General features: G+C 71.5%; 51 protein-coding genes and 3 pseudogenes (1 of these 54 cut by a window edge). 31 read left to right on the top strand and 23 right to left on the bottom strand.

The window, feature by feature from the left end; all coding sequences use genetic code 11:
• The 5 genes in view from Pen02_RS31330 to Pen02_RS31310 are tightly spaced (each overlapping or abutting the next) and all read left to right on the top strand, a layout consistent with a single transcriptional unit that may run on beyond the window.
• Positions 1–1,241: the 3' portion of an O-antigen ligase family protein gene (locus Pen02_RS31330; RefSeq protein WP_203869760.1), read on the top strand. It extends 484 nt beyond the left edge of the window; only the last 1,241 of its 1,725 coding nucleotides appear in the window; the start codon falls outside the window, past its left edge; the stop codon is at positions 1,239–1,241.
• The gene (locus Pen02_RS31325) at positions 1,195–2,361 is read left to right on the top strand and encodes a glycosyltransferase (RefSeq protein WP_203869759.1); all 1,167 of its coding nucleotides are present in this window, start codon (positions 1,195–1,197) and stop codon (positions 2,359–2,361) included. The genes Pen02_RS31330 and Pen02_RS31325 overlap by 47 nt, the downstream gene beginning before the upstream one ends.
• Positions 2,358–3,551, top strand: a complete 1,194-nt coding sequence (locus tag Pen02_RS31320) for a glycosyltransferase family 4 protein (RefSeq protein WP_203869758.1) — start codon at positions 2,358–2,360, stop codon at positions 3,549–3,551. The genes Pen02_RS31325 and Pen02_RS31320 overlap by 4 nt, the downstream gene beginning before the upstream one ends.
• Positions 3,548–5,107, top strand: coding sequence for a lipid II flippase MurJ (locus Pen02_RS31315; RefSeq protein ID WP_203869757.1), 1,560 nt, complete (start codon positions 3,548–3,550; stop codon positions 5,105–5,107). The genes Pen02_RS31320 and Pen02_RS31315 overlap by 4 nt, the downstream gene beginning before the upstream one ends.
• A complete protein-coding gene (locus Pen02_RS31310; RefSeq protein ID WP_203869756.1) occupies positions 5,104–6,336 on the top strand; it encodes a glycosyltransferase in 1,233 nt (410 codons plus the stop codon). The genes Pen02_RS31315 and Pen02_RS31310 overlap by 4 nt, the downstream gene beginning before the upstream one ends.
• Here the strand turns inward: Pen02_RS31310 and Pen02_RS31305 are convergent.
• From Pen02_RS31305 to Pen02_RS31295, 3 genes are all read right to left on the bottom strand, one after another.
• The gene (locus Pen02_RS31305) at positions 6,333–7,892 is read right to left on the bottom strand and encodes a ribosomal eL19 family protein (protein WP_203869755.1); all 1,560 of its coding nucleotides are present in this window, start codon (positions 7,890–7,892) and stop codon (positions 6,333–6,335) included. The two genes, Pen02_RS31310 and Pen02_RS31305, sit on opposite strands and share 4 nt — an antisense overlap.
• Before the next feature lie 158 nt (positions 7,893–8,050).
• Positions 8,051–8,632 carry an RBBP9/YdeN family alpha/beta hydrolase gene (locus Pen02_RS31300; protein ID WP_203869754.1) on the bottom strand — a complete coding sequence of 194 codons (582 nt, stop codon included), beginning with the start codon at positions 8,630–8,632 and terminating at the stop codon, positions 8,051–8,053.
• A gap of 80 nt (positions 8,633–8,712) precedes the next feature.
• Positions 8,713–9,123, bottom strand: a complete 411-nt coding sequence (locus Pen02_RS31295; protein ID WP_203869753.1) for a four-helix bundle copper-binding protein — start codon at positions 9,121–9,123, stop codon at positions 8,713–8,715.
• A gap of 402 nt (positions 9,124–9,525) precedes the next feature.
• Here Pen02_RS31295 and Pen02_RS31290 point away from each other — a divergent pair, with 402 nt between their 5' ends.
• The 6 genes from Pen02_RS31290 to mmsB all read left to right on the top strand — a co-directional run bounded on the left by Pen02_RS31290 (position 9,526) and on the right by mmsB (position 17,205).
• Entirely contained in the window at positions 9,526–10,068 is a 543-nt protein-coding gene (locus Pen02_RS31290; protein ID WP_203869752.1) for a 2-thiouracil desulfurase family protein, read from the top strand.
• A gap of 231 nt (positions 10,069–10,299) precedes the next feature.
• On the top strand, positions 10,300–11,175 hold the full coding sequence (locus Pen02_RS31285) for an alpha/beta fold hydrolase (protein WP_203869751.1): 876 nt from the start codon (positions 10,300–10,302) through the stop codon (positions 11,173–11,175).
• Positions 11,176–11,393: 218 nt separating this feature from the next.
• Positions 11,394–12,935: an L-arabinose isomerase gene (gene araA / locus Pen02_RS31280; RefSeq protein ID WP_239141599.1), complete on the top strand. Its 1,542-nt coding sequence runs from the start codon at positions 11,394–11,396 to the stop codon at positions 12,933–12,935.
• Between the two features lie 143 nt (positions 12,936–13,078).
• Positions 13,079–14,206, top strand: coding sequence for a multiple monosaccharide ABC transporter substrate-binding protein (gene chvE / locus Pen02_RS31275; protein ID WP_203869750.1), 1,128 nt, complete (start codon positions 13,079–13,081; stop codon positions 14,204–14,206).
• Positions 14,207–14,316: 110 nt separating this feature from the next.
• Complete coding sequence (gene mmsA / locus Pen02_RS31270; RefSeq protein ID WP_203869749.1) at positions 14,317–15,936, top strand: multiple monosaccharide ABC transporter ATP-binding protein; 1,620 nt, start codon at positions 14,317–14,319, stop codon at positions 15,934–15,936.
• Between the two features lie 6 nt (positions 15,937–15,942).
• The gene (mmsB, locus tag Pen02_RS31265) at positions 15,943–17,205 is read left to right on the top strand and encodes a multiple monosaccharide ABC transporter permease (RefSeq protein ID WP_203869748.1); all 1,263 of its coding nucleotides are present in this window, start codon (positions 15,943–15,945) and stop codon (positions 17,203–17,205) included.
• A gap of 629 nt (positions 17,206–17,834) precedes the next feature.
• Here mmsB and Pen02_RS31260 read toward each other — a convergent pair.
• The 4 genes and pseudogenes from Pen02_RS31260 to Pen02_RS31245 form a co-directional block, all read right to left on the bottom strand.
• Positions 17,835–18,023 carry a DUF397 domain-containing protein gene (locus tag Pen02_RS31260; protein WP_203869747.1) on the bottom strand — a complete coding sequence of 63 codons (189 nt, stop codon included), beginning with the start codon at positions 18,021–18,023 and terminating at the stop codon, positions 17,835–17,837.
• Positions 18,020–18,175 carry a Scr1 family TA system antitoxin-like transcriptional regulator gene (locus Pen02_RS31255; protein ID WP_203869746.1) on the bottom strand — a complete coding sequence of 52 codons (156 nt, stop codon included), beginning with the start codon at positions 18,173–18,175 and terminating at the stop codon, positions 18,020–18,022. Before Pen02_RS31255 ends, Pen02_RS31260 begins: the two co-directional genes overlap by 4 nt.
• 133 nt (positions 18,176–18,308) lie before the next feature.
• Positions 18,309–18,535, bottom strand: a pseudogene (locus Pen02_RS31250) (transposase family protein); the annotation flags it as partial.
• A gap of 14 nt (positions 18,536–18,549) precedes the next feature.
• A complete protein-coding gene (locus Pen02_RS31245; RefSeq protein WP_203869745.1) occupies positions 18,550–19,068 on the bottom strand; it encodes a monooxygenase family protein in 519 nt (172 codons plus the stop codon).
• Positions 19,069–19,275: 207 nt separating this feature from the next.
• Here Pen02_RS31245 and Pen02_RS31240 point away from each other — a divergent pair.
• From Pen02_RS31240 to Pen02_RS31230, 3 genes and pseudogenes are all read left to right on the top strand, one after another.
• Positions 19,276–19,906 (top strand): annotated as a pseudogene (locus tag Pen02_RS31240) (transposase family protein).
• Positions 19,907–20,184: 278 nt separating this feature from the next.
• On the top strand, positions 20,185–20,661 hold the full coding sequence (locus Pen02_RS31235; protein WP_203869744.1) for a hypothetical protein: 477 nt from the start codon (positions 20,185–20,187) through the stop codon (positions 20,659–20,661).
• Between the two features lie 58 nt (positions 20,662–20,719).
• Positions 20,720–22,600 (top strand): glycoside hydrolase family 15 protein, encoded by a 1,881-nt coding sequence (locus tag Pen02_RS31230; RefSeq protein WP_203869743.1) that lies wholly within the window; start codon positions 20,720–20,722, stop codon positions 22,598–22,600.
• Positions 22,601–22,640: 40 nt separating this feature from the next.
• Here Pen02_RS31230 and Pen02_RS31225 read toward each other — a convergent pair whose 3' ends face one another.
• The 5 genes and pseudogenes from Pen02_RS31225 to Pen02_RS31205 all read right to left on the bottom strand — a co-directional run bounded on the left by Pen02_RS31225 (position 22,641) and on the right by Pen02_RS31205 (position 27,118).
• Complete coding sequence (locus Pen02_RS31225) at positions 22,641–23,444, bottom strand: aminoglycoside adenylyltransferase domain-containing protein (protein ID WP_203869742.1); 804 nt, start codon at positions 23,442–23,444, stop codon at positions 22,641–22,643.
• Positions 23,441–23,620, bottom strand: a pseudogene (locus Pen02_RS31220) (methyltransferase domain-containing protein); the annotation flags it as partial. The gene Pen02_RS31225 and the pseudogene Pen02_RS31220, both read right to left, overlap by 4 nt.
• 34 nt (positions 23,621–23,654) lie before the next feature.
• Positions 23,655–24,290, bottom strand: a complete 636-nt coding sequence (locus Pen02_RS31215) for a class I SAM-dependent DNA methyltransferase (RefSeq protein ID WP_203869741.1) — start codon at positions 24,288–24,290, stop codon at positions 23,655–23,657.
• Between the two features lie 137 nt (positions 24,291–24,427).
• Complete coding sequence (locus Pen02_RS31210) at positions 24,428–25,882, bottom strand: FAD-binding protein (RefSeq protein WP_203869740.1); 1,455 nt, start codon at positions 25,880–25,882, stop codon at positions 24,428–24,430.
• Positions 25,883–26,350: 468 nt separating this feature from the next.
• The gene (locus Pen02_RS31205; protein ID WP_203869739.1) at positions 26,351–27,118 is read right to left on the bottom strand and encodes an alpha/beta fold hydrolase; all 768 of its coding nucleotides are present in this window, start codon (positions 27,116–27,118) and stop codon (positions 26,351–26,353) included.
• A 288-nt stretch (positions 27,119–27,406) separates the two neighbouring features.
• Here Pen02_RS31205 and Pen02_RS31200 point away from each other — a divergent pair, with 288 nt between their 5' ends.
• Complete coding sequence (locus tag Pen02_RS31200) at positions 27,407–28,258, top strand: alpha/beta fold hydrolase (protein ID WP_203869738.1); 852 nt, start codon at positions 27,407–27,409, stop codon at positions 28,256–28,258.
• A gap of 96 nt (positions 28,259–28,354) precedes the next feature.
• Here the strand turns inward: Pen02_RS31200 and Pen02_RS31195 are convergent, their stop codons facing one another.
• From Pen02_RS31195 to Pen02_RS31180, 4 genes are all read right to left on the bottom strand, one after another.
• A complete protein-coding gene (locus tag Pen02_RS31195) occupies positions 28,355–28,582 on the bottom strand; it encodes a ferredoxin (protein WP_203869737.1) in 228 nt (75 codons plus the stop codon).
• Positions 28,579–29,784, bottom strand: coding sequence for a cytochrome P450 (locus tag Pen02_RS31190; protein WP_203869736.1), 1,206 nt, complete (start codon positions 29,782–29,784; stop codon positions 28,579–28,581). The genes Pen02_RS31195 and Pen02_RS31190 overlap by 4 nt, the downstream gene beginning before the upstream one ends.
• Before the next feature lie 203 nt (positions 29,785–29,987).
• Complete coding sequence (locus Pen02_RS31185) at positions 29,988–30,632, bottom strand: LuxR C-terminal-related transcriptional regulator (protein WP_203869735.1); 645 nt, start codon at positions 30,630–30,632, stop codon at positions 29,988–29,990.
• The gene (locus Pen02_RS31180) at positions 30,584–31,885 is read right to left on the bottom strand and encodes a sensor histidine kinase (protein WP_203869734.1); all 1,302 of its coding nucleotides are present in this window, start codon (positions 31,883–31,885) and stop codon (positions 30,584–30,586) included. The genes Pen02_RS31185 and Pen02_RS31180 overlap by 49 nt, the downstream gene beginning before the upstream one ends.
• Before the next feature lie 245 nt (positions 31,886–32,130).
• Between Pen02_RS31180 and Pen02_RS31175 the strand changes: the two genes are divergently transcribed.
• Positions 32,131–34,248, top strand: coding sequence for an MMPL family transporter (locus Pen02_RS31175; RefSeq protein ID WP_203869733.1), 2,118 nt, complete (start codon positions 32,131–32,133; stop codon positions 34,246–34,248).
• A gap of 128 nt (positions 34,249–34,376) precedes the next feature.
• On the opposite strand, the gene Pen02_RS31170 is transcribed toward Pen02_RS31175, so the two are convergent.
• The 5 genes from Pen02_RS31170 to Pen02_RS31150 form a co-directional block, all read right to left on the bottom strand.
• Positions 34,377–35,237: an RNA methyltransferase gene (locus tag Pen02_RS31170; protein ID WP_203869788.1), complete on the bottom strand. Its 861-nt coding sequence runs from the start codon at positions 35,235–35,237 to the stop codon at positions 34,377–34,379.
• Between the two features lie 194 nt (positions 35,238–35,431).
• Positions 35,432–37,426: an arabinofuranosyltransferase gene (locus tag Pen02_RS31165; RefSeq protein ID WP_203869732.1), complete on the bottom strand. Its 1,995-nt coding sequence runs from the start codon at positions 37,424–37,426 to the stop codon at positions 35,432–35,434.
• A 146-nt stretch (positions 37,427–37,572) separates the two neighbouring features.
• Complete coding sequence (locus Pen02_RS31160; RefSeq protein WP_203869731.1) at positions 37,573–38,403, bottom strand: carbohydrate ABC transporter permease; 831 nt, start codon at positions 38,401–38,403, stop codon at positions 37,573–37,575.
• Positions 38,400–39,272 carry a carbohydrate ABC transporter permease gene (locus tag Pen02_RS31155; protein WP_239141596.1) on the bottom strand — a complete coding sequence of 291 codons (873 nt, stop codon included), beginning with the start codon at positions 39,270–39,272 and terminating at the stop codon, positions 38,400–38,402. The genes Pen02_RS31160 and Pen02_RS31155 overlap by 4 nt, the downstream gene beginning before the upstream one ends.
• 156 nt (positions 39,273–39,428) lie before the next feature.
• The gene (locus Pen02_RS31150; protein WP_203869729.1) at positions 39,429–40,715 is read right to left on the bottom strand and encodes an ABC transporter substrate-binding protein; all 1,287 of its coding nucleotides are present in this window, start codon (positions 40,713–40,715) and stop codon (positions 39,429–39,431) included.
• Positions 40,716–41,383: 668 nt separating this feature from the next.
• On the opposite strand from Pen02_RS31150, the gene Pen02_RS31145 reads away from it, so the two are divergent.
• Entirely contained in the window at positions 41,384–42,574 is a 1,191-nt protein-coding gene (locus Pen02_RS31145; protein WP_239141595.1) for a metallophosphoesterase, read from the top strand.
• Between the two features lie 21 nt (positions 42,575–42,595).
• On the opposite strand, the gene Pen02_RS31140 is transcribed toward Pen02_RS31145, so the two are convergent.
• The gene (locus Pen02_RS31140) at positions 42,596–43,312 is read right to left on the bottom strand and encodes a DUF6766 family protein (RefSeq protein WP_239141593.1); all 717 of its coding nucleotides are present in this window, start codon (positions 43,310–43,312) and stop codon (positions 42,596–42,598) included.
• Positions 43,313–43,553: 241 nt separating this feature from the next.
• Between Pen02_RS31140 and Pen02_RS31135 the strand changes: the two genes are divergently transcribed.
• Positions 43,554–44,750, top strand: coding sequence for a hypothetical protein (locus Pen02_RS31135; RefSeq protein WP_203869728.1), 1,197 nt, complete (start codon positions 43,554–43,556; stop codon positions 44,748–44,750).
• A 28-nt stretch (positions 44,751–44,778) separates the two neighbouring features.
• Here the strand turns inward: Pen02_RS31135 and Pen02_RS31130 are convergent, their stop codons facing one another.
• Entirely contained in the window at positions 44,779–45,486 is a 708-nt protein-coding gene (locus Pen02_RS31130; protein WP_203869727.1) for a GntR family transcriptional regulator, read from the bottom strand.
• 148 nt (positions 45,487–45,634) lie between these two features.
• Here Pen02_RS31130 and Pen02_RS31125 point away from each other — a divergent pair, with 148 nt between their 5' ends.
• The 13 genes from Pen02_RS31125 to iolC all read left to right on the top strand — a co-directional run bounded on the left by Pen02_RS31125 (position 45,635) and on the right by iolC (position 57,344).
• Positions 45,635–46,396 (top strand): LamB/YcsF family protein, encoded by a 762-nt coding sequence (locus tag Pen02_RS31125; protein ID WP_203869726.1) that lies wholly within the window; start codon positions 45,635–45,637, stop codon positions 46,394–46,396.
• 204 nt (positions 46,397–46,600) lie between these two features.
• A complete protein-coding gene (locus Pen02_RS31120) occupies positions 46,601–47,959 on the top strand; it encodes a pyroglutamyl-peptidase I (RefSeq protein WP_203869725.1) in 1,359 nt (452 codons plus the stop codon).
• A gap of 267 nt (positions 47,960–48,226) precedes the next feature.
• On the top strand, positions 48,227–49,492 hold the full coding sequence (locus tag Pen02_RS31115; protein WP_203869724.1) for an ABC transporter substrate-binding protein: 1,266 nt from the start codon (positions 48,227–48,229) through the stop codon (positions 49,490–49,492).
• A 37-nt stretch (positions 49,493–49,529) separates the two neighbouring features.
• Entirely contained in the window at positions 49,530–50,390 is an 861-nt protein-coding gene (locus tag Pen02_RS31110) for a branched-chain amino acid ABC transporter permease (RefSeq protein WP_203869723.1), read from the top strand.
• 22 nt (positions 50,391–50,412) lie between these two features.
• Positions 50,413–51,498 carry a branched-chain amino acid ABC transporter permease gene (locus Pen02_RS31105; RefSeq protein ID WP_203869722.1) on the top strand — a complete coding sequence of 362 codons (1,086 nt, stop codon included), beginning with the start codon at positions 50,413–50,415 and terminating at the stop codon, positions 51,496–51,498.
• 67 nt (positions 51,499–51,565) lie between these two features.
• Positions 51,566–52,288 (top strand): ABC transporter ATP-binding protein, encoded by a 723-nt coding sequence (locus tag Pen02_RS31100; RefSeq protein WP_203869721.1) that lies wholly within the window; start codon positions 51,566–51,568, stop codon positions 52,286–52,288.
• Positions 52,289–52,990 (top strand): ABC transporter ATP-binding protein, encoded by a 702-nt coding sequence (locus Pen02_RS31095; protein ID WP_203869720.1) that lies wholly within the window; start codon positions 52,289–52,291, stop codon positions 52,988–52,990.
• A gap of 46 nt (positions 52,991–53,036) precedes the next feature.
• Positions 53,037–53,786, top strand: a complete 750-nt coding sequence (pxpB, locus tag Pen02_RS31090) for a 5-oxoprolinase subunit PxpB (protein WP_203869719.1) — start codon at positions 53,037–53,039, stop codon at positions 53,784–53,786.
• The gene (locus Pen02_RS31085) at positions 53,783–54,688 is read left to right on the top strand and encodes a 5-oxoprolinase subunit C family protein (RefSeq protein WP_203869718.1); all 906 of its coding nucleotides are present in this window, start codon (positions 53,783–53,785) and stop codon (positions 54,686–54,688) included. Before pxpB ends, Pen02_RS31085 begins: the two co-directional genes overlap by 4 nt.
• A gap of 90 nt (positions 54,689–54,778) precedes the next feature.
• A complete protein-coding gene (locus Pen02_RS31080) occupies positions 54,779–55,210 on the top strand; it encodes a VOC family protein (RefSeq protein WP_239141592.1) in 432 nt (143 codons plus the stop codon).
• Positions 55,207–55,329: a hypothetical protein gene (locus Pen02_RS42665; RefSeq protein ID WP_275413626.1), complete on the top strand. Its 123-nt coding sequence runs from the start codon at positions 55,207–55,209 to the stop codon at positions 55,327–55,329. The genes Pen02_RS31080 and Pen02_RS42665 overlap by 4 nt, the downstream gene beginning before the upstream one ends.
• A gap of 170 nt (positions 55,330–55,499) precedes the next feature.
• Positions 55,500–56,246: an SAM-dependent methyltransferase gene (locus tag Pen02_RS31075; RefSeq protein WP_203869717.1), complete on the top strand. Its 747-nt coding sequence runs from the start codon at positions 55,500–55,502 to the stop codon at positions 56,244–56,246.
• Between the two features lie 135 nt (positions 56,247–56,381).
• A complete protein-coding gene (iolC, locus tag Pen02_RS31070; protein ID WP_239141590.1) occupies positions 56,382–57,344 on the top strand; it encodes a 5-dehydro-2-deoxygluconokinase in 963 nt (320 codons plus the stop codon).
• The last annotated feature ends 122 nt before the right edge of the window (positions 57,345–57,466 follow it).

Below are 57,466 nucleotides of genomic sequence, written 5' to 3'. Positions count from 1 at the left end.
ACGCGTACCTGCACTCGATCGGCGGCTACTTCGCCGGCCATAACACCGTCGCGGCACTCTACGGCGACAACCCGAACAACGTGCTGGACCCGGCGAAGGCCGGCGGCTTCTTCATCAACGCGAACGTCGCGGCGATGTTCCTCGGGGTCAACGGCCTCGCCGCGTTCGCCCTGGCGGCCGTCACCGGTGTCCGCCGGGTCCGGCTGGTCGGGGTGGCGGCACTGGTCGCGGTGCTGTTCACCGGCTCGAAGTCGGCCACCGTGCTGGTGGTCGTACTGCCCGCCGCCGCGTACGCCTTCCACCGGCTGCGCCGGTACGCCACCCCGGCGGTCCGGCGGTACCTGCTGATCGGCACCGTGCCGCTGGCCGCAGCCGTGGCGCTGCTGCTCGCCGTCAACCGGAGCTTCCTCGACGCCCTGCTGGAGGCGTTCGTCGGGCGGGCCGCGATCTGGCAGTTCGGCGCGGAGGCGTTCCGGGACAGTCCACTGCTCGGCCTGGGCTACGGCGGCTGGAACATCGGCTTCGCGGCGTACGCCGACGAGCACGAGATCTGGCGGGTCTTCCCGCCGCACAACATCCTGCTCGGCGCCTGGGCGGTGACCGGGATCGCCGGGCTGGTGCTCACCGTCGCGTTCTTCGTCGCCGCGTTCCGACTGGTCGCCCGGCGCTTCCAGACCGCCGGGCCGACCGGGCAGGTGTACGCGGTCTGCGTCGGTACGGCGATCGCCTGGATCATGATCCAGGGGTTGGGCGAGAACACCGACATCTTCGGCGACATCCACCTGATCCCGATCGTCGCACTGCTGCTCGCCTACCTCGTCCGCCCCGTCGCCGAGGACCGCCCGGGCGCCGAACCTCGGTCCGTCGCCGAGGACCGCCCCGTTGCCGAGGCTCGTCCCGTTGCCGAAGAACGCCCCGGCGCCGAGGAAGCAGCCGAGGAAGCAACGGTCGAGGAGAAGGTGCTGGTCGGAGAGAAGGCGCTGGTCGAGGAGGAGGCGCCCGCCGTCCGGGAGGGATCCGGCGGCGCGGAGGCGCCGGTCGGTCAGCAGGCATCCGCCGCCGAGGAGTCCGAGGAGTCCGAGGACAATGTCAGTTCCCCCGACCGTGGGCGTCGTCCGGCACCAGCAGTTCCGGCCGTCGGAGACGTTCATCACGAGCCAGGCACTGGCGATGCGGAACTTCCGGCCACTGTTCGTGGCGAGGGATCCGGTCCCGAGCCTGCCGCGCACCGACGCGGCTGACGGTGCACCGGGCGCCGCCCCGACTGGCGCCGCGCCACCGGCCGACCCGACCGGCGTTCCGGCAGCCTCCGACCCGGCCGGCGTTGGGGCATCCGACCCGGCCGGCGTTCCGGCCTTCTCCGGCCGGGCCCGGTCGGCGCCCGACTCGGTCAGCGTCGCCGACTTCGGCCGGGCGGCGGTGCTGAGGTACACGCTGACCCGGCGGTCGGACCGGCTGCGCCGGCTGCTGGCGGAGCGGGGCACCGCACTGCTGCACGCGCACTTCGGGGTGGAGGGCGTCTACGCCGCACCGGTGGCCAGAGCCCTCGGCGTCCCGCTGGTCACCACCCTGCACGGGTTCGACGTGACCGTCACCAAGTCCCGGCTGCTGGCCTCCCGCAAACCGTCCTGGGTGAACTACGTCGCCTGGCGCGGCGAACTCTTCGACACGGGGGCCAGCTTCGTCTGCGTCTCCGAACACATCCGGCGCAAGGCGCTGGACTGGGGCTATCCGGCCGACCGGCTGGTCGTCCTCCCCACCGGAGTCGACGTGGACCTGATTCCGCCCGCCGATCCCGTCGAGACACCCCGGATCCTGCACATCGCCCGGCTGGTGGAGAAGAAGGGCACCGCCGACCTGCTGCGGGCGTTCGCGGTGGTACGCCGGGCGGTACCCGGGGCCGAGCTGGTGATCGTCGGCGACGGACCGCTGCGGGAGCCGCTCGACGGACTCGCCCGGGAACTCGACGTGTCGGCGGCGGTCCGGTTCCTGGGTGCCCGGACGCACACCGAGACGCTCGACTGGCTGCGCCGGTCCCGGCTGCTGTGCCAGCCGAGCGTCACCGCGGCCTCCGGCGACCAGGAAGGACTGCCGACGGTACTGCTGGAGGCGGCGGCGACCGGGCGGCCGGTGGTCGGGACCACGCACGGCGGGATAGCGGAGGCGGTGACCGACGGCGAGAACGGCTTCCTGGTGGCCGAACGGGACGTCGCCGCGCTGGCCGACCGGCTGACCGTGCTGCTCCGCGATCCGCAGCTCTGCCAACGGTTCGGCGAGGCGGGCCGGCAGACGGTCGTCGAGCGGTACAACCTGCGTCGGCAGACCGAGAAGCTGGAGTCGCTGTACCGGAGCCTGCGATGACCGGGTCGGTACTCGTCTTCTCCCGGGCCACCCCGCACCACCACATCGGCGGGATGGAGATCCTCTCCTGGAGCCTCGCCACCGAACTTGCCCGGCACGTCCCACAGGTCCGGGTCGTCACCACCGCCGTTCCGGGCCGCGACGGGCCGTTCACGGCCGACGGCGTCGAGGTGGTGCCGTTGGCCGGTACCCGACCCGGTCGTTACTCGACCGCCTGGTGGCGCGGGTCCCGGGACTACTGGGCCACGCTGGCGGAGCCGCCCGGGGTGGTGCTGTCGGTCAGTGCCGGGGCGTACGCGGTGGCCCGGGAGCGGAAGCGGCACCCGGGTACGCCGTTCGTGCTCCAGGCGCACGGCACCTCGACGATGGAGATCGCCTCGAAACTGCGGTCCGGTCGCCCCCGGCTGCTGGCCACCGCGCCGAAGAACGCGGGCTGGCTGCTCCGGGACCTGGCCCGGTACCGGGACTTCGACCGGATCGTCGCGGTCGGCGGCCGGGTGGTCACCTCGCTGGGCGCATGGCCGCAGTGCTGGTCCGTGCCGGCGGACCGGGTCCGGCACATTCCCAACGGGGTACGTCCGGCGGACCAGGCCGCCGACCGCGAGGCGCGGCGGGAACTCCGGGCGGCCTGGGGCGTCGACGAGCGGACGACGGTGGTCGGCTGCGTCGGCCGGCTGCACGCGCAGAAGCGACTGGACCGGGTGCTGCGGGCGGCGGCGGTGCTGCGGGACCGGGGGCACGGCGACCGGTTCCGGTTCCTGCTGGTCGGCGGCGGGCCCGACGAGGGCCGGCTGCGTCACCTGGTACGCGACCTCCGGCTGGCCGACCTGGTCACGTTCGTCGGTCAGGTCCGGCCGGACGAGGTCGGGCGGTACTACGCGGGCGCCGACGCCGCACTGCTCACCACGGCACACCTAGAAGTCGGGCTGCCGCTGGCGATCCTGGAGGCACTGGCCAGCGGGCTGCCCTGCGTCGTGTCCCGCGGCATCGCCGGGCCGGCAGGGCTCGACGCCGCGCTGCGCCCGGTCGACACCGACGATCCCGACGCGGTCGCCGACGCCCTCCAGCACGTCACGCCGACAGCCGGAACGCGGTCGAGCCTGCTGCCCGACGAACTGACCCTGGCACACTGTGCCCGGAGCTACCTCGCGCTCTTCGACGACCTCCGAGGCCGGTACGGAACGCCGTGACCAGGATCTTCTTCCGGCTGGTCCTCGGCGGGGTGACCGGCAAGGTGCTCGGGCTGCTCCGCGAGGTCCTGCTCGCGGCGCTCTTCGGTGCCGGTCGGGCGGTGGCGGCCAACCGGGTCGCGCTGACCGGCACACTGATCCCGGTCAACTTCTTCACCGCCGACGCGCTGTCGGCCGGCTTCCTGCCGCTGTACGTGCGGTACCGCGCCGAGCAGCCGGGCATGGCCCTGGTGCTCTACCGGGCCGTACGGTCACTGCTCGCCGCCTTCTCGCTGCTGCTCACCGTGGCGCTGCTGGTCGGCCGGACGGCCTGGGTCGACCTGCTGGCGCCGGGACTGGACCCGGAGACCGCCGAACTCGCCTCGACGATGCTCGGGATCGCCGCACTGTCGGTGCCGTGCTACGTCCAGTACGGCCTCTACACGCTGGTCGGGCTGGCACACGACGACGTACGCCTGATCAACATCCGGCCCTCGGTGCAGAGCCTCGGCCTGATCGGCGCGACGGTACTGGCCTACCTGACCGGCAACGTCGAGATCCTGGCCTGGGGCTTCACGGTGCCGTACGTGCTGCTCTGGGTCTTCGCGGTCTACTGGATCCGGCGTCGGGGCTACCTCGGCCCGGTGGACGATCCGGGACCGTCGCTGCCGGACGGCGCGGCCCGCCGGCTGGCCCTGGGGATGTTCTGGCGCCGGCTGCGGCCGTTGCTGCTGATCCCGGTTCTCCTACAGGGCTCGATCGGGGTCGAACGCGCGGTCGGCTCGCTGCTCGGCGTCGAGGTGGTCGCGGCGACCGAGTACGCGCGGTTCGTCGTCGACTCCTGCATGGCCCTGCTCGCCGCCCCGCTGGGGCTGGCCGGGCTGGCGTCGTTCGCCAGGATGGATCCGGCGGAGGTGGCCGGCGGCCTACGGCGGCTGCTGCCCCCGGTGCTGTTCGTGACGGTGCCGCTCTCGCTGATCCTCTGCCTCAACAGCACCGGCATCGTCACCGTGCTGTACGCCCGGGGCGAGTTCGACGACCAGGCGGTCCGGATCTCCGCCACCCTGCTGCTGGGTTTCGCTCTCGGCATCTGGGCCCAGGTGGTCGGCTACACCCTGGTGAAGGTACTCAACGCGCAGGGCCGGAACTTCCACGTAGCGATCGTGATGGCGGTCTCGTACGCCGTCGCCGCCGGGCTGAACCTGCTGCTGTACCGGCACTGGGGAGCGTTCACCCTCGGTGCGGCGGCCTCGGTGGGCGGGCTGTTGATGTTCCTCGTCTCGGCCCGCCTGCTCGGGGTGCTCGGCTACAGCCTGAGGTTGCTCGGCGCGCTGCTGCCCGGAACGGTCGCGGCCGGTGCGCTCGGCTACCTGCTTGCCGGCCCGGGGCTGCCGAGGCTGGTCGGCTCCTGCGTCGGCATCCTGCTGGTCTGGGTCGGCTACGCCGCGCTGGTGCCCGCGCTGCGCCGGACGTTCCTGGCGAGCATCTGGGCGCGGGCGCGAGCACTGACCGCGCGGGACAGCACCGGACCGGGCCGTGACGGTGACCGGACCCCCTCGGATGGAGCATCAGCATGAGAGCCGAAGAGCTTCGGAACCAGGAGTCGGGATCCGTCCCGCCGGACGCCTCCCTCGCCTCCGTCGACCGGCCGGCGCAGCTCGACCATCCCGCCGACCGGCCGGCGTCGCTGGACCGTTCCGCCGATCGGCCAGCCTCGCTGGACCATCTCGCCGAGCGGTCGGTGGCGGTGGTACACGAGTGGTTCGGCGCGACCGGCGGGTCGGAGAACGTGTTCCGGCGGATCGCGGCGGAACTGCCGCACGCCGAACGGTTCGTGCTGTGGAAGGACGCGGGGGTCCCGGATCCGGACCTTCGGGAGTCGTGGCTGGCCAGGACGCCGCTGCGGCGTACCAAGGCGGTGGCGTTGCCGGTGATGCCGCTGGTCTGGCGTACGCTGAGCCGGCAGCGGTTCGACGTCGTCGTCTCCTCCAGCCACGCCTTCGCACACACCGTACGGCTGGGCGCGCCGGACCGGACCAGGTATCTCAGCTACGTCCACTCCCCGGCCCGGTACCTCTGGAGCCCGTCCTTCGACGGCCGGGGCGCCAACCCCTTGCTGGCACCGCCGAGGCGGCTGCTGCAAGCCGTCGACCTGCGGCTGAGTCGGCACGTACACAGCTATGCGGCGAACTCCCGGGAGGTGCGGGACCGGATCCGCCGGTACTGGCGGCGGGACGCGGTGGTGGTCAACCCGCCCGTGGACACCGACTTCTTCTCCGCCGCGCCGGAGCCGGAGCGCCAGCAGTCCCGGGACTACCTGCTCGGCGTCGGGCGGTGGATTCCGTACAAGAACTTCGACCTGATCATCGCGATCGCCGAGGCGGCCCGGTTTCCGCTGGTGGTCGCCGGGTCGGGGCCCGAGGAGGCGAACCTCCGGCGCGCCGCCGCCCGGGCGGGAGTATCGGTACGCTTCGAGATCCAGCCCGACCGGGAGCGGCTGCGCCAGCTCTACTGGGGGGCGAAGGCGCTGCTCTTCCCGGTACACGAGGACTTCGGCATCATCCCGGTGGAGGCGCAGGCCTGCGGCACGCCGGTGCTGGGGCTGCGCCGGGGCGGGCTGCGGGAGACCGTCGTGGACGGCGAGACCGGCCTGCTCGTCGACTCGCTGACCGCCGCCGACTACCTGCCGCTGGTCCGGCGCCTCGACGAGCTGGACCGGAGCCGGCTGCCGACGCACGCGGCCGGCTTCTCCCACCACGCGTTCTCGACCCGGGTACGTCGCTGGATCGCCGAGCAGACCGCCTAGAAGATCAGCGTCTCGCGCAGGTAGGTCGCCACCCGGCGCAGCTCCTGTGCACCGTCGACCGGGGCGGTCATCCGGAGCACCAACTGGCGGTCGACGGTGGCCTCGCCGGTCCCGCTCTGGAAGTACGCGACCACGACCAGTCCGTGCCGCGCCTCGCCGTTCTCCTGGAGGGTGTTCGTCTCCAGGAACGCGGAGTTCTGGCCACTGCGGATCCACCGCTTGCCCCAGGCCTCCTCGGCCTGCCGCATCGCGACCTGCTGCGCCTCGTCGCAGGGCTGCGCGCAGTCCCGCACGACCAGCTCCCCGCCGAACTCCGGCTTGTCGCTGCCCGGCGGCACACCGCAGTTGTACTTGGTGAAGCCCTGCGCCCGGCCGGAGAGTACGCACTGCCAGCTCGCCGGGACCTTGACGGTGAACGTCAGCCCCTCCAGCCCCGGCAGGGTACGCACCTTGTCCCGCTCGGTGAACGTCGGCCACTTGGTCGGCCAGGCGCCCGGGGTGGGCGGCTCCAGACCCGGTTGCAGCGGCGGGTTGGTCTGCGGCGGCGGTGGCAGGCTGCTCGCGGTCGGCTTGGTCTCGGCCGGCGGGTCCTCTCCGCCGCCGCCTTCACCGGAGAGGCTCACGGCGAGCACGGTCCCGCCACCGCCGAGGACCAGTACGACGACCACGGCGACGAGGATCCAGACCCAGTTGCGCCGTGGCTCCGGTTCCGAGGGCACGATGTGCCGCACCGGCGAGTAGAGCGGGTCGTACGAGGAGCTCTCCGTCGACGGCTCGGCCGAGTACGGCCGGGGCATCTCCGGCAGTGGCTGCGGCGGCCCCGAGATCGAGTCCGGCGGCCCGGAGATCTGGTACGGCGGAGCCGAGTTCTGGTAGGGCGGAGCCGAACCCTGGTCCGGCGGCACGGAGACCTGGTAGGGCGGGCCGGAACTCTGGTGCGGCGGCACCGAGACCTGGTGCGGCGGCGCCGAGGTCTGGTGCGGCGGCGCCGACGTTTGGTGCGGTGGCGCCGAGGTCTGGTGGGGTGGCGCCGAGGTCGGGCCGGGGATGACCGGTGGTGTCGACTGTGGGGGACCGGCCTGCCACGGGTTGGGCGGCGGCACGCTCGGAGTCAGTCGCGTCGTGGGACTGGCCAGCTCCTCGTCGTCCGGCACCGGAGAGCCGTTCGCCGTCGCCGCAGCGGTGGTCGGCGCGCTGACCGTGGTCTTCATGGTCGGCGAGTCGTCGTCACCAAGCTGCTCCTGGGCGGGCCGGCACTCCATACCCAACGCGGTGAAGAGCCGTTCGCCGCCGTCGGTCTCGCTGGCGGCGTAGGCGACCCAGGGAGCGGGGGCGGCGAACTCGGCGTGCACGTACCGGGGGCCGGCCGCACCGGGCTGGGCCAGCGCGTGCGCGGTGCCGACGAACGCCTCCCGCCAGCGCTGGTCACCCGCGACGGCGGCGTCGAGCACGGCCACCGTGTACGAGTTGCCCTGCCCGTCGATGGCGGACCAGACACTGCCGACCTGGCACAGGCTGACCGCCTCGATGAACTGGTACGGACCCACTGGCTGCATCCCAACCCACTTCCGCTTCGCTCTGTGCGGATCCTAGCGAGGCGAAACCAATGCACCCGAAGCCCCTCCAGAGGCCCGGTGGTCGTGGTGTGCCCGCCGCAGTCGTCCGGTGATAGTACCTGAGTACTGACACAGGGTGTCGGGACGACGAAGTGGGCTCAGTGGACAGTGTCCGGGCTGCCGGTCGGCCGGTCCGGTTCCGCCAACAGCCGGCTGAGCAGCCGTTCCCCGGCTGGCCACGGCCCGTGTCCGCTCGCGGTCTCGACGTGTCCGGCATCGCCCGCGTCGAACAGCTCCGCGCCCCAGTCCTCGGCGTACCCCTCGAACTGTGCGAACGTCGTGTAAGGATCGGTACGGCTGGCCACCATGATCGACCGAAACGGTAGCCGGCCCGACGGCACCGGGCCGTAGACGTTGTCGTCCGGCGGACGATCCGGGTCGGGCGCCCGGTTCGGGTCCAGGTACGGCGGCGTGACGAGCAGGGCCGCCCGGACCGGGCCGGTGTGCCGGGCCGCCCAGGCCGCGACGGTGAGGCAGCCGGCGCTGTGCGCCACGAGTACCGCTGGTTCCGGCGCGTCGGTTACGGCCTCGTGCAGCGCGGCGACCCGCTCGGGCAGCGTGAAGGGTGGACCGGGCGGATAGGGCGCCCACCGGTACTCGGGGTGCGCGTCGGCCCAGCGCCGCATCCAGTGCTCCGGCTTCGGCTGACCGCGTCCCGGTACGAGCAGGATCCGTGTCACCGCCCCAGACTAGGCCGCCGCGTCGATGTCGGGGCGCCGGGGCGTCGGGCGGTACCGGTCGGGCCGGTGCGGGAGCGGGGTCAGCGGCCGATCGCCGACAGCAGTTCCCGGGACGCCCGTTCGGCGACCCGACACGCCTCCGCGCAGATCCGGCAGTGCTCGTGCATCCGGGCGTGCCGCTCGCACTCGTCGGCGCAGGAGCGGCAGGCGGTGGCGCACGCCTCCAGCAGGCTGCGGGTGAGATTGGCGTCGTACCCGGTGTGCCGGGAGAGCACCCGGGCGGTGGTGGAGCAGACGTCGGCGCAGTCCAGGTCGGTCCGGATGCACTTGACGAGTTGGGCGACGTCCGCCTCGCTCAGGCAGGCGTCCGCGCAGGAGGTGCAGGCCTGGGCGCAGGCGAGCAGCGCGTCGATCGATCTGGCCAGCAGGTCCCGGTCGATGTTGATTTCTCCGGGGTACGTGGCCAGCATGGGCCGGGTGGCGGCGGTCATCTCCGCGTCTCCTCGCGTCGGTTGTCGGCTGCGCGTACGGCGGTTCGTCGCGCCGGGCGGTCGTGCTGCCTGGCGGCTCTCCATCTCGCGATACCCGGCGCCGCCCCGGTCAATCGGGCTCGCGGCGTCCGGCCGGACTCTCCCGGCCGTACCTGTTGACGCGGCTGCCCGCCGCTCCGCCCGTGGACCGACCGACCGCTCGACGCAACCGCCCCCGGGAGTACACGCGGACGGCGGCACCCTGGAGTTCGAGCCGCCCCGTTTGTGCGCCCGTCGACCCGCTGTCCACTCCGGGTCGGTGTCCGACCGAGGTGGGCGGTTGGACACGGTTCGGCGCCTACACTGGCTCGGGGATCGCGATGTCCGTACAGCGCTGGTCGAGCCGACCACGGAGGATCGGATATGGACACCGGAACGGGCGACGACGCAGACACCCTGGCCACCTCCGGCCCGGGGGACGCACCACTGTTCCTGATGAGCGCCTGCCTCGCCGGCACCCGCTGCGCGTACGACGGTGGCGCGGCGAAGGAGGAGGTCGCGCCCGGCGCCGACGCCCGGGTCCGGCTGGTCTGTCCGGAGGTGATGGGTGGGCTCGGCACGCCGCGCGACCGCGCCGAGATCGTCGGTGGGGACGGCTTCGACGTCCTGGACGGCCGTGCCCGGGTGCTGACCTACCGGGGCGAGGACGTGACCGAGGCGTACCTGGCCGGTGCTCGGCGGACCCTGCGGATCGCCCGCGACAGCGGGGCGGCCGGAGCGGTGCTCCAAGACTACAGCCCGTCCTGCGGCTGCCGGCAGATCAGCGACGGGACGTTCCGGCGCAACCGGGTCGGCGGTCAGGGCGTGACGGCGGCGCTGCTGCTCCGCAACGGTTTCCAGGTCGTGGCCCACCACGAGTACGACCCCTCGGCGCCCTTCCCGTCCACCCCGGCACCCCCGGACTGACCACCCCGGCACCCCCGGACTGACCACCCCTGGGCGTGCCCCCGGGCTGACCACCCCGGGCGTGTCCAGACCGACCACCCCGAGGCGTCGGGCGCCAGCAGCGCGGGCGCCCCTCGGAGAGTGCTCGGGTTCCAACCGGGGCGCAGCGGGAATGCCGGCCGTGGTCGTCGGCGACCGCAGCGGGCGGCCGTCGCTGCACTGGCCCCGCGCGGCCTGCGGAGGTGTGCTGGCGTGTTCGACGGGTTCGAGGAGTTCGACGTCCCGACGTCCGGTACCCGGATCCACGGGGTTCGCGGTGGCAGCGGGCCGCCGGTGCTGCTTCTGCACGGCATCCCGGAGACGCACCTGATGTGGCATCGGGTGGCGCCCGGGCTCGCCGAGCACTACACCGTGGTCGCCACCGACCTGCGCGGGTACGGCGACAGCGGCAAGCCGCCCAGCACACCCGACCACGAGCCGTACAGCATGCGGGCCACGGCCCGGGACCAGGTCGAGGTGATGCGGAGCCTGGGGTACGACCGGTTCCGGCTGGTCGGGCACGACCGGGGCGCGCGGTGTGCGTACCGGTTGGCGCTGGACGCGCCGGAGGCGGTGCAGCGGCTCGCGGTGCTGGACGTGGTGCCGACCGGCGACGCGTACCGGATGGCGGAGATGAAGTTCAGCCTGTCGTACTGGGTCTGGTCCTTCCTGGCCGCCCCGGAACCGGTGCCCGAACGGTTCGTCGGCGCGGCACCGGAGGTCCTGGTCGACTTCATGCTCGACACCTGGCCGGAGGTGAAGGACGCCATCCCCGACCAGGTACGCGCGGAGTACGTCAGGAAGTTCCGCGACCCCGGCACCGTGCACGCGATCTGTGAGGAGTACCGGGCGGCGGCGACGCTGGACTACGAGCGGGACGAGGCGGATCGCGGTAACCGGCGGATCGAATGTCCCACCCTGGTCCTCTGGAGCCTGCGCGGATCGGTCGCCGCGCTCTACGACGACCCGCTCGCCATCTGGCAGGAGTGGTGCCACGACGTCCGGGGTGAACCGGTGCCGGTGGGGCACTTCATCGCCGAGGAGGCTCCCGAGGAGACCCTCCGCCAACTCCTGGACTTCCTGGCGTAGTCGACACCGGCCCGATCGACCGGCCCGGCTCGTCGACCGGCCCGGGCGACCGCTCGACGTTCTGGATCGACCGCTCGACGCCCCGGCGCGGACCTGCGGATTCCTGCCTCTCCCGTTACTGAAGCGTTACGGTGTACGGTTTGACTGCTCCAATGTTAGCGGTAACACTCGGCTCGCGACGTGATCGCGACCGCACTCATTCGGGGCTGGCAGGAGCCATGCCCCCAGTAGGAGAGGTGGACATGCCGCCGGCCACGCATCCGCAGATCTGGTTCCTCACCGGCAGCCAGCACCTGTACGGTCCGGAGACCCTCGACCAGGTCGCCTCCCAGTCGCAGCAGATCCTGCGTACCCTCACCGACTCCGGTCAGATCGTCGCGGACATCGTCTGGAAGCCCGTACTCACCGAGGCGTCGGCGATCCGGGCGATCCTGCTGGAGGCGAACGCCGACCCCGGCTGCCTCGGTGTGATCGCCTGGATGCACACCTTCTCGCCGGCCAAGATGTGGATCAGTGGCCTGGACGCGCTGCGCAAGCCACTGCTGCACCTGCACACCCAGCTCAACGAGGCGCTGCCCTGGGAGTCCATCGACATGGACTTCATGAACCTCAACCAGGCCGCGCACGGCGACCGGGAGTTCGGCTTCATCCAGACCCGGCTCGGGCTGGCCCGCAAGACCGTCGCCGGACACGCCTCCGACCCGACCGTGGTGGCCCGGATCGACGAGTGGGCCCGCGCCGCGCTCGGGTACGCGCACCTGCGCACCCTCCGGCTGGCCCGGTTCGGCGACAACATGCGCGACGTCGCCGTCACCGAGGGCGACAAGGTCGAGGCGGAGCTGCGGTTCGGCGTATCGGTGAACACCTACGGGGTCAACGACCTGGTCGAGGTGGTGGACCGGGTCGCCGACCAGGAGATCGACCGCCTGGTCGGCGAGTACGCCGACACGTACCGGCTCGCGCCGGAACTCGGCAAGGACGGCGACCGGCACGACTCGCTGCGGTACGCGGCCCGGATCGAGGCCGGCCTGCGACAGTTCCTCACCGAGGGCGGGTTCGGGGCGTTCACCACCAACTTCCAGGATCTCGGCGGGCTGCGCCAGCTTCCCGGGCTGGCGGTGCAGCGGCTGATGGCCGACGGCTACGGCTTCGGCGGCGAGGGGGACTGGAAGACGTCGACGCTGCTCGCCGCCGTCAAGGCGATGGGCGCCGGGCTGCCCCGGGGCACCTCGTTCATGGAGGACTACACCTACCACTTCGGGCCGGGCGAGCCGAAGATCCTCGGTGCACACATGCTGGAGGTCTGCCCGAGCATCGCGGGCGGGCGCCCGTCCTGCGAGATCCACCCGCTCGGCATCGGCGACCGGGAGGATCCGGTCCGGCTGGTCTTCGACGCCACCTCCGGGCCGGCCGTGGTGATCGGCCTGGCCGACCTCGGCGACCGGTTCCGGCTGGTGGCCAACGAGATCGAGGTGGTACCGCCGGACGAGCCGATGCCGAGGCTGCCGGTGGCCCGCGCGGTGTGGAAGCCGGCGCCGTCGCTGAGCACCTCCGCCGAGTCGTGGCTCACCGCCGGAGGGCCGCACCACACTGTGCTCACCCAGGCGGTAGGGTCGGCGACCCTGCGTGACTTCGCCGACATGCTGCACACCGAACTCGTGCTGATCGACGAGCGGACCACCACCGTCGACTTCCGGGACCGACTGCGCTGGAACCAGGCATACCACCGACTCGCCCAGGGTCTGCCCGGCCGGGGCTGACCCGTACCGGCGGGGCCCGGACCGGGGCGGTCAGCCCGGCCGGATCCGCCGTCGCCACCTCGCCGGCCCGCCGGCCGGACCCGTCGACCCGGGCCGGCGGCGGACCGGAGACCCGGACGCCGTACCAGGAATTGGAGGACCACATGAAGTTCGCCCGGCTCTCGGTGGTGGCCAGTGCGGCCACCCTTGCCGTCGCGCTCACCGCGTGCGGATCGAGCACCAAGACAGTGGACCAGGAGGGCGGCTCCGGCGACAACGCCGGGGCGCTCGTCGGGGTCACCATGCCGACGAAGTCTTCCGAGCGGTGGATCCACGACGGCAACAACGTCAAGGCGGGCCTGGAGAAGCTCGGCTACGCCGTCGACCTCCAGTACGCCGAGAACGACATCCCGGCACAGGTGAACCAGATCGAGAACCAGATCACCAAGGGCGCCAAGGTGCTGATCATCGCCTCGATCGACGGCACCGCCATCACCACCCAGTTGCAGAACGCCGCGGACAACAAGATCCCGGTGATCGCGTACGACCGGCTCATCCGGAACAGCCCGAACGTCGACTACTACGCCACCTTCGACAACTTCAAGGTCGGTGTGCAGCAGGCGACCTCGCTGCTGGTCGGGTTGAAACTGAAGAACGAGGACGGTTCGGACGGCACCGCCAAGGGCCCGTTCAACGTCGAGCTCTTCGCCGGCTCGCCAGACGACAACAACGCCACGTTCTTCTTCAACGGCGCGATGTCGGTGCTCCAGCCGTACATCGACAAGGGCACCCTGGTGGTGAAGAGCGGGCAGAAGGACTTCAGGACCGTCGCCATCCTGCGCTGGGACGCCGGCACCGCGCAGCGTCGGATGGAGGACCTGCTGACCAAGACGTACAGCAGCGGGGTGAAGGTCGACGGCGTGCTGTCGCCGTACGACGGGCTCTCGATCGGCATCCTGTCGGCGCTGAAGAGCAACGGCTACGGCACCACCGGCCAGCCGTACCCGATCGTGACGGGGCAGGACGCCGAGGTCGCCTCGGTGAAGTCCATCATCGCGGGTGAGCAGTACTCGACCATCTACAAGGACACCCGGCAGCTCGCCGAGGTGGCGATCAAGATGGCCGACGCGGTGCTGAAGGGCAGCAAGCCCGAGGTCAACAACGAGAAGGACTACGAGAACGGCAACAAGGTCGTGCCGTCCTTCCTGCTCGACCCGGTGATCGTCAACAAGGCCAACTACAAGGCGCAGCTCATCGACACGGGATACTACAAGCCGGAGCAGATCCAGTAGTCGTACCGTCGCGGCGGTCGCCCGGGTCGATCCCGACGCGACCGCCGCGCCGCGCCGGCCCGGCCGGCGGCGTCCGGCCCACCCACCAACGCTGGAGGCGATCCGTTGGTATGACCGACGACATTCTGCGGATGCGGGACATCACCAAGACCTTTCCCGGGGTACGCGCGCTTCAGGAGGTCAGCCTCTCGGTGCGCCGGGGTGAGATCCACGCGATCTGCGGCGAGAACGGCGCCGGAAAGTCGACCCTGATGAAGGTGCTGTCCGGGGTCTACCCGCACGGCTCCTACTCCGGGGAGATCTCCTTCGACGGCGAGACCTGCGAGTTCTCCGACATCCGGGACAGTGAGCGGCGCGGGATCGTCATCATCCACCAGGAGTTGGCGCTCTGCCCGCAGCTCTCCATCGCCGAGAACATCTTCCTCGGCAACGAGCGGGCCGGCCGTGGGCGACTGATCGACTGGAACCGGACCAACCACGAGGCCGGCGAACTGCTCGCCCGGGTCGGGCTGCACGAGAACCCAGTGACCCAGGTCAGCGACATCGGCGTCGGCAAGCAGCAGCTCGTCGAGATCGCCAAGGCGCTGTCGAAGCGGGTCCGGCTGCTGATCCTCGACGAGCCCACCGCCGCGCTCAACGACCGGGACTCGGCACACCTGCTCGACCTGCTGCGCGGGTTGCGCGACGAGGGCATCACCTGCGTGATCATCTCGCACAAGCTGAACGAGATCGCCTCGATCGCCGACCGGATCACCATCCTGCGGGACGGCCGGACCATCGAGACGCTGGACCTCGGCACCGACGAGGTGACCGAGGACCGGATCATCTCCGGGATGGTCGGCCGGGACCTCGACCACCGGTTCCCGCCGCGCGAGCCGAAGATCGGTTCGGAGGTGCTGCGGATCGAGGACTGGACGGTGCACAGCCCCACCCAGCACGGCCGGGTGGTGGTGTCGAACGCCAACCTCACGCTGCGGCGCGGCGAGATCGTCGGGCTGGCCGGGCTGATGGGCGCCGGCCGTACCGAGCTGGCGATGAGCGTCTTCGGGCGCTCGTACGGGACGAACATCTCCGGGCGGCTGGTCAAGGACGGCCAGGAGATCACCGTACGGTCGGTGCGGGACGCGATCCGGCACGGCATCGCGTACGCGACCGAGGACCGCAAGCGGTACGGCCTGAACCTGATCGAGGACATCAAGCGGAACATCTCGGCCGCCGGTCTGACCCGGCTGGCCCGGCGCGGCTGGGTCGACGACCACCGGGAGTACCAGGTCGCCGACGAATACCGGGCCAGCATGAACATCAAGGCGCCGAGCGTGTTGAGCGTGACCGGCAAGCTCAGCGGCGGCAACCAGCAGAAGGTCGTGCTGTCGAAGTGGATCTTCACCAATCCCGAGGTGCTGATCCTGGACGAGCCGACCCGGGGCATCGACGTCGGCGCCAAGTACGAGATCTACTCGATCATCAACCGGCTCGCCGACGAGGGTAAGGCCGTCCTGGTCATCTCCTCGGAACTGCCGGAACTGCTCGGCCTCTGCGACCGCATCTACACCCTCTCCGCCGGGCGGGTCACCGCCGAGGTGCCCCGGGCCGAGGCGACCCAGGAACACCTGATGCGGTTCATGACCAAGGGCCAGACCGACCACGGTGACGCCCGGACCGGCACGGACGACCCGGGCGTCGCGGACGTACCCGGCCGACCGGGCGACCAGACGAATGGACAGGAGTAGACCTCGATGAGCGCCACCGCACCCACCAACGCCGACGTGGCGGTGAGCGGACCCGGTCTCGGTGAACCGCCCACCCCGGCCGGCGGCTCCGGCCGACGGTTGTCGGTGAACCTGCGGCAGAGCGGCATCTACGTCGCCTTCGCGCTGATCGTGCTGCTCTTCTCGGTGCTGACCGAGGGGGCGCTGCTCCAGCCGCAGAACATCTCCAACATCGTCGTGCAGAACTCGTACGTGCTGATCCTGGCGATCGGGATGATCCTGATCATCATCGCCGGGCACATCGACCTCTCCGCCGGCTCGGTGGTGGCGGTGACCGGCGCGATCGCCGCCGTGCTGATGGTCGAGCACGACGTACCCTGGCCACTCGCCCTGCTGATCACGCTCGTCGTCGGCGGGCTGATCGGGGCCTGGCAGGGCTTCTGGATCGCCTACTTCGGCATCCCGGCGTTCATCGTGACGCTGGCCGGCATGCTGCTGTTCCGGGCGCTCACCCTGACCGTCCTCGGCAACCAGGGCATCGGCCCGTTCCCGGACCCGGTGCGTACCCTCGCCACCGGCTTCACCGAGGGCTACCTGGGCAACATCGGGCTCGGCCCGCTGGGCGGGGCCGACCTGTTCAGTCTGCTGGTCGGGATCGCCGCCGTGGCCGGCATCGTACTCGTCCAGTGGCGCGGCCGGGCGGCCCGGCTCGGCTACCAGCAGAGCGTCGAACCGCTGCCGCTGTTCGTGCTCAAGCTCGCCCTGGCCGGCGTCGTGGTGATGACGGTGATCGTGCAGTTGGCCCGGTTCAAGAACCTGCCCTGGGTGCTGATCCTGCTCGCCGGGCTGATCCTGGCGTACTCGCTGCTGACCAACCGGGCCGTCTTCGGCCGGCAGATCTACGCGGTCGGCGGCAACCTCCAGGCCGCGACGCTGAGCGGCGTCAAGGTCAAGTCGGTGATCTTCTGGATCTTCGTCAACATGGGCGTGCTCTCCGCGCTCGCCGGGATCATCTTCGCCGGCCGGCTCAACCAGGCCGGACCGACCGCCGGCAACGCCTTCGAACTCGACGCCATCGCGGCGGCGTTCATCGGCGGGGCGGCCGTGCAGGGCGGTGTCGGCAAGGTGGTCGGGGCGATCACCGGCGGCCTGATCATGGGCGTGATCAACAACGGCATGTCGCTGATGGGCGCGCCGAGCGAGCGGGTGATGCTGGTCAAGGGCGCCGTGCTGCTCGCGGCGGTCGCCTTCGACGTCTGGACCAAGCGGCGCGCGGGCGCCTCCCGGTAGTACCGTCGCCGGCCCGGTCTCGGCCATCTCGTCACCGCACTGGGGCGACCGGATGGATTCGGGGCCGGGCCGGCTGCGTCCCACCTGCCCGGCGGTGGCTCCGGCACTGTCGCGCCGGACTGGCAACTGGAACGGCGCCGGCAGTGTCGCGGTCATTCTGAAGATGCCCGCCGCCCGGGTGACCGTTACCGGCGCTGTGCCGGTGGGCCACCGGCACCTTTGAGCGGACGGCCCGCCTGACCGGGATGAGCGGCCCCGACGGCCGCCCTCGACCGCGACATCCGGTGGCTGCCCCTTGGCGGCTGCCCCTCGGCGGCTGCCCCGGACGGCCGCCCTGGGCAGTAGTAGTCCGGTGCGCGGGCTGTCGAGCTGGGTGCACAGACGGGGCACGGAGGGCTGGGACGGCGCACGGTGCTCCATGCGGCTCGGGTCTGCCGCCGGCGGCGCTGGTCGGGGCCCGGACGGCCCGGGACCGTGGGCGCACAAGCGGGGCAGGTCGACAGTCCCCCAGGCGGTTACCCCGCCCCGACACCACCTCGCGCCCGGTCCGTTGTCAGGAGGTCGGCAACCCCCGGTGGTGACCGAGACCAACGGTTTACCCGGCCAACCTTCGACCACGGGGCACGAGGTCAGCGTGTGACGGCATCGCGGACGAAGTTCCGCCACGCTGCGGGTGCGAAGGTCAGGACCGGTCCCGGGCGGTCCTTGCTGTCCCTGACGAGTACCCGGTCGGGTAGGTTGTCGGCGACCTCGACGCAGTTGCCGCCGGACTGGTTGCTGCGGCGCGACGTGCGCCAGCGGGCGCTGTCGGTCGTCACAGGTCCTTCACCATCCTCAGAATCAGGTCTCGCGACTGGTCGCGCGGCAACGCTACCGCGTTGACGGCGTGCCAGATCCGGTCCAGCGCGGTCACTCGGCCGGGTTCGGTGTGCACCCGTCCCTCGAAGAAGTCCTCCAGATAGCCGACCATGCGGACCCTGCGCCTCAGTCCAGGTGGGAATGCCGAGGATTTCGTTATGATCGCGGCATGATCTTCTGATGCCGAACGAACAATGTCAGAAAAGGACGGCGAAGATCCACGGGAATGCAACAGTGAGCGGTTTTCATCTTGCGTAGCGGTTGGCTTCAACGTGGTGCAGAACGAGGATGGCCTGCACGATCGTGGTTGCCCGGCGTGGGCAGCAGCGCAGCTGGGCCAGGATTTCCAGGTCTTGAGAATGGCGATCGCGCGTTCGCCGCGGTCGCGGATCTTCGCGTGGGCGCGGTTGACGGCCTTCTGCCGGCGTGACAGGTTCGACCGGAACCGGCGCCGTTTGAAGGGGGCCTTGATCTAAGAGACGGAACCTAGTGCCCGGTCCCGGGGGTGTAGAGGTCGTCCTCGGTGACGACCGGGGCGATGTCGTCCTCCGGGCGGCCGAGCCGCGCGGCCGAGCCGAACATCGCGCCACGGGCCGGGTGGACCGGGGCGAAGGATGCGAAGCCGCGGCGCTGCGGGATGTCGTCGTAGACCGCCTCCATGCCGCCGCGCAGCAGGTAGGTCTCGTGCCAGAAGCCGGTGCCGCCGCTGTCGCGCAGGAAGTCGCGCCACCACAGGCGGTGCGGCTCGGAGCGGGCCCAGGCCAGTAGCGTGGGTAGGTCCCGCCAGTACTGGCGGATGCCGAGGTGCATGGGGAACAACGACCAGAGGAGCGGCTCGTGCGCGAGCAGCCCCTCCGGCCTGTCGTCCGACCGGCCGATCCGCGGGCCGCGGGCCATCAGGGTGCGCAGGCCGTAGAGCCGGTTGACGCGCATACCCAGATAGACCACCACCAGGTCGGGATAGGACGACAGGTCGACGGTCTCTCGATTGACGCGGCTCGGCATCGCTGGATCTCCTTCAGGTCAGGGATCCTCCGATGGTAAGGGCGCGCACCGACCATCTACTTGATGCGCACGGCCTTCTCGATCAGTGAGCCATCTTTAACCCGATAATGCAGGTCAGCAGCGTCGGGGAGGCCGGGAGCCCGGTGGGGTGAGGCTCCCGGTAAGACAAGCAATCGACCCAAAAAGATGCCCCTACCGGGAGCCTCGTTGCTGTCTTACCCCGCCACGATCCCGCTGTCCACCCGATCGCTGAACCACCTCGCCGATCTGATTCGGACCCATCGCCACCAGCGACGATCCCGCCGGCGGCGCCTCGACCCCGGCCGGTAAGCACTGCTCGCCCTGGCCCACTTGCGCAACGGCGACACCCTCACCCGCCTAGCCGATCGACCGCGTCGCCGACCAGAAGCCGTACTGCTCCGGCAAACACCGCTGGCACGGCATGAACGTCCAGGTCATCGCAGACCCGGCCGGCCGCCTCGTGTGGGCGTCGCAGGCTCTGCCCGGCTCGGCGCACGACCTGACCGCCGCCCGAACCCACGACATCATCGACGCGCTGACCAGCGCGAACGTGATGACCTTCGCCGACAAGGCGTACCAGGGCGCCGGCGGCACCATCCGCACCCCGTTCAAACGACACCGCTACCGGCCCAAGCTGTCACGCCGACAGGAGGCCGTGAACAGGTCCCACGCCCGTGTCCGCGCTCGCGGTGAACGCGCGGTCGCCATCCTCAAGACCTGGACGATCCTGGTCAAGTTGCGCTGTAGTCCTTGCCGGACGACCTCGATGGTGAAGGCCATCCTGGTTCTGCATCACATCGAGAACCCGGTCTACTGAGGATGGAAAAGGCTCAGTGATGTGGCGTCTCCGAGGACATCGGCTCGGCGAGCCGCCCGTTTTCCGACTACTGCGGCGTATACGGTATATCCGTACGAACGTCGGCGCGGCGGCGGCCGGCGCGGCGGCGATCAGGGTGGAACTCGCGCCGAGCCGCAGGACGCCCCGGCACGCCGTGACGCTGCGGAAGCCAGGAGGTAGGCCGATGGTCGATCCGGTAAACGTCCTGGCGAGCGGGCCGGGCCGACAGGTCCTCGCGCTCGGCCACCCCGGGTGAGATGGACTGGGCGGGATGGGCGCTGTTCGGTGTGGTGGCGACCGCCGCGCTCACGGCGGCGATGATCACCGCGCAGCTCGTCGGGCTCACCCGGGTCGACCTGCCGCTGATCCTCGGCACCCTGGTCACCGAGGACCCGGACCGGGCCCGGGTGGTCGGGTTCGTCATCCACCTGCTCGCCGGTCAGGGCTTCGCGCTCGGCTACGCCGCCGTGTTCGCCCTGCTGGACCGCGCGACCTGGTGGATCGGCGCACTGCTCGGCGTGGTGCACGTCGGTATCGCGCTGACGGTGCTGCTGCCGCTGCTGCCGGGCGTACATCCCCGGATGGCGTCGGCGCGGGCCGGGCCGGCCAGCACGGCCGTACTGGAGCCGCCGGGCCTGCTGGCCCTCAACTACGGCGTGCAGACTCCAGTGGTCACCGCCGCCATACACGTCCTCTACGGGGCCGTCCTCGGACTGCTCCTGCAGGCCCGGTGAGCCGGTCCGCCGCCGGTCGGGCCGACGGACAACCGGCCGGCTGGCGCGGGGAGCCGCGATGACCGACGTACCGGCCGACGGTCCCGGTGCGACGGCCGGTTCGGGGTCAGGCGGTTCCGGGGCGACGGCCGGTGGGCAGCCGGGCGGGTCCGGGGCCAGCCTGCCGCCGATCGCGGACTACGGGCTGCTCGGCGACACCCGTACCGCCGCCCTGGTCTCCAGTGCCGGCGCGATCGACTGGATGTGCGTACCCCGGTTCGACGGTGAGCCCCTGTTCGGCCGGCTCGTCGGCGGGCCGGAGGCGGGCACGTACCGGATCGGTCCGGCTCGACCGGCCCCGCTGGTCGAACGGCGGTACCGGCGGCACACCGCCACCCTGCGGACGACCTGGGCGATCGGCGGCCAACGGCTCACCCTCACCGAGGGAATGGTCGCCGAGGTCGCCGGCCGGCTGCTGCCGGCGACCCTGCTCGTCCGGCGCCTGTCGGCCGAGGGCGGCCCGGTCGCGGCCGTCGTCGAGTTCGACCCCCGGCTCGGGACCGGCCACCGACCGCCCCGGATCCGGCGCCGCCGACCGCTGCTCGTCTGCGAGTGGGGCGCGCTCGCGGTGTCGCTGCACTGCGCCCCGGGGCCGACCGTCGAACCGGGACGGCGGATACCGGTGAGCGTGCTGCCTGGCCGACCGGTCACCTTCGTGCTGGCCGTGGCCCACCGGGAACCACTGGTCGCGGTCGCGCCGGACGCCGCCTGGGCACTGCTGCGCGCCGACGAGGCCCACTGGCGGGCCTGGATCGCCGAGGTCGACCCCGACCTGCCGTTCCGGGACGCCGTGGCGCGGAGCCTGCTGACCCTGCGGCTGCTGACGCACTCGCCGTCGCACGCCCCGGTGGCGGCGCCGACCACCTCGCTGCCGGAGTGGCCCGGCGGGGTACGGAACTGGGACTACCGGTACGTCTGGCCCCGCGACGCCAGCATCGGCGTGGCGGCGTTCCTCGGGGTCGGCAAGCCCGACCAGGCCCGTGGCTTCCTCGCCTGGCTGTTGCGGGCGAGCCGGTTGCAGCGGCCCCGGCTGGCCGCACTGTTCACCCTCGACGGTCTGCGGGTGCCACCGGAGCGCCGGCTCGGCGGCTGGCCCGGCTACGCCGGCAGCACCCCGGTACGGACCGGCAACGGTGCCGCCCACCAGCACCAGCTCGACGGCTACGGCTGGGTCGTCGACGCCGCCTGGGTGTACGCGCAGGCCGGACACCGCCTCGACGGCGAGACCTGGCGGACGGTACGCGGCTTCGCCGACGTGGTGTCCCGGCGCTGGCGGGAACCGGATGCCGGCATCTGGGAGCTGCGTACGCCCAGCCAGCAGGTGCACTCCAAGCTGATGGGCTGGCTCGCCCTGGACCGGGCGCTGCGGATAGCCGAGACCCATCGGTTGCCGGCCCGGCAACGGCAACGGTGGCGGGACGCCTGGCAGGCGATCGCGGCCGACGTCCGGGTGCACGGCGTCGACCCCGAACGGCCGAGCTACGTCCGCAGCTACGGCTCGTCGGAACTCGACGCGGCCCTGCTGGTGCTGCCGCTGATCGGCATCGAGGAGACCGGCTCGCCCCTGGTCGACGGCACCATCGAGGCGATCCGCGGCGACCTCGGCGCGGGCGGCCCGCTGCTCTACCGCTACCCACCCGGACACGACGGTTTGCCGGGCACGGAGGCGGCCTTCCTGCCCTGCTCGTTCTGGCTCGCCCAGGCCCTCGCGCAGACCGGGCGGCGGGCCGAGGCGGTCGAACTGTTCGAGGCACTCCTCGACCGGGCGAGTCCGCTCGGCCTCTATGCGGAGCAGATGGACCCGGTGACCGGCGCCCATCTCGGCAACTACCCGCAGACCCTGACCCACGCGGCGCTCGTCCAGGCCGCGCTCGCGATCCGGTCGGCGCCGGCCGGATAGGCCGGCCCGCCGACCGGCCGGCAGCACGGTCAGCGGTGGTCTACCGTCCCCCCGGTCGGCCCGCGCTCGCCGCCGGTCGGCGGTCCCGGTCGAGCCGGCCGAGGACGAAGGCGAGGAAGGCGCGTACCTCCGCGCCGTCGACCGTGGCCCCGGCCGCCCGACCACGGGCGTAGCTGCGCAGCGCCGCGTCGATCAACGGGCCGAACTTCGGCGCGACGCCGGCCGCCCACTGCGCGGCCTGGCGCTTCGGGTACCACCGGCGGTGGGTGGCGTACCGCAGCGAGCGGCAGGCGTTGAGCACCGCGTTGTCGCCGAGGTCGAGGTCGGCGTGCAGGCGTGCCTCGACCGACTCGACGACCACCGGCAGGAGTGTCGCGAACGGCACCGGTCCGAGCAGTGTGCCCGGGGGCGGACCGAGCAGCGCGTGGCCCTGCTGGCTGCTGATCGACCGGTCGATCGGGTACCAGAACACGGCCTCGTCGTCGCCGGCTCCGAACTCGACCTTCGGTGGCAGTTCCCGTCCGGTGTTCAGGTTCAGGACGAAGCCGGCCCCGGTACCGGCCACGGCGAGCGTCGACCGTTCGTAGAGGACGAACTCCAGACCGGTGGCGGGGCAGGGCAGTACGTCGTGGGACAGCTCGGCCGCGACGGTCTCCAGTACCGCCAAATCCGCCTGCTCGACCACGGCGATCAGGTCGACGTCGCTGCGGCCCGGCGTGTAGCCGTCGAGCGCGAGCGAGCCGGTGGGATAGACGCCGAGCAGCGTGTCTCCGAGTACGGCGCGCAGCCGCGCCAACACTCCTGCGAGGTAGGCCGTCTCGGCCGGCGGAAGGGTCGAGGTCACCGCGACACCCTGCCATGCGCGGAAGAACCCAACGCCACCCGTTCCTGGTGGGCGTCGGAGATCACGAGTTGGCCACCGGGGCGGAGGACGCGGGCGAACTCAGTGAACACCGGCCCGAGGTCGGGAAGACGGGTCGGCGCCAGGGCACCGACGACGAGGTCGACGTGGTTGTGGGGAGTGGCGGCCGACCGGCCGGCCCCGGATGCGTCCTCAACGGGCGATGAGGATCGCTCCGGTGGAGGGCTTCTCCGTGTCGAGCACCATCCGGGCCTCGACCGTGAAGCCGGCGTCGTGCAACCAGGCCGCCACCCGCTCCGGCGGGCGGCGGTGGACGTACACCCGCATCGGATGGCCGCCGTAGCCCTCGGTCCGCAGCCGACTCTCGTCGCCGGCGAAGAAGCCGAGCAGCAGCGGGGCGCCGGGGCGCAACACCCGGCGGAACTGGGCGAGGACCGCCGGGATCGCCTCGTCGGGGACGTGGATCAGGGACCACCAGGCGAGCAGGCCGGCGAGCGCGGCGTCGGGCAGGTCGAGGTCGGTCATCGAGCGGACCTCGAAGCGCAGGGCGGGGTGGTCGCGCCGAGCGATGTCGATCATGCCGGGGGAGAGGTCGATGCCGAACACGTCCAGGCCAAGCCCGGTCAGGTACGCGGTGATCCGGCCGGTGCCGCAGCCGACATCCGCCACCGGACCGTCCCCGGTACGCCGGACCAGGTCGGCGAAGAGGGTCAGGATCGCCCGGTCGTACGGCGCGTCGTCGAGCGCGTGCCGGAACATGTCGGCATAGCGCTCCGCGACGGTGTCGTACGAGGTCCGGGTGTCCGCCAGCCAACCCTGCACAGTCATGGTCGACGACCCTAGCCGGTTCAGGGTCCGTCCCACACCGCACTCCCGGTGTTGGGGCGGGACAGACCCTGAGCCGGCAACCTCGGCAATTTCGGCAACCTCAGGCACCCGGGCAACCGCCCGGTTACCGCCGGCGGCTAGCCGAGTACGTCCGGCCCGCCGGCCAGCACGTTGTCCGGGTCGTAGCGGCGCTTGGCGGCCAGCAGGGTCCGCCAGTACGGGCCGTAGTGCCGCTGCCAGTCGTCGGCGGTCAGCCGCAGCGCGCTGATCGGATAGTGGAATCCGCCGAGGGCACGGTTCTTGTCGTACAACTCACGGTTGTAGTCCAGGATCTGTTCGAGCACGTTCGGGTCGTACGGCGAGAACCGCATGATGTCGAAGATGAAGGCGCGCTCCTCGCGCGGCGTGCGGAACAGCGGGCGGGTGAAGTTCGCCGTCTTCGCCGGGACCAGCAGGATCATGTAGCGGTCGTCCGGTGCGAACGACTCGATCGTCGCGAGCGCGTCGCCGACGAACGAGGTGATCGCCGAGCCCGGCACGATCAGGTCGATCCACGGGTGCGGTTGCTTGGGGAGGTTGAGCGCCACCCGGCTGGACCACTCCCAGAAGGTCCGGTCGGTGATCCGGGTGGCCGCCGGCAGATGCCGGAGACCGGCGAGCAGCGCGGCGTCGTCGGGCGGGCCGGCGGGGGTGTGGAAGGCGACCGCCTCGAGCTGGTACCCCCAGGTGCCGTCGGGCTGCGGACGCGCCCATGCCTCGATCTGGTCGAACCGCTCGTCGGTCATCAGGCGGTCGACGTCGCCCATCATGGTGGCCAGGTCGGGGAAGAACAGGTTGTAGTGCCGCACGGCGCCGGGGGCCGGCACGAGCCGCAGTACCGCCTGCGTGATCATCGCCACCTGGCCCTGTCCGGCGAGTACCGCCTCGAACAGGTCGCGGTTCTGCCGGGGGGAGCACTGCACCTGCTGACCCGTACCGGTGATCACGGTCAGTTGGAGCACGTGGTCGACCTGCGCGCCGTTCCGGTAGGTCATGGCGCCGACGCCGCCGACCGAGAGCGTGCCGCCGACCGTCTGCCCGATGTAGTCCGTCAGCACGGGCGGCATCAGTCCCTGCTCCAGGGTCGCCTTGAGCAGGTCGTGCCAGCGGATTCCCGCGTCCACGGTGACGCGGTCCGGTGCGATGGAGTGGATCGTCGCCAGCGTACTCATGTCGATCAGTACGCCTGCCGGCGTCTGCGCCTGGCCGTAGGTAGTGTGGCTCTTGCCGCGTCCGACGACGCGGATGCGGTTCTGGCGGGCGAACCGGATGACGCGGCAGATGTCGCGCGCGGATCCGGGCTTCAGCACGGCCAGCGGCTGCTCGAAGACGATCTGGCCGAAGTCCTGCCCGTACTCCGTGCGGGTCGCCTCGTCCAGGTGCAGTGTGCCGTCGAGCGGCGGAAGCAGGGCGAAGTCGGGCAGGGTGGCCGCCTGTGCCGCCGTGACCCAGCCACCGGCGGCAGCGGAGAAGCCGACGACGAGCCCGCCGCCGACCAGCGCCTTGAGTGCGCCACGGCGGGAAAGTGCGCCTGGTGTCGAACGCGTACTCATGCCGTTCAATCCTTCCTGGAAAAGGTGGGCACCACGGGGTCGGGGAATGCGCGCCGGCCGGCGGGTGGCAACCGCATCTGCGATCCTTTCTCCGCACCGTCATCTGGAAGGCGCAGTGCCGGGAAAGGTGCTCCCGTCGGGGTGTGGCGGACGTGACGAGGGTGCCGAGGTATGTGGACGGACCGTTGTGTACGGAACCAAATACCGACGTTCGTGTGCGGTGCCCGGTCTGTCCGCCGACTCGCGCGGGCATCGGGGCGAGGTCACGCTAACAGTGCGGAAAACGAGCGTCATCGTCCTTAAGGCACGCCGAAAGAAGCGTTGCGGTAATCGACCCGATCGGCCACGGTCGTGCGCAATGGCGCACCCGCTAAACCGGATGCCACCGCAATGCCACCGCCTGCTACACCCTGCTTTGTGGTCGGTACGCGGAGTCGTGCCGGAAAGGACTCGTGCGTGTCGTCCGGCTCAGCGGCCCGGCAGGGTCTCGCGGAGGAAGTCGAGGATCAACGCGGTGACCTCGGCGGGGCGTTCCAGGCTGGGGAGGTGGCCGGCCCAGGGCAGTTCCAGGTGTCGGGCGTCGGGCAGCAGATCCGGCAGCCGGGCGGCGATCTGTCGGAAGTCCGGCAGGTCGTGCCGGCCGGAGACGGCGAGGCAGGGTGCGGTGATCTCACCGAGGTCGGGCTCGCCGAGATCGAGGCGCGGTACGTCCTCGGTGGCCGCCAGTTGGACGTCGAAGGCGTGCCGCTGCATCTCGCGTACCCGATCCCGGGTCGCGCCGTCGGCCTCGGGCCCCAGCCAGGTCTGCAGGTTGAGGTCGACGGCCCCCGCCACGTCACCGGCCTCCAGCAGTTCGTCCTCGCGCTGGCCGAAGGCCCGTAGCTCCGGCCCGGGCAGGTGGCCCGGCATGCCGGCGCAGAGCAGCGTCAGCGCGCTCACCCGGTCCGGCCACCGGGCAGCCACCTCCAGCCCCACCCGACCGCCGAACGAGGCGGCGACCAGCGCCACCCGGTCGATCCGCAGCTCGTCCAGCAGGTCGCGTACGTCCTGCGCCTCGGACCAGGGGCGGTCCGGCACCGGGGTCTGGCCGAAGCCCCGGAAGTCGCACCGGATCACCTGATAGCCGGCGTCGCGTAGGGCGGGCCACTGGGGGTCCCACATCCGGCGGTCGCAGACCGAGGAGTGCAGTAGCAGGACGGCGGGGCCGTCACCGTCGACATCGTGTGCAAGCGTCATCGCGGGCAACCCTAGGCCGGTCCCGCCGGGCGCACCAGCGGTTATCGGCCGTGGGCCCGCGAGGCGGTCGTCAGCCGTGTCCGGGCGGCGGGGCGGGCGAAAATCGCCATCCCGCCGCTGTGGTCCGGGCCGGGTGGATAGGCTGACCGAGGCCGGCAGATTCGACAATTAGTGCAATTTTCGCCGAGGTAGCTGTGTCGTCGCATCGCGGCGCCGGGTCGACGCGACCGCGCCGCCGATCGACGCGGCGTACTGCCGGCGGGTGAACACGGGGAAGGGGAGAGTCGGGTGCCCTATCTGACTGTCGGCGTGGAGAACTCCGCGCCAATTGACCTGCACTACGAGGACCATGGCGCCGGACAGCCCGTGGTGCTCATCCACGGCTTCCCGCTCAGTGCCTCGGCCTGGGAGAAACAGATCAATCCACTGCTCAACGCCGGCTATCGGACAATTTCCTACGACCGGCGCGGATTCGGCACGTCGAGTCAACCGGCGATCGGCTACGACTACGACACCTTCGCCGCCGATCTCAGCATCCTGATGAACGAGTTGGACCTCACCGACGCCATCCTGGTCGGCCACTCGATGGGGACCGGCGAGGTGACCAGGTACATCTCCAACTACGGCTCCGCGCGGGTGAACCGGGCGGTCTTCATCTCGCCCATCCCGCCGTTCCTGCTCAAGACGGAGGACAACCCGGAGGGCGTCGACCAGAGCCTCTTCGACGGCTTCATGCAGAGCGTGATCGCGGACCGGGCCAAATACCAGACGTCGTTCCTGCACGACTTCTACAACCTCGACGAGAACCTCGGCAAGCGGGTCAGCGACGAGGTGGTCCGGATGAACTGGAGCGTCGCGGTGAACGCGTCGCCGATCGGCACCCTGGCCAGCATCCCCGCCTGGCTCACCGACTTCCGACCGGACCTGCCCCGGATCGACGTACCGGCACTGATTATCCAGGGCGACCAGGACCGGGTGCTGCCGTACCCGGTGACGGGGCAGCGGATGCACGCGGCGATGCCCAACAGTCAACTGGTCACCCTGAAGGGTGCACCGCACGGCATCCCGTGGACCCACGCCGACGAGGTCAACCAGGCGCTGCTCGACTTCATCCGGACCCCGGTCGAGGCGCTGATCTGACCGGCCCCCGGTCGAGGCGCTGATCTGACCGGCCCCCGGTCGGGACGTTTGGTCTGACCGGGGGTTCGGTGCGTCCAGCCGGCAGCCAGCCGGGTGTCACGACTCCGGTGCGATCACCCGTTCGTCGCTCGCGTCCCGCACCAGGATCGCCTCGACCGGGCAGGACTCGGCCGCGTCGACGACCGGGTCGGCCGGGGCGACGGTGTCGGCCAGCGGGATGGACAACCCGTCGACGAGTCGGAAGTGCTCCGGCGCGGTACCGGCGCAGATGCCCGAGCCGATGCAGCGGTGCGGGTCGACGCTGACCCGCCAGGCGGCGCTCACCAGGCCACCGGCAGCGCGAGCGGGCCGCGTACCAGCAGTCCGCTCTTCCAGGGCACCTCCGGCTCCGGTACCGCCAGCCGCAGCCCGGGCAGCCGGTTGACCAGGGTGCCGATCGCCACCTGCAACTCCATCCGGGCGAGCTGCGCGCCGAGGCAGTGGTGCACCCCGTGACCGAAGCCGACGTGCGGATTGGCCTCCCGACCCAGGTCGAGCCGGTCCGGGTCGGCGAAGACCGTGCCATCCCGGTTGGCCGAACCGACCGCCGGCAGTACCGGCTCACCGGCCCGGACCAGTACGCCGCCCAGCTCGATGTCCTCGGTCGCGTACCGGGGGAAGGCCGAGGCGGCCCCGAGCGGTACGAAGCGCAACAGTTCCTCGACGGCGCTCGGCACGAGTGCGGGATCGGCCCGCAGCCGGGCCAACTCCGCCGGGTTGTCCAGCAGCACGTAGACGAAGTTCGGGATCTGGGTCACGGTCGTCTCGTGCCCGGCCGCGAGCAGGCCGGCGGCGAGTTGGACGAGTTCCTGCTCGGTGAGCCGGTCCTCGTTCTCGTCCCGGGCCCGCACCATCGCACCGAGCAGGTCGTCGATCGGCTCGACGCGGCGGATCGCCACCAGCTCGCCGATGTAGCCCCAGAGGCTCTGCATGTACTCCTGGATCTGCTCCGGGCTCAGCGAGGTGGTCGAGACGATCGCCTCCGACCAGGTGTGGAAGTTGTCCCGGTCGGCGAACGGTACGCCGAGCAGCTCGCAGATGACCTGGATCGGCAGCGGGGTGGCGAACCGCTCGACCAGGTCGGCCGGGGGACCGGCTTCGATCATCTCGTCGACCAGCCCGTCGGCGATCTCCTGGGCCCGGCTGCGGAGCTGCTCGACCCGGCGGGCGGTGAACGCCTTCGCCACCAGTCGGCGCAGCCGGGTGTGGTCGGGCGGGTCCATCGCGAGCATGCCCAGGTCCGGCTGTCGGGGCATGGTCCGGGGCTGGTCACGTCCGACTCCGGCGGCTCGGCTGAACCGCGCGTCGCCGAGTACGACCCGGACGTCGGCGTAGCGGGTGGCGAGCCAGGCTTCCTCGCCGAACGGCAGCCGTACCCGGATCAGTGGTTCGTCCCGGCGCAGCCGTGCGTAGTGCGGGTCCAGGTTGAGCCGGTCGGGGGCGGCGAACGGGTACGGGCGGGCGGTCACCTGCCGGCTGTCCGTCATGTCGGATCCCTCCGTCGAGCGGGGCGTGGACATCGGCGCGACGGTTGGTGACGATCGGCTTGACCCGTGGTGACCGGTGCGATCGGACCATCGGCGCCGGGTAGGGCACTGATGGCGGATAGTAGCGAACTACACTGATCAATTCCATTGGTCACAATGGATGATCGCGTACCGCCGCGCCGGCCCGGCCGCCGCCGACAACCTCAGGCGTTCAGGTACGTCAACACGGCCAGCACCCGCCGGTTGTCGTCCTCCGACGGCGGCATGCCGAGCTTGCTGAAGATGCTGTTGATGTGCTTGCTGACCGCCTTCTCGGTGACGAAGAGCCGGCCCGCGATCGCGGCGTTGGACCGCCCCTCCGCCATCAGGCCGAGCACCTCCCGCTCCCGGGCGGTGAGCGCGTGCAGCGGCTCGGCACCGGAGCGGTTCGCCAGCAGTTCGGCGATCACCTCCGGGTCCATCACCGTGCCGCCGGCCGCCACCCGTCGGACCGCGTCGACGAACTGGCCGACGTTGGAGACCCGGTCCTTGAGCAGGTAGCCGATCGCACCGGTCCGGTCGGCCAGCAACTCGCGGGCGTAGAGCTGCTCGACGTGCTGGGACAGCACCAGGACCGGCAGGCCCGGAATCCGGGTCCGGGCCTCGATCGCCGCCTGCAACCCCTCGTCGGTGAAGGTGGGTGGCAGGCGTACGTCGACCACCGCCACGTCGGGACGCTTGTCGAGCAGTGCCGGCAGCAGCGCCGGCCCGTTGTCGACCGCCGCCACCACCTCGAAGTCGAACGCGTGGAGCAGCCGGGTCAACCCGTCCCGGAGGAGGGCGAGGTCTTCGGCGATGACAACTCGCAAGGCAGCTCCATGGTCACGGTCGTGGGCCCGCCGGGCGGGCTGGCCACGAACATCGTGCCATCAAAGGCGGCGAGCCGTCGTTCGATCCCCCGCAGGCCGGTACCGCCCGCCGGGTCGGCCCCGCCGACGCCGTCGTCACCGACCACCAGCACCAGCCGGCCGTCGCCGTAGCGCAGCCGTAGCCACGCGCTGCGCGCGGCGCTGTGCTTGGCGACGTTGGCCAGCAGTTCGGCCGCCACGAAGTAGACCGCCGACTCGACCGGGGCCAGCGGCCGGCCGGGCAGCTCGGCGTCGACCTCGACCGGCAGCGGCAGCTTCAGCGCGAGCGCGGCGAGCGCTCCCGCCAGCCCGCGTTCGGCGAGTACCGGCGGATGGATGCCCCGGACCAGGTCCCGCAGTTCGCCGAGGGCCTGCCCGCTGGCCTCCCTGGCCTCGGCCATCAGCCGCTGGGCCGCCTCCGGATCCCGGCTCATCAGCTCCTCGGCGAGCCCGATGCTCATGCTCAGCGCCACCAGCCGGGCCTGGGCGCCGTCGTGCAGGTCCCGCTCGATCCGGCGCAGCTCGGCGGCCTGCGCGTCCACCGTCTGCGAGCGGGTCTCGGTGAGCTGCCGGACCCGCTGGTGCAGCGCCGCGCTGGGCGTCGGCGCCAGCAGTCCCCGGGTGAACCCGCCGTGCATCCGGTGCAGCAGCTCGCCGGTCACGCCGCCGAAGAACAGGATCAGCGCCCCCTGCGGCAGCGCCAGCAGGGCCTTGCCGAGGGTGTCGGCCGGCCAGATCGCGCCGTAGCCGTACCAGACGTCGAGGGCCCAGAGCAGCACCGGCACCCCGAGCAGCCCTTCCAGGCCGTAGACCAGCAGGACGAGCGGAAGCAGCCCGAGCACCAGGCCGACCGGTATCGACAGCAGCAGCCAGAGCAGGTCCCGCCAGGTGGCCGGGTCGGTCACCACCCACCGGTACCGGCGCCACACGGTCGGCTGCGCTGGCTCCGGCCGGTACGGGACCGGGATCTCCCGGCCGGTCCACGCCCCGGCGACCCGGCGGTTGTGGTTGGCGAGTTCGCGTACGGCGGCGGTCACCGCCGGAAAGGCGAACAGCCCCGCCCCCAGCACGGTGAAGGCCAGCGAGAGCACCGAGAGCACCAGCAGGACGATGTTGGCGCTCACCGAGAGTACGGCCAGCAGCAGTGCCTGGCCGCCCTGGGTGAGCCGGCGTCGGAGCCACGGTGGCAGCCGGGTGGCGATCGGGTGGTCCATGCGCCCCATTCTGGCGGACCGGCCCGGCGGTGATCGGTGGTGCTACGACCACCATCCTTCGGGTCGTGCCACCCCTGCCGGTGGCCGCGCCAGCCCGTTGGATCGATGGCATGACCGGTCCGGACCGGACGGGGCGGACCGAGGACGGGTGGGGCAGTGGCGCCTTCCGCCGTCGTGGTCGCCGCGCCCGCCGCACCGCCGACCGGTTGCCAAGCAGCCCTACCAGGTTCCGGGAGGAACATGCCATGTCCAGGCATCGATTGGCCGGTGTGATCACCGGCCGGCGCGCCAAGTTCGCGACCCTCGCCCTCTGGGTGGTCGTCGCCGGGCTGGTCGGCCCGCTCGCGCTGAAGCTCACCGAGGTGCAGGACAACGACAGTCTCGGCGCCCTGCCCGTCTCGGCGGAGGCGAGCCGGGCCGCCGAACGGGCCGAGGCGGCCTTCCCCGAGCCGGACGCGCTGGTCGCGGTCGCCGTCTACGCCCGCGAGGCCGGGCTCACCGACGCCGACCGGAGCAAGGTCGCGGCCGACCGGACGGCGTTCGCCCGGTACGCGGTCGACGGCATCGTCCCGCCCGAACTGCCCAGCGACGACGGCCGGGCACTGCTGCTCTCCTTTCCGCTCGCCGGCACCGACGAGGCACAGTCGGCGGCGGTCGGCGAGATCCGGGACCGGCTGGCCGACGGGGTTCCGGCGGGGCTGCGTACCGCGCTGACCGGGTCGGCCGGAGCGGAGGAGGATCTCTTCGACGCGTTCGGCGGGATGGACGTCACGCTGCTGTTCGCCACGATCGGCGCGGTGGCGCTGCTGTTGCTGATCACCTATCGCAGCCCGGTGCTCTGGTTGATCCCGCTGCTGACCGCCGGAGTGGCCAGTCAGGTGGCCAGCGCGGTGGTCTACCTGCTCGCCGAGTACGGCGGACTCACCGTCGACTTCCAGAGCCAGAACATCCTGACCGTACTCGTGCTCGGCGTCGGGGTGGACTACGCGCTGCTGATCGTCGCCCGCTACCGGGAGGAGTTGCGCCGCCACGAGGACCGGCACGAGGCGATGGCGCTGGCGTTGCGCCGCTCGTTCCCGGCGATGTGCGCCTCGGCCGCCACCGTCGGCGCCGGCCTGCTCTGCCTGCTCGCCGCCGACCTGCCGTCGACCCGGGGACTCGGCCCGGTCGGCGCGGTCGGCATCGCCGCCACCCTGGTCGCGATGGCCACCCTGCTGCCGGCGGTGCTGGTGCTCTTCGGGCGCTGGGTCTTCTGGCCGTTCGTGCCGAGGCACACCGTCGACCGGGTCGGACACGACGTCGCCGCAGACCACCCCGGCTGGGCCCGGGTGGCCCGGTTCGTCGGCCGGCGGCCCGGCACCACCTGGATCGGCAGTACGGTCGCGCTCGGCGTGCTGGTGCTCGGGATCGGTAACCTCAGCATCGGCCTGCCCGGCGACGAGTTCTTCACCCGGGAGGTCGGCTCGGTCACCGGTCAGCGGATGGTCGAGGCGCACTGGCCGGCCGGCACGCTCGCCCCGGCGGAGATCGTGGCCGCTGCGGGCAGCGCCGAGCAGGTGGTCCAGGCGGCCCGGGGCGTCGACGGGGTCGCCGAGGTCGGCCCGCCGGAGCGTTCCGCCGACGGCCGCTGGGTCCGGATTCCGGCGGTACTCGCCGACGACCCGAGCACCGGAGCGGCCAAGGAGAGCGTGGACCGACTGCGTACCGCGCTGCGGGCGGTACCCGGCGCCGACCCGTTGGTGGGCGGCGAGACGGCGTACCAGTTGGACACCGACCGGGTCACCGCCCGGGACGACCGGGTGGTGATGCCACTGATCCTGATCGTCGTCTTCCTGGTGCTGGTACTGCTGCTCCGGGCCCTGGTCGCGCCGCTGCTGCTGATGGCGAGCGTGGTGCTGTCGTACCTCGCCGCGCTGGGCGCCGCCGGCCTGATCCTCGACGCGTTGGGCCATCCGAGGCTGTGGGTGGCGCTGCCGTTGCAGACGTTCCTGTTCCTGGTCGCCCTGGGCGTGGACTACACCATCTTCCTGATGACCCGGGCCCGGGAGGAGGTCGCCGTGCGGGGGCACCGGCAGGGCGTGCTGCACGCCCTCACGGTCACCGGAGGAGTGATCACCAGCGCCGGGGTGGTGCTGGCGACCACCTTCGCCGCGCTGAGTGTGATGCCGCTGGTGCCGTCGGTGCAGACCGGGGTGATCGTCGCGGTCGGCGTACTCATCGACACGTTCCTGGTGCGCAGCCTGCTGATTCCGGCGCTGGCGCTTTCGGTCGGGTCCGCCACCTGGTGGCCGGGCCGGCTGGCCCGGACCGCACCCCCGGCCCCGACGCCGGTCGAGCCCGTACCGGCCACGGTGCCGCACTGACCGGTGTCAGCACCGACCGCCGGTGCCGGCACTGACCTGCGAGTCTTCCGACCGACCGCAGGTGTCGGCACCTGGCGGCGGGGTCGCCCGGTCGGCCACCGCTCTGGTGAACGGGGGAGAGCGGGAGGTCAGCCGGGCGATCCCGGTCGGGCGCGGCGTTGCCGGGCCGCCTCGTAGAGGGCGACCGTGCCGGCGGTGGCGGCGTTGAGCGAACTCGCCGAGCCGGCGATCGGAATCCGCAGCATCCGGTCGCAGGACTGCCGCCACGCGGCGCTGAGCCCGGCGGTCTCGTTGCCGACCAGCAGCACGGTCGGGCCGGTGAGGTCATGCTCGGCGATCTCCACCTCGCCGTCCTCGTCGGTGCCGAGGACCTGCACCGGCAGCCCCTGCCCGCGCAGTGCCGCCACCCAGTCGAGCACGTCGCGGTGCGACCCGGCCCGGACCACCGGTACGGCGAAGAGCGAACCGGTGCTGGCCCGGACCGCCCTCGGGTCGTACGGGTCGGCGGCGTGCCCGACCACCACCAGCCCGGCGGCACCGAAGGCGTCGGCGGAGCGGACGAGCGTGCCGATGTTGCCCGGTGCCGTCGGCCGGTCGAAGACCACCACGAGCGCGTCCGGCCCGACCGGGATCCGGTCCAGCCGGTCCGGCGGCAGACCCGCCACGGCGACCAGCTCGGGCAGGTCGTCGTCCTTGCCGCCCAGTTCGTGCAGCAGGTCGGGCGCGACCGCGACCCGGGTCCCGCCGGCCCGGTCGAGCAGGTCCCGGGCCCACCGGGACAGCGGTACGCCGTCCGGGTGCAGCAGGGCGTGCACCGGCCAGCCCCGCTCCATCGCCACGGTTATCGGCCGGACGCCCTGCACCAGGAACTCGCCGGCCCGCTGCCGCTTGCCACGGTTGGTCAGCAGGGCCGACCACTGCTGGAAGCTGGCGTTGCGGGTGGTGACCCGCAGTGTCCGTCCCGTCCCCGGTGGCCGCCCCGCCCGCACCGAGCCGCCCCGGCGGGGCCGACCGGTCGAGTCGTCCCGATCGCCTGACCTGTCCCGATCGGTTGGGCTGTCCCGGTCGGTCGGGCCGGGCCGGTCCGGGAAGTCGTTCCGCGCGGAGCTCCGGTACCGGCCGACCGGGCTCCGGCCGACGCCGTCTGCACGCACCGGACGACGATACCGCCGGCCGCCCCGAGCTAGGACCGCAGTACCGCGACGAGCGTGTCGTTGACCGTGGTCACCTCGAAGTGCTCCGGCGTCACCAGGCCGCGCGGGAAACTGATCTCCCGGCGGGCGGTGCCGAACGGGAAGGCGTCGGCGTGGAACCTGAAGACCAGCCGGTCCTCGACGACGTGCAGCACCACCACGTCGACCCGGTCGTACGGGTTGTCCCGGAGCCGACCGGCGAACTCGGCCGGGGAGCCCGACCGGGCCAACTCCCCCAGGAACGTGATCCGCCGGTTGAACTGGGCGGTCGGATGGCTGTAGTTGGCGTTCCACTGCACGAACCCGTAGTACGGGTTCAGCGCCATCAGGTCGGAGTGCCCGGTCAGCACCACCGGATGCCCGGTACCCCGGTACCGGCCGTCGATGAACGCGCTCAGCTTGGCCGGCGGCGCCCCCCACACCTTCGCGTCGGGCTCGTGGAACGGCGGCAACTCGCCGTTCGGCAGGGCCCGGTTGTGCGCGTTGCCGATGTCGGCCAGTACCAGGTTGACGAAGCGGTCACCGGCGAAGATCGCCAGCAGTACGCCGAGGGTCGCGGCGACCCGCCGGACGTGCTCGGCGGAGAACCTGCCGGCGGCGTACCGGGTCGCCCGGACCATTGCCATCGCGGCGGCGGCCAGCAGCACCGTCGGCACCAGTTCGCGCATCCGGAACGACATCAGCGGCGTACCGGCGAGCAGGAACAGGAAGCCGACGACGTGCCAGACGTACAGCGCGACGAGCACGGTGAGCAGGGCCCGGGACAGCGCCTCCCGCACGGTCAGCACCAGGAAGACGAGGCCGACCAGGCACAGCACGCCGAGCACCGACGGTTCGAGCATCGGCAGGGCCAGCCTGCCCGAGTTCAGCGTGATCCACCGGTTGTTCAGCGACTCGAAGTGCGGCGCGGTGAGGAAGTTCCAGGCCAGCGGCGCCCAGTACGGCGACGAGCCGAGCGCGGCGATCCCGAGGATGCCGATCGGCCGGCCCACCTCCCGCCGCCAGTCGACCCGGCCCTGCCGGCGGGACCAGGCGACGTGCAGCAGCAGGACGATCGGCAGGACGAAGAAGAAGTAGTAGTAGACGGTGAACAGCACCGCGCCGATCGCGCCCAGCAGCAGCGGGGACCAGCGCCGCAGGCCCGGCCGGGTCAGTCCGGGCCCGACCTGTAGCCACCACGGCACCAGGGCGACCAGGACGAGCCAGGAGTACGTCTCGGTGAGGTTGGGGACGATCAGCGGGCTCGCCGAGATGAGCGCGGCGACCCGGGCGGTCACCACCCGGCGCCAGAGCAGGTACGACACGAGCGGTGTGAGGAACGAGATCGCGATGGTGCCGTACTTGAGCATCCACCACGGCGGCAGCCCGGCCAGGTCGGCGACCCGACCCAGTACCCAGAAGTACGCCGGTGCGTAGTAGGCGGGCAGGTCACGGTAGAAGTAGTCGCCGCCCCACCACGAGTCGGCGAACCGGGTGATCGCCTCGGCCCGGAACATCTGGTCGCCGTCGAGGGCGTGCAGGTCGTACGGGGTGCCGTGCAGGCCGACCACGACGGTCAGCGCGCCGAGCCCGCCGAACAGCGCCGGCAGCAGGTCGGCGTCCCAGGACCGTCCCCGGCGCCGGGCCCACCACACGGCCCAGACCGCCAGGGCGGCGACGACGATCGGGGCGGCCCGCAGCCCGTACTGGACCCGGCCGGAGTACGGGTTGAACCCGGCGGCCTGGGCCAGCGCCTCGGTCACCAGTACGACGATCCCGACGGCGGCGGCGAAGAGCAGCGGCCGGACCGCGACGACGACCCGACGCACCCTGCTCGGGGTGCCCCGGTCCCGGTCGGAGTCCGGCTCCGGCTGCTCCCGGGCGGCGGCAGGCTGCTCCGGGTCCGGCTCCGGCCGCTCCGGGTCGACGTCCGGCTGCTCCCGGTCGGTCGGGGAGCCGTCCGGCTGGTCGGGAGGTCCGGCCGGATCGTCGAGGGCGCGTCGCACGTGGGCTCCAGCAGGACTGGTGGGGGGAGAGGCGAGCCCCAGGGTAGCGAGGCGATCAAGCCCACCGGGCCGGGTACCGGATAGGCACCGCGACCAGATGCGGCGGTGCCGGACCGGTCAGGCCAGCCCGGCGCTCGACGGCGGGTTCACTTGGTCGCGCCGCTGGTGAATCCGTTGTAGATGAAGCGCTGGAGCAGCAGGAAGACGATCAGCGTCGGAACGATGACCAGGATGACGCCGGCCGAGATGACCTCCCACTGTGCCCCGAACGGTCCCTTGAAGCGGAACAGCGAGGTGGAGATGACGCCGAGGTCGCGGTCCGGCATGTAGAGGAACGGGATGTAGAACTCGTTGTACATGGTGATGCCCTTGATGATCACGACGGTCGCGATCGCCGGCTTCAACAGGGGCAGGATGATCCGGAAGTAGATGGTCAGGTGGTTGGCGCCCTCGATCGCGGCGGACTCGTCCAGCTCGCGGGGAACTCCCCGGAGGAACTGCTGGAAGATGTAGATCGAGATGATGTCGGTGCCGAGGAAGAGCACGATCGCCGACCATCTCGTGTTGAACAGGCCGAGGTTCTCCACCACCTGGAAGGTGGCCACCTGGGTGGTCACCCCGGGCACCAGGGTGGCGAGCAGGAACAGCAGGACGATGGTCCGGCGGAGCCGGAACTCGAACCGGTCCAGGGCGTACGCCGCCATCGAGCCGATCAGCACGGTGCCGACCAGCGAGACGGCCAGGATGACCGACGTGTTGAGGAAGGCCCGCAGCATCCCGCCCTGGGTGAAGGCGGTCACGTAGTTGTCGAGGTTGAACCAGTTCCCCGGCGGCTCGAACGGGGCGCCGTTGACGAACTCGTCGTTCGTCTTCAGCGAACCCATCAGCAGCACCAGCAGCGGCAGCAGCACCACCAGGGAGGCGCCGACGAGCGAGGCGTACTTGAGGACCACGGCGACCCGGGCGGTCAGGCTCATGACAGGTTCACCTTCTCGTCGGGTACGACTCGGCGCTGGATCCAGGTGATCAGCAGGATGATCAGGAGCAGTACGACGGCCATCGCCGAAGCCAGCCCGACCTTGTAGTACTTGAACGCCATGTCGACGGTCTGGATCACGAAGGTCTCGCTGCCGTTCGCGCCGCCGGTCATGACGTACGGGATCTCGAAGACCGCGAGCGATCCGGAGATCGCCAGGACGAACGAGAGCCCGACGATCGGCCGGATGCCGGGCAGGATGAGATGGCGGAACTGGTTCCACCGGTTCGCCCCGTCCAGCTCCGCCGCCTCGTAGAGCTGGGCCGGAATCGACTGGATGGCACCGAGGAAGAGCACGAAGTTGAGCCCCAGATAGCGCCAGATCGACGTACCGGCCAGCGAGTAGTTGATGATGTCCGGGTCGCCGAGCCACTGCTGGGACGCCTCGCCGAGCCCGATCACCCGCAGGGCGGAGTCGAGGGTGCCGCCGGGCTGGAAGAAGTAGAGGAAGACCATCGCGATCGCGACGCCGTTGATCAGGTACGGGAAGAAGATGATTCCCTTGAAGAGGTTCCGGAACCTGACGTTGAAGCTCAGCACCGTGGCGAAGTAGAGCGCCAGGGCGATCTGCACGACCGACGCGCCGATGTAGTAGAGGCTGACCCGGAGTACCTCGAAGAGTTCGGGACGGGTCACGATCTCCAGGTAGTTGTCGGCGCCGACGAACTCCTTGCTCGGGCTCAGGCCGTTCCACGAGGTGACGCTGTAGCCGAACATGTTGAGCACCGGGACGTAGGTGAAGACCGCCAGCAGCGCCACCGGCACCAGCAGGAAGAGGTACGGCGTGAGCGTGCCCCGGCGGCGGGTCACCGGCCGGCGCGGGCCGGTGGGTCCGAGGCGCTGCCGAAGGGTCGTACCGGTCGACCCGGAAGACTTTCGGCTCGCGGTACTCGTCGGAGTTGCCATCTGGCGCACTGACCTTCCGGGTCGAGCCGGTCCGTACGGGTCGTCCTGCCGGCCGCCGGGCTATCCGACCTTCGACCTGGTCTCCGCCCACCTCTTGTTCAGGTCGGCGAAAATCTGGTCCCTGGTCTCCTGCTTCGCACCCCGGGCGGCGTCCACGATCCGCTGCCGGTACGTGCCGTCGTAGAGCGCGATCTCGGCGGCGTTGCCGATCTTCTCGGCCAGCCCCTCCTCGCCCTTCGGCGCCGGGTTCAACTCGATGAACTCGGTGCCGGCGGCGGTCAGGTCGGCCAGGGTGCCCGGCATCGCCTGGCTGATCACCGGGGAGACCCCGCCCTGGTCGATCGCGTAGTTCGACTCGTCGGTGAACCAGTCGATCCAGGCCCGCGCGGTGGCCTTGTTCTTCGAGTTGACGTTGATGCCGTTCTTGTAGTCGCCGCTGACGACAGTGTGGAACGTGCCGTCGGTCTGGGTCGGGAACGGCAGGTACCCGATGTCGGCCTTGTCTGGAGCGGCAGCCTGCATCTGCACGATCGACCAGGAGCCGAGCATCATCGTGGCGACCTTGCCGGTGCCGAGCATGCCCTTGGACTGCTCCCAGTTGGTGGTCGTCGGGTCCGGCTCGGTCAGCCCACGCTGTACGGCGTCGAAGAGCAGCGAGTCCATGACGTGGTGCTCCCGGCCGGGCGCCCAGGGCGCGTCCTCCCTGGCCAGTTTGATCGCCGCGTCCGGGTCGCCGCTGATCCCGCCGCGGTTGCCCTCCCACTGGCCGAGCGGCCACTTGTCCTTGTAGTTGGTGTAGAGCGGGATCGCGTCGGTTCTGTCTCCGATCGCGGCCAGCGCGCCGAGGAACTCCTCCGGCGTCTTCGGTGGTGCGGTGACGCCCGCCTGCCGCCACACCTTCTTGTTGTAGACGAAGCCCTGCGCGTTGCCGGTGATGGCGAGGCCGTAGACGTTGTCGTCGAGGCGCTGCTCGGTGCGGACGAAGCGGTATTTCTTCTCCAGTTCGGAGACCGTGCCGAGCGGTTCGAAGAAGGTCGGCAGCAGGTCGGTGGTGACCGAGTTGGGGATGAGGAGCACGTCGCCGTACTCCTTGGTGTTCATCCGGATCCGGACCTCGCCCTCGTAGTCCGTGATCGCCTCGAACTTGACAGTGGTGCCGGGGTACTTCGCCTCGAACTTCTTCTTGTAGTCCTGGAAGACCGTGTCGACGATGTCGGTGCGCTGGGTCAGCACCGTGATCTCGCCGGTGACGGCGCCACCGGTGCCGCCCTCGTCGTCGCCTCCGCCGCAGCCCGACACCGCCAGCACGAGTGCGAGGGCGGCACCGACGATTCCGTACTTTCTCATATGCGCGTCCCACCTTTCGGTGTCCACATTGGCGTTGCACGATCCGTGGTGGCGCGCCTCGGGGAGGGTGGGATAGGCGGCGCGACTTGCAGGGAACGTACACGCGGGTTACAGCCGTGTCAACGAAGTGACAACGCCTTGCCGGAACTGAACTGTTAAGTGGGTAAACCGGTTCAGGTAGAACGTCCGGTGTGTACTTCCGCCACCAGCCATTCGAGCGGGAAACCCCGGTCCGTCGCGGCTTCCGGCGCTGCCCGTGAACCGGTTTAGGGGCGGCCGGGCCGCTCGTCGCCCCGGACGGCCCGGGAAGGACACCCGCAGATGTCCGAAGCCAACGACGACCGACACTGTGTCTTTGCCGGTGGACCGCCCGTCGACAAGGGGACGGGACGGGTGGGTAATGGGCCTGATCGGCGGCTCCGGGCCACCGGGGAAGTGTCACCGAATGGTCGTCCAATCGTCGTGCGGCGGCAGGCGGGCCACGGCGCTCCCGGGCCGGGCGGCGTCGGCCGGCGGTTCCAGGTCGGCCTCGGGAACGGGCTTGCCTGAGCCCTCGCTCAGCAACGTGGTCGATCCGGCACGGCCCGTGTCATGCTGCACACACCCGGGGCGGCGGATCTCCGCCCAGGCCCGGAGGACCAGCCGACCGAAGCCGAGGAGTCCCCGCCGTGTCAGCCAGCGAAGCGGCAACCGCGGTACCCGTCGCACCACCGGCCCGCCGGTTCCTCCGGCCCCTGCTGTTCGGTCTGACCCTGACCGCCATCCTGGCGCTGCTGTTCGGTGTGCCCTGGTGGACGATGCTGGTCGCCGGCACGCACTGGCCGGCCCCGGTGGTCGCCGCCGGCACCGGGGTCTTCGTCGTGGCCCTCGCCGCGTTCCCGGTGCTGATGTACCTCGGGCACGGCCGGCGGCAGGACTGGGCCGCCCGGACCGGCGACACCCTGCTCGGCGTGGTCTGGGTGCTCTTCGTCTGGGCCTCGCTCGGCAACCTGCTGCGGGCCGGGCTCGCGGTCGGCGGCGTCGCCGATCCGGCCCGCTCCCGGATCGCCGCCGTGGCGGTCGCGGCCGTCGCGGTGGTGCTGCTGGCCTGGGGGTACGTCGAGGCGATGCGGCTGCCCCGGATCAGGCGGGTGGAGGTGCCGATCCGTCGGCTCGGCCCGGGGCTGGACGGCCTCCGGATCGTCCTGCTGACCGACACCCACTACGGGCCGATCGACCGGGCCGGCTGGTCGGCACGGGTCGTCGCGGCCGTCAACGACCTCGACGCCGACCTCGTCTGCCACACCGGTGACATCGCCGACGGCACCGTCGCGCAGCGGCGTACCCAGGCCGCGCCGCTCGGGCAGGTGCGGGCCCGGCTGGCCCGGACGTACGTGACCGGGAACCACGAGTACTTCGGCGAGGCGCAGGGCTGGCTCGACCACATGCGGGACCTCGGCTGGGAGCCGCTGCACAACCGGCACCTGGTGGTCGAGCGGAACGGCGACCGGCTCGTGGTGGCCGGAGTCGACGACGCCACCGCCGGATCGTCCGGGCGACCCGGGCACCGGCCCGACCACGCCGCCGCGCTGGCCGGGGCCGATCCGGAGCTGCCGGTGGTGCTCCTCGCCCACCAGCCGAAGCAGGTGGGTGCCGCCGTCGCGCACCGGGTCGACCTGCAACTGTCCGGCCACACCCACGGCGGACAGATCTGGCCGTTCAACTACCTGGTCCGGCTCGACCAGCCGACCGTGCACGGACTGACCCGGCACGGCGAGGGGACCCAGCTCTACACCAGTCGCGGTACCGGGTTCTGGGGACCGCCGTTGCGGATCTTCGCGCCGAGCGAGATCACCCTGCTGACCCTGCGTCCGGCCTGACCCGCCACCCGGTACGCCGGTTCAGCTCCCGGTCTCCCGGTTCGGGGTGGTGACCGGCTTCGACTCCGGTGAGCCGTGCTGGCGGAGTACGACGCTGAGCACGATGAGCGTGCCGACGGCGAGGAACTCGCTCTGCCAGTTCTGCATGGACTGGAACCAGAAGTCGCTGGTGCCGAGGAAGTGCCAGGCGCTGACCGGGGCGGCGCCGTTCTCCAGCGCCTGCTGCTCGTTGTACTCGGCGGTGCCGCCGAGCAGGTGCAGTACGAACGAGGCGCCGAACAGCAGCAGCAGTGCGATGGAGAGGCTGTTGCGGTAGAGCACCAGGACCAGGCCACCGACCCGGACCGGCCAGGGGGAGTCGGGGGTGGCCCGCTCGGCGTGGTCGTCCGGACGGTCGGTGTCCGGATCGGGCTTGGACTCCGACGATCCCCGCTGTACCAGGTACGCGGTGAGCAGCACGTACGCGCCCATCTGGAGGAACTCCGACTCCCAGTTCTCGAAGACCGCCTCGGCGAAGTGCCCGGTGCCGAGATAGCCGAGATACCCCTCGGCTGCCGCCCCCGCCTGGGTCAGTTCCTCGTTGCGCGTCTGCCAGCCGAAGACGCTCTGTAGGACGAGGAAGAGCAGGAAGCCGCCGAACATCGCCAGCGCCAGCGCGTGGTCCCGGACCCAGCGCCGGGCCGGTGACGCCGGCCGCGTGGACTCTTGCTCACGCTCCGCAACTGTTTGACGCCCCATCGGAATCTCCCTCCACCTGTCAGGTGCTGTCGCCCCCACATCGGGAGTTCCTCCCCGCCGGCCTCCGTTCCCGCGCGGCCTCGCCGGAAAACCTGGTCACGGTGTGTCGCGTCGTCCGCCACGGCACTGCGGGTATGGCGAGCGGGGTTGCCGGTCGAGGGCTATATATTGATGCTGATATATTTCCTTTGGCGGGATCCGGCCCGAGTCGGGCGGAGCAGCCGGCGGAGGGAGCAGGCGCATGTCCGTATTCGGCAGGTCCACCCCGGGGCGTGGGCTGGCCGTGCTCGCGCTGGCGGCGATCTGCCTGTGGAGCGTCGCGCCGCACCGGCCGGGTTTCGCCGCCGAGCGGTCGGCGCACGGCCCGGAGCGCGTCGCCGGCCCCGACGACGCCCGGATGGCCGCCGCCCCCGGCCTCTACGCGGGCGGGACCTTCACCCGGGCCGGCGGTACCGCCGTCGACCGCCTCGCTGCCTGGAACGGCACCGCCTGGTCGAGGCTCGGCGCCGCGTCGAGCGCCGGACCGGACGGCTCGGTCACCGCACTGGCCGTCTACGACGGCGACCTGATCGCCGGGGGTAGTTTCCTCACCGCCGGCGGGATCCGGGTGAACGGCATCGCCCGCTGGGACGGCACCGCCTGGTCACCACTGACCGGCTCGTCCGGTACCGGCGTGATGACCACCGCCCTCGACTACGTCGACGCCCTGACGGTGTTCGACGGCGACCTGATCGTCGGCGGGCAGTTCCTCCGGGCCGGCGGCGTGACCGTGAACCACGTCGCCCGGTGGGACGGCACCGAGTGGTGGCCGCTGACCGGGCCGAACGGCACCGGCGTGGACGTACCGTCGGTCTGGGACCTGGCCGTGCACGACGGCGCCCTGATCGTCGGCGGCGGGTTCGGCCAGGCCGGCGGTACGGCGGCCAACGGGATCGCCCGGTGGACCGGCGGTGCCTGGACGACCCTGGGCACCGGCTTCAACGGCGACGTGCTGGCGTTGGCGGTCTTCGACGGCGCGCTGGTGGCCACCGGCGGCTTCACCCAGGCCGGTGGCGTCGCCGCGAACTACGTCGCCGAGTGGACCGGCAGCGGGTGGGCTGCTCTCGGTGCCGGACTGAACGCCGAGGGCCGGGCGCTCACCGTTTTCGGCGCGGCGCTGGTCGTCGGCGGCACGTTCACCGGGGCCGGCGGGTCGGCGGCGAACTACGTCGCCCGCTGGGACGGGACGGGCTGGTCCGCCCTCGGCGGGGGTACCGAGGACATCGTGCTGGCCGTCGCCGTCCACAGTGGTCGGCTGGTCGCCGGCGGGTTCTTCCTCCGGGCCGGCGGGGTGGTGGCGAACCACGTCGCCGGCTGGGACGGCACCGGCTGGTCCGCCCTGGGTGGCGGCGCGGCGGCCGGCACCGACGCCGGGGTGTACGCGCTGCGCACCGTCTGACCGCCCCGTCCGGGCTGTCCGGACCGGGTCAACGGGGTACGGCCGCGCCCTCCGGCACCCGCTCGGCGTACGCGTCGACGAGTTGCCGCTCCGCAGTCCGCAGGTAGTCGTCGAGTACCGTGTGCGCCCGCTCGACCTCGCCGCTCCGGATCAGCTCCAGCAGCTCGCGGTGCCGGTCCAGGTACGGCTGGTGGAAGGTCTGCGGTGCGGCCATCACGTGGAAGGCGAGCCGGATCTCGGCCAGCGCCTGCCGCATGATCTCCTCGATCCGAGGGCTGCCGGTCAGGCCCGCGATGGCCTGGTGGAACTGCATGTTGGCGGTACCCACGTCGAACCACCGCTGCTGTGCGGCGGCCTGCTCGCCCTCGACCAGCGCGGCCTCGATCGCCTCCGTCGCCCCGGCCGGACTGTTTCCCGCGTTGCGGACGGCCGCGCACTCCAGCACCCGGCGGAGCCGGTAGATGTCGACGACGTCCTGTACGTCGAGCACCCGGACGAAGACGCCCCGGTTGAGTTCGTGCACCACGAGTCGCTCGTGCATCAGCAGCCGGAACGACTCCCGGAGGGTGTTGCGGGAGACGCCGAGCGCCGCGCCGATCATCTCCTCGGAGAGCCGGGTACCCGGCAGCAGCGCACCCTCGGTGATCCGGGCCCGAAGTATCTCCGCCACCCGCTGCGCGGTGCTCGCCCGACTGATCAACGAACGGTCGTCCTGCAGCTTCGCCAGCCACGTCACGGGGTCATTGTCCTTCATGCCGTCGGGCCCACAATCGAGAGAAGGGTCCATGCTACGACGAGGTTACAAGTCAACATGACCATTGACGGATTGTTCAACAGTCTGCCAACCTGAACCCACGGCGTTCACCACAGCCACAGGAGGTGCGATGTCGGTCATCCTCGATCTGAACAGTGATCTCGGCGAAGGTTTCGGGGTCTGGCAGCTTGGCGACGACATGGCCCTGCTCTCCGTCGTGACCAGCGCGAACGTCGCCTGCGGGTTCCACGGTGGTGACCCGACCATCATGCGCCGGGTCTGCGCCGAGGCGATCAGCCGGGACGTCTCCATCGGTGCCCACGTCGGCTACCGGGACCTGGCCGGCTTCGGTCGGCGGGCCATCGACATGGAGCCCGACCGGCTCTCCGACGACGTGCTCTACCAACTCGCCGCGCTGGACGGGATCGCCCGCAGCGAGGGCGGCCGGGTGCGGTACGTCAAACCGCACGGCGCGCTCTACAACCGCACCGTCACCGACCAGGCGCAGGCCGCCGCCGTGGTCACGGCGGTCTCCGCGTACGACCCGAGCCTGCCGATCCTCGGGCTGCCCGGCTCGCAACTGCTCCGGCAAGCGGCCGAGGTGGGCCTGAAGACCGTTCGGGAGGCGTTCGCCGACCGGGGTTACCAGGCCGACGGCAGCCTGGCGAAGCGGGGCAGCCCCGGTGCACTGGTCACCGATCCGGAGGCGGTCGCCCGGCGCTGCGTGAAGATGGCCACCACCGGACAGGTGGCGGCCGTCGACGGCGCCCCGGTGGCGGTCCGGGCCCGGTCGATCTGCGTGCACGGCGACACCCCCGGCGCGGTCGACCTGGCCCGCCAGGTCCGCACCGCGTTGCAGGAGGCCGGCATCAGCCTCGCCTCGTTCGTCTGAGCTGTCCCGGCACCACCCAGCAGCACGACCGCTGGATCGGTGACCGTCGGCCGGGCTGCCACCCGACCGACGGTCACCGGCTCCCGCACCTGTCCGGCAGCCGCCCGATGCCACGGGCGGCCCGCCGCAAACCCCCACGCAAGCGCCGGCTCCGTTCCCCGGTTGGCCCTGGAAACGCGGAACCGGCGCGGCTATCGAGGAAAGGTGAAGATCACCTTGGATGTGCAGAAGTTGACCGAGAGTGTACGCGGCCGGCTGAAGCTGCTCACCGCCACCGGCATCGGCGCAGCCCTGCTGCTGATGCCGGGCACCGCCGGAGCGCAGCCGGCCGGGCAGTCCGGACCGGCGGGGGAGTGCTACGACCGCACCCTCCCGTCCACCTACGAGGAGACCCGGATCGACACCCCCGCCCAGCCCGGCGGGGTGCAGGTGCCGAGCACGCTGATCGAGGTCGGCGGCTTCACCCCGTTCGTCACCCGGCTCACCGCCGAGCTGTGCGGCGTACGGTCGGTCAAGGAGGCCGACAAGCTGCTCCAGTCCCGTGGCGCCGAGCTGTGGCGTACGGCCGTCGAGCGGGCCCAGGGCAAGCGCTGGATGGGCAGCATCGAACGGTACGACGACCGCCCGCTCTACTGGTCGCGGCTGACCGGCACCCGTGACCTGCGCCAGTGGACGCCCCGGTTCCGGGTCACCGACAGCGTCCGGGCAGCCCTGCTGAAGACCTACGAGTACGCCTCCCGGGGCATCTCCTCGACCGACTTCTCCACCAGCCGCTCGGTGACCCGGGTGCTGGTCAGCGGCTTCGACCCGTACCAGCTCAACGGGGAGATCCGCCGGTCGAACCCGTCCGGCGCGTCCGCCCTTCAACTGGACGGGCAGGAGTACCGGGTCGGCGACAAGCTGGTGCAGATCCAGGCGGTCTCGCTGCCGGTGACCTGGAGCGGCTTCGACCTCGGCTACGTCGAGGACGCGTTCGGCCCGCACCTGACCCGGAACAGCCGGGAGCGCGCCGACCTGATCATGACGATCAGCCAGGGCGGGCGGGCCCGGATGGCGATCGAGCAGTGGGCCGGCGCCTGGCGCGGCGGCAGCCCGGACAACAACAACGAGGGCACCGCCGAACTCGTCCCGCCGGTGACCAACTGGCCGCAGCCGGCGACCAATCCCGAGTTCATCGAGACCACGTTGCCGTACCAGCAGATGGTCGCCGCCGGGACGACGCCCTGGCCGACCGCGCTCAACCCGCGGCTCTGCGAGTGGACCGGCAACACCCGGCCGGACCCGACCAAGGTCTCCTGCCACGACAACGGCCCCTCCCCGGACGCCCAGGCGCAGGCCGGCGGCGGCGGCAACTACCTCTCCAACGAGAGCATGTACCGGTCGAACCGGCTCCGGCTGGCCCTCGGTGCGACCGACGTACCCGGCGGACACCTGCACATCTCCTCGCTGGTCTACCCGCAGAACCCGCTGGACGTCATCGACCCGCCGTTCGCCGCCGACCGCGCGCAGACGATCGAGCAGACCGTCGCCCTGGTGAAGGCGGCCGGCGCGGCCGTCTCCTGAGTCCCCGGCCGACCCGGGGGACCGGCAACCCCCGGGTCGGCCGCCACCCGAGCGGCCGGCGGGCCCGGGGTGCCGGCAACCCCCGGTGCTGGCCGGTCCACTCGTCAACCCCGGGCCTGGCCGGCCCACCTGTTAGCCCCGGGCCCTGGCCGGCCCACCCGTCAACCCCGGGTCCGGCCGGCCCACCCGTTCCGAAGCGCCCGTCCGCCGCCGCGTCCGCGCCGCCGGGTCCTTCGCCATCCTCTTCCGCCGTAGAAAGGGCTGACCATGCGCAAGCTCACCAGCATCACGGCCGCTCTCGTCCTCGCCGCCGGGCTCGCCGGCTGCGGAGGATCCGACGGCGCCGGTACGACCGACGAGGTCAAGCTCGCCGGACTGTGGCCGCTCAGCGGGCCGAACGCCACCCAGGGCACCGACGTGCTGCACGGTGCCGAACTGGCGGTGGACATCGTCAACAACGACCATCCCGGACTCGACCTGCCACTCGGGCCGGGCAAGGGGCTGCCCGGACTGGGCGGCGCACCGATCAAGCTGATCACCGGCGACACCCAGGGCAAGCCCGAGGTCGGCGCGGGCGAGGTCGACCGGCTGGTCACCGGCGAGAAGGTCGCCGCCGTGGTCGGCTCGTACCAGTCCGGGGTGACGTTGACGGCCAGCCAGCGCGCCGAGCGGCTCGGCGTACCGTTCGTCAACGAGGCGTCCTCGTCGGTGGCGCTCACCGAGCGGGGCCTGAAGTGGTTCTTCCGGACCGGGCCGACCGACGAGACGTTCGCCCGGTCGATGTTCGACTACCTGAAGGCCCGGCAGGCCGGCGGCGACCAGATCCGTACGGTCGGCATCTTCCACAGCAACGACCAGTTCGGCAACGACGGTGCCGGGGTGACCGAGAAGGTCGCCGCCGAGGCCGGCCTGCCGGTCACGGTGAACGTCGCGTTCGACCCGACCGCCGCCGACCTCGGCTCGCAGGTGGCACAGGTGCGGGGCAAGAACCCCGACGTACTCTTCGTGCTCGCGTACACCGACGCGGCGATCAAGCTGATGAAGACGCTGGACCAGTTGAAGTACCACCCGCCGGCCCTGCTCGCCTACGGGACCGGGTTCGCCGACCCGGCGTTCGCCACCGGGCTCGGCCCGCTCGCCAACGGCGCCTCCACCCGGGCGGCCTGGTCCGGCGAGATCGCCGAGAAGCGGCCGGCGGCCAAGACCGTGGCGGACCTGTTCCAGCAGCGGTACGGCGCCCCGATGACCGAGAACTCGGCCCGGGCCTTCACCGCCGTACTCGCGCTGGCGCAGGCGATCGACACCGCGAAGTCGGTCGAGCCGGCGAAGATCCGGGACGCGCTGCGCGCCCTCGACATCCCCGGGGAGAAGACGATCATGCCTTGGACCGGGATCAAGTTCGACGACAAGGGCCAGAACACGGGCGCGGCCGGCGTGGTCGAGCAGATGATCGAGGGGAAGTACCGGGTGGTCTTCCCGGCCGAACTCTCCTCCGTGCAGCCGATCTGGCCGATGAACAAGGCGCAGCAGTGAGCCGGCGCGGCGACGGACACCCCGGGAGGTCGGCACCATGACCGACCTGCTCCAGTCGGTGGTCAACGGACTGCTGATCGGCGCGGTCTTCGCGCTGGTCGCGGTCGGGCTGACCCTCATCTACGGCGTGATGGACGTGGTCAACTTCGCGCACGGCGAGATGGTCATGCTCGGCATGTACACCTCGTTCTTCGCCTGGTCGTTGCTCGGCCTCGACCCGCTGCTCTCCATCCCGCTCGCCGGGGTGTCGATCGCACTCACCGGCGCGCTGATGTACTTCGGCGCGGTCGGCCGGGTACTCGGCAAGTCACCGCTGGCCCAGGTGATCGTCACCTTCGGGTTGCAGGTGTTCCTGCGCGGGCTGGCCCAGTTCCTCTGGACGCCGAACACCCGGACCGTGCCCCGACCCTGGGCCGCCGGGCTGCGCTGGGAGATCGGCCCGGTGGTGATCGGCGGACCGCAGGTCATCATGGCCGTCGGCGCGCTGCTCGCCACCGGCGCGGTGGCGTACTTCATGAACCGGACCCGGCTCGGCGGTGCGGTGCGGGCCGCCGGGGAGGACCCGGCGGCGGCCTCGCTGATGGGCATCGACCCCCGGAAGATGTACGCGCTCTGCTGGGTGATCGCCGGACTGGCCACCGGCGTCGCCGGAGCACTGCTGATGAACTCCTACTCCGCGTCGCCGACCGCCGGGGTGAGCTTCGTGCTGATGGCCTTCGTGGTGGTCGCCTTCGGCGGCTTCGGCAGCATCACCGGGGCGGCCCTGGCCGGTCTGCTGGTCGGCGTCGCCCAGGGCGTCGTCGGCCTGTACGCCCCGAGCTACACCCTGGCCGCCGCACTGGCCCTCTATCTGGTGGTCGTCCTGGTGCGGCCACAGGGACTGCTGGGGACGCGATGAGCAGAGCTATCGAGGTGGGACGATGAGCGCCCCGACCGTACTGCGCCGGCCGTCACCGGCCCGGCTGTCCGGCCCGACGGGTCGACGGCTGCCGTCCTGGGGTACCGCCGCGCTGATCCTGGCGGCGCTGGCGGCGTACCCGCTGGTCTTCGCGGACTCGGCGGCACACAACATCGGCATCCTGGCGCTGACCTTCGGCATCGCGGCCACCGGCTGGAACCTGCTCGGCGGCTACGCCGGACAGGTCTCCTTCGGACACGCGCTGTACTTCGGCACCGGCGCCTACACCACCGCGGCGCTGGTCCGGCAGGGCTGGTCGCCGTGGCTGGCCATCGCGCTGTCGCTGCCGCTGGCCGCGCTGCTGGCCGCCGCCGTCGGCTGGCCCTGCTTCCGGCTGCGGCACCACTACTACTCGATCGCCACCATCGCGGTCGCCGAGATCGTCTTCATCCTGGTCACCAACCTGCCCGGACTCGGCCAGGCGAACGGCTGGGAACTGCCGGTGGTCGAGCAGTCGCTGGCCAACCTCCAGTTCTCGCTGCTGGACAAGCGGCCGTACTACTACGTGGCGCTCGGTTTCTTCTGCCTCGCCGCGCTGGCGGTCTGGCTCTTCCTGCGCGGCCGGGCCGGCAACTACGTACGGGCCATCCGGGACGACCAGGAGGCGGCTGCGGCGGTCGGGATCGACGTGCACCGGTACAAGCTCGCGGCGGCGGCGCTCTCCGGCGCGGTCACCGCACTGGCCGGCGGCTACTACGTGATGTACGTGCTCTTCGTCGACCCACCCTCCGGACTCGGCCTGGACCTGTCGGTGTCGTTCACCCTGATGGCGGTACTCGGCGGGGTCGGCCGGTTCTGGGGGCCGCTGCTCGGCGCCTGGGTGCTGGTCTTCGTCCAGGACGTCACCCGGCAGGAGTTCTCCGGCAGCGGGCGGTCGGTCGACCTGCTGCTCTACGGCGCGCTGATCGTGCTCGTCTCGATCACCGAGCCGGGCGGCCTGCTCGCCATCGGGCAGCGGCTCTGGGCACCGGTCGCCCGCCGGCTGGGCGGTGGACGCGGCGGGAAAGCCGCTCCGGAGCCGGCCGGATCTGCTGAGGTGAAGCCGTGACCAGGCGGAACGGGAACAACGGCGGGTGGCCGGGTCACGGCGTCGAGAGGTCCGACGAGGTGGAGCGATGACCGGGGCACTGCTGAGGATCGACAACCTCTCCTGCCGGTTCGGCGGCCTCTGGGCCAACCGGGACGTCAGCTTCGAGGTGGAACCGGGGGCGATCGTCGGGCTGATCGGGCCGAACGGCGCCGGCAAGAGCACCCTCTTCTCGATGGTGGCCGGCGCGCAGCGACCCACCTCGGGCCGGCTGGAGTTCGACGGCCGGGACGTCACCGGCTGGGCGCCGCACCGGGCGGCCCGGGCCGGCGTCGGCCGCACCTTCCAGCTCATGCGGGTGTTCGGCTCGATGACCGTGCGGGAGAACCTCACCACGGCGGCGTTCGGCCGGCACAGTCGGTTGCGGGACGCCCGGCGACGGGCCGACGAGGTCGCCGAGCTGGCCGGGCTCGGCCCGGTGCTCGACTCGCCGGCCGCGTCGCTCACCGCCGCATGGAAGAAGCGCCTGGAGATGGGGCGGGCGCTGGCCACCGAACCGAAGCTGCTGCTGCTCGACGAGGTGCTCTCCGGGCTGACCCCGACCGAGGCCCGGGAGGCGGTGGAGATCGTCCGCACCATCAACCGGGGCGGCGTCACCATCCTGATGGTGGAACACGTAATGGAGGTCATCATGCCGCTCTGCCACCGGGTGGTGGTGCTGCACTACGGGCAGAAGATCAGCGAGGGTACGCCGGAGCAGGTCGCGCACGACCCGACGGTGGTCGAGGCGTACCTGGGGAAGGCGCTGTAGATGCTGACCGTGCGGGATCTCCACGTGGACTACGCCGGAGTCGTCGCGCTGCGCGGTGTCGACCTGCGGGTCGAGGCCGGCGAGCTGGTGGCGCTGGTCGGCGCGAACGGTGCCGGCAAGAGCACTCTGCTGGCGGCGGTCTCCGGCCTGCACCGGCCGGTACGCGGTGCGGTGACCTTCCTCGACGAGGACGTGAGCGGGCTGCCGGCGTACCGGATCGCGCGCCGGGGCGCGGTGCTGGTGCCGGAGGGGCGGCGACTGTTCGGCCACCAGACCGTGGTGCAGAACCTGCTGCTCGGCGGCTACCATCGCACCGCTGCCGAACGGGAGGCGGACCTGACCCGGGTCTACGACCTCTTCCCGATCCTCGCCGAGCGCTCCGGCCAGCGCGCCGGCACGCTCTCCGGCGGGGAGCAGCAGATGGTGGCGCTCGGCCGGGCGCTGATGAGCCGGCCGAAACTGCTGATGCTCGACGAGCCCTCGCTCGGCATCTCACCGAAGTTCACCAAGATGATCTTCGAGGTGCTGGCCGAGATCCGCCGCGCCGGCACCACCATGCTGCTGGTCGAGCAGAACCTGCGGGCCGCGCTGGAGCTGGCCGACCGGGCGTACGTGCTGCAGACCGGCGAGGTGGTGATGTCCGGACCGGCCGACGAACTGGCCGCCTCCGACGAGGTACGCCGCTCGTACCTCGGGCTGTGAGCGGATACCTCGGGCTGTGAGCGGGTACGACGGGGAGTGTGCGACGGTGCGGATCATTCCGGTGGGGCTGCGTGCGCTGCTGGTCGAGGTGACCGAGCCGGCGCACACCGCCGCGCTGGTGGCACAACTGCACGGCTGGCGGGACCGGGGCGAACTGGTCGGCGTCGAGGAGGTCGTACCCGGTGAACTCACCGTGCTGGTCGACGGCCTGGACGATCCGGCGGAACTCGCCGGTCGGCTCGCCGGCTGGCAGCCGGGTGCGGCCCGGCCGCCGGACGGTCCGCTGGTCGAGGTGCCGGTCCGGTACGACGGCGCCGACCTGGCCGAGGTGGCCCGGCTCTGGGACGTCGCCGAGGAGGAGGTCGGGCGGATACACGGCGCACCCGAGTACCGGGTCGCGTTCTGCGGCTTCGCCCCCGGCTTCGGCTACCTGACCGGGCTGCCGGAGCGCTACCACCTGCCCCGGCGGGCCGTGCCCCGGACCCGGGTGCCGGCCGGCTCGGTCGCGCTGGCCGGCGGCTACGCCGGAATCTACCCCCGGGACTCGCCCGGCGGCTGGCAACTGCTCGGCAGCACCGACCTGGTGCTCTTCGACCCGGACCGGGACCCGGTCGCCCTGCTCACCCCGGGCACCCGGGTCCGGTTCCGGAACGTCGACGCCAACCTCGACGCCGAGAATGTCGACGTCCGGGATGTCGACCGCCGGGACGCCGACGTTCGGGATGTCGGCCGTCGGGACGCCGACCGCCAGGATGTCGACGTTCGGGATGTCGACCGCCGGGATGTCGCCGGATGACCGGGGAACGCTGCGTCGAGGTGCTCCGGTCCGGCGTGCTCAGCACCGTGCAGGACCTCGGCCGGCCCGGGCACGCGCATCTCGGAGTGCCTCGCTCCGGCGCGCTCGACCTGCCGGCGCACCGGCTGGCGAACCGGCTGGTCGGCAACCCGCCCGGGGCGGCGACGATCGAGACCACCGTCACCGGCGTGTCGGTCCGGCTCGGCCGGGCCGGCACCGTCGCGGTTACCGGCGCCTGGGCCCCGGTCACCGTGGACGGCCGGCCGGCGAGCTGGTCGGCGCCGGTCTCGGTACCGGCCGGCGCGCGGGTCGACGTGGCCACCGCCCGGCGAGGACTGCGCAGCTACCTTGCCTTCTCCGGCGGCATCGCGGTTCCGGCGGTACTCGGCAGCCGCTCCACCGACCTGCTCTCCGGGCTCGGCCCGGCACCGCTCGCCGTCGGTGACCGACTGCCGCTGGGCGAGGTGCTCGGGCCGCCCGCCCCGGTCGACGTCGCCCCGACCGGCACACTGGCCGAGGAGGTGACCCTGCGGGTGCTGCTCGGTCCCCGGGCCGACTGGTTCACCGACGACGCGGTACGCATCCTCGACCGGGAGAGCTACCGGGTCTCCACCCTGAGCAACCGGATCGGCGTACGCCTGGAGGGGCCGGCGCTGCCCCGGCGGATCGGCGGAGAACTGCGCAGCGAGGGCGTGGTACTCGGTGCGGTGCAGGTGCCGGCCGCCGGAACACCGGTGATCTTCCTGGCCGACCATCCGACCATGGGCGGTTATCCGGTGATCGGCGTGCTGCACCCCGCCGACCTGCCGCTGGTCGCCCAGGCCGCCCCGGGAAAGCCGATCAGGTTCCAGGTCGTCGAGCCCCGCCCGCTGCGCAGCCAGGTGCTGTCTCCCGGATCATGAGCGGCGCTCGTCCGACCGGGCCCGGCGCACAAGATCATGCTTGGATGGCACAGAGGCCGGGTGGGTGCGCCCGGCGGAGAGGAGCAGACGATGACCGTGGCCACCCGTCCCGGCTTCCATCTGGCGATTCCGGTCGACGACCTGGCGCGGGCCCGCGCCTTCTACGGCGGAGTACTCGGGCTCGCCGAGGGGCGGTCGGCGGACGCCTGGGTCGACTGGAACTTCTACGGCCACCAGATGGTGACGCACGTCGTACCGGCGGCGCGGCAGGCCGACGCGGGCCGGAACCCGGTGGACGGGCACGACGTACCGGTGCCGCACTTCGGGCTGATCCTGTCGATCGAGGAGTTCCACGTGCTGGCCGACCGGATCCGGGCCGGCGGCGGCGAGTTCGTGATCGAGCCGTACCTGCGGTTCGCGGGCGAGCCGGGGGAGCAGTGGACGATGTTCTTCCGCGACCCGGCCGGCAACGCCCTGGAGTTCAAGGCGTTCCGGGACGAGTCCCAGATCTTCGCCAAGTGAACTCGACGATCTCCGCCAACGCGAGGGCGGTCATTTTTGCCGACGCGGGGTCGGTCATCTTCGCCAACGTGGGGGCGGTCATCTTTGCCGACGCGAGGTCGACGACCGCCGGACGCTGAGTCGAAAACCGCTGGACGGCGTGCGGCGGGCGGCCTAGCGTCTGCCGCACCCGTGCCGATCCCGACGTACGAAGAGGTGCATTTGATGACGGTCCTGCCCGTCCCGACCGACCAGACCGGGACGACCTCGCCGACCCCCGTCACCTCCTCGCACGTAAGGACCAGCAGAAATGGACCTACCACGTAGCTTCACCATCCGGGAGAGCGGCCACCGCATCCACAACCCGTTCGACGAGCGCAAGCTCGCCACCCTCGGCGAGGCGTTGCGACTGTCGCCCGGCACCCGGATGCTCGACCTCGCCTGCGGATCGGGTGAGATGCTCTGCACCTGGGCCCGGGACCACCAGGTGACCGGTACCGGAGTCGACATCAGCACGGTGTTCCTCGACGGCGCCCGGGCCCGGGCCGCTGAGTTGGGCGTCGCCGACCGGGTCGAGTTCGTGCACGCCGACGCGTCCGGCTACGTCGCCGACACCCCGGTCGACGTCGCGGCCTGCGTCGGCGCCACCTGGATCGGCGACGGCGTGCCCGGCACGATCGACCTGCTCCGGCGCAGCCTGCGACCCGGCGGGACGATGCTGGTCGGCGAACCCTACTGGCGGCGCGAGCCGGCCGACCAGACCACGATCGAGGCGTGCCACGCGACCGCACGGGACGATTTCCGGTCACTGCCGGAGACACTCGAACGATTCGCCGCGCTCGGCACCGACGTGGTGGAGATGGTTCTCGCCGACCAGGACAGTTGGGACCGGTACGTCGCGGCGCAGTGGCTCAACCTGCGGCGCTGGCTCGACGACAACCCCGACGACGAGTTGTCCGCCGAACTGCGTGCCGAACTCGACACGGCTCCGGTCCAGCACGTCAGATACCAGCGCGAGTACCTCGGCTGGGGCGTCTTCGTCCTGATCGACCGCTGACGGCCCGGCGACCCTGGACCGCGCCCCGGTGCTCCGGCATCGCGGCGCGGTGTCCGGCCGCTCGCCACGCCCGACATCCGTTCCGGCGTACCGCAGATATTGACCGTTCGGGACGACCGGGGGTTACATGATTCGGTGACCTCGTTCGAGGTGCTGAGCATGGGCCGGGTGGGGGTGGACCTCTATCCACTCCAGACCCGCGCCCGGCTGCCCGAGGTCGAGACGTTCGGAAGGTTCCTCGGCGGCAGCGCCACCAACGTCGCCGTGGCAGCGGCCCGACACGGCCGGCGGGTCGCCATGATCACCCGCACCGGCGCCGACCCGTTCGGCGAGTACGTGCACCGGGCGCTGCGGGACTTCGGTGTGGACGACCGCTGGGTGAGCCCGGTCGCCGGCCTGCCCACCCCGGTCACCTTCTGCGAGATCTTCCCGCCCGACGACTTCCCGATCTACTTCTACCGCTATCCCAAGGCACCCGATCTGGAGATCCGCCCCGACGAACTCGACCTGGCCGCGATCCGGGCCGCCGGGGTCTTCTGGTTCACCGGCACCGGGCTCTGCGAACTGCCCAGCCGGGATGCCCACTTCGCCGCCCTCGGTGCCCGGGGACGGGTCGGGAACACCGTCTTCGACCTCGACTACCGACCGGAGTTCTGGCCGTCCCGTGAGGACGCCCGGTCGGCGTACGAGTCGGCGCTCCGGTACGCCACGGTCGCGGTCGGCAACCTCGACGAGTGCGCCACCGCCGTCGGCGAGCGTGAACCGCACGCGGCGGCGGAGGCGCTGCTGGCCCGGGGCGTACGGCTGGCGGTGGTGAAGCAGGGGCCGGCGGGCGTACTCGCCCGGACCGCGGACGAGCTGGTCGAGATACCGCCGCTCCGGATCGAGGTGGTGAACGGGCTCGGTGCCGGGGACGCGTTCGGCGGTGCCCTCTGCCACGGGCTGCTCGCCGGCTGGCCGCTGGCCCGGATCGTCCGGTTCGCCAACGCGGCCGGTGCGATCGTGGCGTCCCGGCTCGCCTGCTCCGCCGCGATGCCGACCAGCGCCGAGGTCGACGAACTACTGGCCGCCGCCGACCCCCGGCATCCGGTCGGCTAGCGTCGCCGGGTGACGTTTCTGTTCGCGCTGGTCGCCGGATGAGCCGGCGGTTGCCGTTCCTGTTCGCGGTGTTCACCGGATGAGCCGGCGGTTGCCGTTCCTGTTCGCGGTGTTCGCCGGAT

This window comes from Plantactinospora endophytica (assembly GCF_016862915.1).
Lineage (GTDB): Bacteria > Actinomycetota > Actinomycetes > Mycobacteriales > Micromonosporaceae > Plantactinospora > Plantactinospora endophytica.
Note: the sequence above shows the minus strand (reverse complement) of the source record. Positions and strands in the feature narration are given on the sequence as shown.

Coding starts and splice junctions, on each gene's coding strand:
- Pen02_RS31085 (WP_203869718.1), top strand. CDS start 53,783: ATGACCGGGGAACGCTGCGTCGAGGTGCTCCGGTCCGGCGTGCTCAGC.
- Pen02_RS31075 (WP_203869717.1), top strand. CDS start 55,500: ATGGACCTACCACGTAGCTTCACCATCCGGGAGAGCGGCCACCGCATC.
- Pen02_RS31290 (WP_203869752.1), top strand. CDS start 9,526: ATGGACACCGGAACGGGCGACGACGCAGACACCCTGGCCACCTCCGGC.
- Pen02_RS31140 (WP_239141593.1), bottom strand. CDS start 43,312: ATGGGGCGTCAAACAGTTGCGGAGCGTGAGCAAGAGTCCACGCGGCCG.
- mmsA (WP_203869749.1), top strand. CDS start 14,317: ATGACCGACGACATTCTGCGGATGCGGGACATCACCAAGACCTTTCCC.
- Pen02_RS31305 (WP_203869755.1), bottom strand. CDS start 7,892: ATGCAGCCAGTGGGTCCGTACCAGTTCATCGAGGCGGTCAGCCTGTGC.
- Pen02_RS31295 (WP_203869753.1), bottom strand. CDS start 9,123: ATGACCGCCGCCACCCGGCCCATGCTGGCCACGTACCCCGGAGAAATC.
- Pen02_RS31135 (WP_203869728.1), top strand. CDS start 43,554: ATGTCCGTATTCGGCAGGTCCACCCCGGGGCGTGGGCTGGCCGTGCTC.
- Pen02_RS31255 (WP_203869746.1), bottom strand. CDS start 18,175: ATGGTCGGCTATCTGGAGGACTTCTTCGAGGGACGGGTGCACACCGAA.
- Pen02_RS31080 (WP_239141592.1), top strand. CDS start 54,779: ATGACCGTGGCCACCCGTCCCGGCTTCCATCTGGCGATTCCGGTCGAC.
- Pen02_RS31235 (WP_203869744.1), top strand. CDS start 20,185: ATGGACTGGGCGGGATGGGCGCTGTTCGGTGTGGTGGCGACCGCCGCG.
- Pen02_RS31320 (WP_203869758.1), top strand. CDS start 2,358: ATGACCGGGTCGGTACTCGTCTTCTCCCGGGCCACCCCGCACCACCAC.
- Pen02_RS31210 (WP_203869740.1), bottom strand. CDS start 25,882: ATGAGTACGCGTTCGACACCAGGCGCACTTTCCCGCCGTGGCGCACTC.
- Pen02_RS31245 (WP_203869745.1), bottom strand. CDS start 19,068: ATGCCGAGCCGCGTCAATCGAGAGACCGTCGACCTGTCGTCCTATCCC.
- Pen02_RS31310 (WP_203869756.1), top strand. CDS start 5,104: ATGAGAGCCGAAGAGCTTCGGAACCAGGAGTCGGGATCCGTCCCGCCG.
- Pen02_RS31190 (WP_203869736.1), bottom strand. CDS start 29,784: ATGACGGACAGCCGGCAGGTGACCGCCCGCCCGTACCCGTTCGCCGCC.
- chvE (WP_203869750.1), top strand. CDS start 13,079: ATGAAGTTCGCCCGGCTCTCGGTGGTGGCCAGTGCGGCCACCCTTGCC.
- Pen02_RS31205 (WP_203869739.1), bottom strand. CDS start 27,118: ATGACGCTTGCACACGATGTCGACGGTGACGGCCCCGCCGTCCTGCTA.
- mmsB (WP_203869748.1), top strand. CDS start 15,943: ATGAGCGCCACCGCACCCACCAACGCCGACGTGGCGGTGAGCGGACCC.
- Pen02_RS31095 (WP_203869720.1), top strand. CDS start 52,289: ATGCTGACCGTGCGGGATCTCCACGTGGACTACGCCGGAGTCGTCGCG.
- Pen02_RS31160 (WP_203869731.1), bottom strand. CDS start 38,403: ATGAGCCTGACCGCCCGGGTCGCCGTGGTCCTCAAGTACGCCTCGCTC.
- Pen02_RS31115 (WP_203869724.1), top strand. CDS start 48,227: ATGCGCAAGCTCACCAGCATCACGGCCGCTCTCGTCCTCGCCGCCGGG.
- araA (WP_239141599.1), top strand. CDS start 11,394: ATGCCCCCAGTAGGAGAGGTGGACATGCCGCCGGCCACGCATCCGCAG.
- Pen02_RS31230 (WP_203869743.1), top strand. CDS start 20,720: ATGACCGACGTACCGGCCGACGGTCCCGGTGCGACGGCCGGTTCGGGG.
- Pen02_RS31105 (WP_203869722.1), top strand. CDS start 50,413: ATGAGCGCCCCGACCGTACTGCGCCGGCCGTCACCGGCCCGGCTGTCC.
- Pen02_RS31125 (WP_203869726.1), top strand. CDS start 45,635: ATGTCGGTCATCCTCGATCTGAACAGTGATCTCGGCGAAGGTTTCGGG.
- Pen02_RS31110 (WP_203869723.1), top strand. CDS start 49,530: ATGACCGACCTGCTCCAGTCGGTGGTCAACGGACTGCTGATCGGCGCG.
- Pen02_RS31100 (WP_203869721.1), top strand. CDS start 51,566: ATGACCGGGGCACTGCTGAGGATCGACAACCTCTCCTGCCGGTTCGGC.
- Pen02_RS31180 (WP_203869734.1), bottom strand. CDS start 31,885: ATGGACCACCCGATCGCCACCCGGCTGCCACCGTGGCTCCGACGCCGG.
- Pen02_RS31175 (WP_203869733.1), top strand. CDS start 32,131: ATGTCCAGGCATCGATTGGCCGGTGTGATCACCGGCCGGCGCGCCAAG.
- Pen02_RS31150 (WP_203869729.1), bottom strand. CDS start 40,715: ATGAGAAAGTACGGAATCGTCGGTGCCGCCCTCGCACTCGTGCTGGCG.
- Pen02_RS31215 (WP_203869741.1), bottom strand. CDS start 24,290: ATGACTGTGCAGGGTTGGCTGGCGGACACCCGGACCTCGTACGACACC.